This window comes from Pseudomonas sp. LS-2 (assembly GCF_003605735.1).
In the GTDB taxonomy this organism is placed as follows: Bacteria; Pseudomonadota; Gammaproteobacteria; order Pseudomonadales; family Pseudomonadaceae; genus Aquipseudomonas.
Genome location: NZ_QXTJ01000003.1, coordinates 1 through 57,285, shown reverse-complemented (window position 1 = coordinate 57,285; position 57,285 = coordinate 1). Strand labels below are relative to the sequence as shown.

50 protein-coding genes and 3 pseudogenes are annotated in these 57,285 nt (G+C 58.4%); 26 read left to right on the top strand and 27 right to left on the bottom strand.

From position 1 onward, the window contains the following. Window positions 1–329 precede the first annotated feature (329 nt). The 3 genes from rpoD to rpsU form a co-directional block, all read right to left on the bottom strand. Window positions 330–2,174, bottom strand: coding sequence for an RNA polymerase sigma factor RpoD (rpoD, locus tag D3M70_RS02195; RefSeq protein WP_120123993.1), 1,845 nt, complete (start codon window positions 2,172–2,174; stop codon window positions 330–332). Between the two features lie 67 nt (window positions 2,175–2,241). Next, window positions 2,242–4,212, bottom strand: coding sequence for a DNA primase (dnaG, locus tag D3M70_RS02190; RefSeq protein ID WP_120123991.1), 1,971 nt, complete (start codon window positions 4,210–4,212; stop codon window positions 2,242–2,244). A 244-nt stretch (window positions 4,213–4,456) separates the two neighbouring features. Continuing rightward, complete coding sequence (rpsU, locus tag D3M70_RS02185) at window positions 4,457–4,672, bottom strand: 30S ribosomal protein S21 (protein WP_002551877.1); 216 nt, start codon at window positions 4,670–4,672, stop codon at window positions 4,457–4,459. 196 nt (window positions 4,673–4,868) lie between these two features. Between rpsU and tsaD the strand changes: the two genes are divergently transcribed. Continuing rightward, window positions 4,869–5,894, top strand: a complete 1,026-nt coding sequence (gene tsaD / locus D3M70_RS02180; RefSeq protein WP_120124416.1) for a tRNA (adenosine(37)-N6)-threonylcarbamoyltransferase complex transferase subunit TsaD — start codon at window positions 4,869–4,871, stop codon at window positions 5,892–5,894. Between the two features lie 53 nt (window positions 5,895–5,947). On the opposite strand, the gene plsY is transcribed toward tsaD, so the two are convergent. Then, entirely contained in the window at window positions 5,948–6,517 is a 570-nt protein-coding gene (gene plsY, locus D3M70_RS02175; RefSeq protein ID WP_165869721.1) for a glycerol-3-phosphate 1-O-acyltransferase PlsY, read from the bottom strand. A gap of 74 nt (window positions 6,518–6,591) precedes the next feature. On the opposite strand from plsY, the gene folB reads away from it, so the two are divergent. Beyond that, on the top strand, window positions 6,592–6,945 hold the full coding sequence (folB, locus tag D3M70_RS02170; protein ID WP_120123987.1) for a dihydroneopterin aldolase: 354 nt from the start codon (window positions 6,592–6,594) through the stop codon (window positions 6,943–6,945). Beyond that, window positions 6,936–7,469 (top strand): 2-amino-4-hydroxy-6-hydroxymethyldihydropteridine diphosphokinase, encoded by a 534-nt coding sequence (gene folK / locus D3M70_RS02165; protein WP_120123985.1) that lies wholly within the window; start codon window positions 6,936–6,938, stop codon window positions 7,467–7,469. The genes folB and folK overlap by 10 nt, the downstream gene beginning before the upstream one ends. Before the next feature lie 87 nt (window positions 7,470–7,556). Here folK and D3M70_RS02160 read toward each other — a convergent pair whose 3' ends face one another. From D3M70_RS02160 to D3M70_RS32535, 13 genes and pseudogenes are all read right to left on the bottom strand, one after another. Then, the gene (locus D3M70_RS02160; protein WP_120123984.1) at window positions 7,557–8,786 is read right to left on the bottom strand and encodes a multifunctional CCA addition/repair protein; all 1,230 of its coding nucleotides are present in this window, start codon (window positions 8,784–8,786) and stop codon (window positions 7,557–7,559) included. Between the two features lie 70 nt (window positions 8,787–8,856). Beyond that, window positions 8,857–10,419, bottom strand: a complete 1,563-nt coding sequence (locus D3M70_RS02155; RefSeq protein ID WP_120123982.1) for a SpoVR family protein — start codon at window positions 10,417–10,419, stop codon at window positions 8,857–8,859. Beyond that, window positions 10,416–11,687, bottom strand: a complete 1,272-nt coding sequence (locus D3M70_RS02150) for a YeaH/YhbH family protein (protein ID WP_120123980.1) — start codon at window positions 11,685–11,687, stop codon at window positions 10,416–10,418. Before D3M70_RS02150 ends, D3M70_RS02155 begins: the two co-directional genes overlap by 4 nt. A gap of 170 nt (window positions 11,688–11,857) precedes the next feature. Then, window positions 11,858–13,780, bottom strand: coding sequence for a PrkA family serine protein kinase (locus tag D3M70_RS02145; protein WP_062385212.1), 1,923 nt, complete (start codon window positions 13,778–13,780; stop codon window positions 11,858–11,860). 288 nt (window positions 13,781–14,068) lie between these two features. Further along, entirely contained in the window at window positions 14,069–14,389 is a 321-nt protein-coding gene (glpE, locus tag D3M70_RS02140; protein WP_081564938.1) for a thiosulfate sulfurtransferase GlpE, read from the bottom strand. A gap of 53 nt (window positions 14,390–14,442) precedes the next feature. Continuing rightward, a complete protein-coding gene (locus D3M70_RS02135) occupies window positions 14,443–15,324 on the bottom strand; it encodes a symmetrical bis(5'-nucleosyl)-tetraphosphatase (RefSeq protein ID WP_120123978.1) in 882 nt (293 codons plus the stop codon). Beyond that, entirely contained in the window at window positions 15,324–15,704 is a 381-nt protein-coding gene (gene apaG, locus D3M70_RS02130; protein ID WP_120123976.1) for a Co2+/Mg2+ efflux protein ApaG, read from the bottom strand. Before apaG ends, D3M70_RS02135 begins: the two co-directional genes overlap by 1 nt. Before the next feature lie 117 nt (window positions 15,705–15,821). After that, the gene (rsmA, locus tag D3M70_RS02125; RefSeq protein WP_120123974.1) at window positions 15,822–16,628 is read right to left on the bottom strand and encodes a 16S rRNA (adenine(1518)-N(6)/adenine(1519)-N(6))-dimethyltransferase RsmA; all 807 of its coding nucleotides are present in this window, start codon (window positions 16,626–16,628) and stop codon (window positions 15,822–15,824) included. Then, window positions 16,625–17,312: pseudogene (gene pdxA, locus D3M70_RS02120) on the bottom strand (4-hydroxythreonine-4-phosphate dehydrogenase PdxA); the annotation flags it as partial. The pseudogene pdxA and the gene rsmA, both read right to left, overlap by 4 nt. A gap of 1 nt (window position 17,313) precedes the next feature. Then, window positions 17,314–17,571, bottom strand: a pseudogene (locus D3M70_RS32545) (4-hydroxythreonine-4-phosphate dehydrogenase PdxA); the annotation flags it as partial. After that, entirely contained in the window at window positions 17,568–18,890 is a 1,323-nt protein-coding gene (locus tag D3M70_RS02115) for a peptidylprolyl isomerase (RefSeq protein ID WP_165869720.1), read from the bottom strand. The pseudogene D3M70_RS32545 and the gene D3M70_RS02115, both read right to left, overlap by 4 nt. After that, window positions 18,871–20,027: pseudogene (locus tag D3M70_RS32540) on the bottom strand (LPS-assembly protein LptD); the annotation flags it as partial. The gene D3M70_RS02115 and the pseudogene D3M70_RS32540, both read right to left, overlap by 20 nt. A 1-nt stretch (window position 20,028) precedes the next feature. Continuing rightward, on the bottom strand, window positions 20,029–21,609 hold a 1,581-nt coding region (locus D3M70_RS32535), incomplete at its 3' end, for an LPS-assembly protein LptD (protein WP_256659670.1). 129 nt (window positions 21,610–21,738) lie between these two features. Between D3M70_RS32535 and D3M70_RS02105 the strand changes: the two genes are divergently transcribed. The 3 genes from D3M70_RS02105 to D3M70_RS02095 are packed head-to-tail and all read left to right on the top strand — an operon-like array spanning window position 21,739 to window position 24,243. Beyond that, the gene (locus D3M70_RS02105; protein WP_120123970.1) at window positions 21,739–22,767 is read left to right on the top strand and encodes an aminoglycoside phosphotransferase family protein; all 1,029 of its coding nucleotides are present in this window, start codon (window positions 21,739–21,741) and stop codon (window positions 22,765–22,767) included. Between the two features lie 36 nt (window positions 22,768–22,803). After that, complete coding sequence (murU, locus tag D3M70_RS02100) at window positions 22,804–23,472, top strand: N-acetylmuramate alpha-1-phosphate uridylyltransferase MurU (protein WP_120123968.1); 669 nt, start codon at window positions 22,804–22,806, stop codon at window positions 23,470–23,472. After that, window positions 23,473–24,243 (top strand): DnaJ domain-containing protein, encoded by a 771-nt coding sequence (locus D3M70_RS02095; RefSeq protein ID WP_120123966.1) that lies wholly within the window; start codon window positions 23,473–23,475, stop codon window positions 24,241–24,243. A 112-nt stretch (window positions 24,244–24,355) separates the two neighbouring features. Here D3M70_RS02095 and D3M70_RS02090 read toward each other — a convergent pair whose 3' ends face one another. Next, window positions 24,356–25,342, bottom strand: a complete 987-nt coding sequence (locus D3M70_RS02090) for an alpha/beta hydrolase family protein (RefSeq protein ID WP_120123965.1) — start codon at window positions 25,340–25,342, stop codon at window positions 24,356–24,358. Between the two features lie 189 nt (window positions 25,343–25,531). Between D3M70_RS02090 and D3M70_RS02085 the strand changes: the two genes are divergently transcribed. The 12 genes from D3M70_RS02085 to trpE all read left to right on the top strand — a co-directional run bounded on the left by D3M70_RS02085 (window position 25,532) and on the right by trpE (window position 40,568). Further along, window positions 25,532–27,547 (top strand): histidine kinase, encoded by a 2,016-nt coding sequence (locus D3M70_RS02085; RefSeq protein ID WP_120123963.1) that lies wholly within the window; start codon window positions 25,532–25,534, stop codon window positions 27,545–27,547. Further along, complete coding sequence (locus D3M70_RS02080) at window positions 27,544–28,173, top strand: response regulator transcription factor (protein WP_120123961.1); 630 nt, start codon at window positions 27,544–27,546, stop codon at window positions 28,171–28,173. The genes D3M70_RS02085 and D3M70_RS02080 overlap by 4 nt, the downstream gene beginning before the upstream one ends. A 278-nt stretch (window positions 28,174–28,451) precedes the next feature. Next, the gene (locus D3M70_RS02075) at window positions 28,452–29,576 is read left to right on the top strand and encodes an ABC transporter ATP-binding protein (RefSeq protein ID WP_120123959.1); all 1,125 of its coding nucleotides are present in this window, start codon (window positions 28,452–28,454) and stop codon (window positions 29,574–29,576) included. Window positions 29,577–29,665: 89 nt separating this feature from the next. Beyond that, window positions 29,666–30,697 (top strand): ABC transporter substrate-binding protein, encoded by a 1,032-nt coding sequence (locus D3M70_RS02070; protein ID WP_120123957.1) that lies wholly within the window; start codon window positions 29,666–29,668, stop codon window positions 30,695–30,697. A 98-nt stretch (window positions 30,698–30,795) separates the two neighbouring features. Next, window positions 30,796–32,043 carry an ABC transporter permease gene (locus D3M70_RS02065; RefSeq protein WP_120123955.1) on the top strand — a complete coding sequence of 416 codons (1,248 nt, stop codon included), beginning with the start codon at window positions 30,796–30,798 and terminating at the stop codon, window positions 32,041–32,043. 10 nt (window positions 32,044–32,053) lie between these two features. After that, window positions 32,054–32,878: an ABC transporter permease gene (locus D3M70_RS02060; RefSeq protein ID WP_120123954.1), complete on the top strand. Its 825-nt coding sequence runs from the start codon at window positions 32,054–32,056 to the stop codon at window positions 32,876–32,878. 203 nt (window positions 32,879–33,081) lie between these two features. Continuing rightward, window positions 33,082–34,455: a sigma-54-dependent Fis family transcriptional regulator gene (locus tag D3M70_RS02055; RefSeq protein ID WP_120123952.1), complete on the top strand. Its 1,374-nt coding sequence runs from the start codon at window positions 33,082–33,084 to the stop codon at window positions 34,453–34,455. A 183-nt stretch (window positions 34,456–34,638) separates the two neighbouring features. Then, window positions 34,639–35,802, top strand: coding sequence for an iron-containing alcohol dehydrogenase (locus tag D3M70_RS02050; RefSeq protein WP_120123950.1), 1,164 nt, complete (start codon window positions 34,639–34,641; stop codon window positions 35,800–35,802). Window positions 35,803–35,889: 87 nt separating this feature from the next. Beyond that, on the top strand, window positions 35,890–37,314 hold the full coding sequence (locus tag D3M70_RS02045; protein ID WP_120123948.1) for a hypothetical protein: 1,425 nt from the start codon (window positions 35,890–35,892) through the stop codon (window positions 37,312–37,314). Window positions 37,315–37,514: 200 nt separating this feature from the next. After that, window positions 37,515–38,186, top strand: coding sequence for a ribulose-phosphate 3-epimerase (gene rpe / locus D3M70_RS02040; protein WP_081564919.1), 672 nt, complete (start codon window positions 37,515–37,517; stop codon window positions 38,184–38,186). Then, window positions 38,186–39,016 (top strand): phosphoglycolate phosphatase, encoded by an 831-nt coding sequence (locus D3M70_RS02035; RefSeq protein ID WP_120123946.1) that lies wholly within the window; start codon window positions 38,186–38,188, stop codon window positions 39,014–39,016. Before rpe ends, D3M70_RS02035 begins: the two co-directional genes overlap by 1 nt. Before the next feature lie 70 nt (window positions 39,017–39,086). After that, on the top strand, window positions 39,087–40,568 hold the full coding sequence (gene trpE, locus D3M70_RS02030; protein WP_120123945.1) for an anthranilate synthase component I: 1,482 nt from the start codon (window positions 39,087–39,089) through the stop codon (window positions 40,566–40,568). 181 nt (window positions 40,569–40,749) lie between these two features. Here trpE and estP read toward each other — a convergent pair whose 3' ends face one another. Then, the gene (estP, locus tag D3M70_RS02025) at window positions 40,750–42,690 is read right to left on the bottom strand and encodes an esterase EstP (RefSeq protein ID WP_120123943.1); all 1,941 of its coding nucleotides are present in this window, start codon (window positions 42,688–42,690) and stop codon (window positions 40,750–40,752) included. A gap of 488 nt (window positions 42,691–43,178) precedes the next feature. On the opposite strand from estP, the gene D3M70_RS02020 reads away from it, so the two are divergent. From D3M70_RS02020 to D3M70_RS02005, 4 genes are read left to right on the top strand one after another with little or no spacing between them, the layout of a single operon-like run. Beyond that, window positions 43,179–43,778, top strand: coding sequence for an aminodeoxychorismate/anthranilate synthase component II (locus D3M70_RS02020; protein WP_120123941.1), 600 nt, complete (start codon window positions 43,179–43,181; stop codon window positions 43,776–43,778). An 18-nt stretch (window positions 43,779–43,796) separates the two neighbouring features. Then, entirely contained in the window at window positions 43,797–44,846 is a 1,050-nt protein-coding gene (trpD, locus tag D3M70_RS02015) for an anthranilate phosphoribosyltransferase (protein WP_120124413.1), read from the top strand. Next, the gene (trpC, locus tag D3M70_RS02010) at window positions 44,843–45,679 is read left to right on the top strand and encodes an indole-3-glycerol phosphate synthase TrpC (RefSeq protein ID WP_120123940.1); all 837 of its coding nucleotides are present in this window, start codon (window positions 44,843–44,845) and stop codon (window positions 45,677–45,679) included. The genes trpD and trpC overlap by 4 nt, the downstream gene beginning before the upstream one ends. Before the next feature lie 36 nt (window positions 45,680–45,715). Beyond that, the gene (locus tag D3M70_RS02005) at window positions 45,716–46,411 is read left to right on the top strand and encodes a lipoate--protein ligase family protein (protein ID WP_120123938.1); all 696 of its coding nucleotides are present in this window, start codon (window positions 45,716–45,718) and stop codon (window positions 46,409–46,411) included. Between the two features lie 34 nt (window positions 46,412–46,445). Here D3M70_RS02005 and crp read toward each other — a convergent pair whose 3' ends face one another. Continuing rightward, entirely contained in the window at window positions 46,446–47,090 is a 645-nt protein-coding gene (gene crp, locus D3M70_RS02000; RefSeq protein ID WP_120123936.1) for a cAMP-activated global transcriptional regulator CRP, read from the bottom strand. Window positions 47,091–47,297: 207 nt separating this feature from the next. Here crp and D3M70_RS01995 point away from each other — a divergent pair, with 207 nt between their 5' ends. Beyond that, window positions 47,298–47,720: an OsmC family protein gene (locus tag D3M70_RS01995; RefSeq protein ID WP_062385162.1), complete on the top strand. Its 423-nt coding sequence runs from the start codon at window positions 47,298–47,300 to the stop codon at window positions 47,718–47,720. 73 nt (window positions 47,721–47,793) lie between these two features. Here D3M70_RS01995 and coq7 read toward each other — a convergent pair whose 3' ends face one another. From coq7 to hemJ, 5 genes are all read right to left on the bottom strand, one after another. Further along, window positions 47,794–48,441 carry a 2-polyprenyl-3-methyl-6-methoxy-1,4-benzoquinone monooxygenase gene (gene coq7, locus D3M70_RS01990; protein ID WP_120123934.1) on the bottom strand — a complete coding sequence of 216 codons (648 nt, stop codon included), beginning with the start codon at window positions 48,439–48,441 and terminating at the stop codon, window positions 47,794–47,796. Between the two features lie 124 nt (window positions 48,442–48,565). After that, the gene (locus tag D3M70_RS01985) at window positions 48,566–48,904 is read right to left on the bottom strand and encodes a histidine triad nucleotide-binding protein (protein ID WP_120123933.1); all 339 of its coding nucleotides are present in this window, start codon (window positions 48,902–48,904) and stop codon (window positions 48,566–48,568) included. Window positions 48,905–48,992: 88 nt separating this feature from the next. Continuing rightward, the gene (locus D3M70_RS01980; RefSeq protein WP_120123931.1) at window positions 48,993–49,778 is read right to left on the bottom strand and encodes an SDR family oxidoreductase; all 786 of its coding nucleotides are present in this window, start codon (window positions 49,776–49,778) and stop codon (window positions 48,993–48,995) included. 57 nt (window positions 49,779–49,835) lie between these two features. Further along, on the bottom strand, window positions 49,836–50,759 hold the full coding sequence (locus D3M70_RS01975) for a DUF805 domain-containing protein (RefSeq protein ID WP_120123929.1): 924 nt from the start codon (window positions 50,757–50,759) through the stop codon (window positions 49,836–49,838). A gap of 45 nt (window positions 50,760–50,804) precedes the next feature. Further along, entirely contained in the window at window positions 50,805–51,230 is a 426-nt protein-coding gene (gene hemJ, locus D3M70_RS01970) for a protoporphyrinogen oxidase HemJ (RefSeq protein ID WP_120123928.1), read from the bottom strand. Between the two features lie 134 nt (window positions 51,231–51,364). Here hemJ and argC point away from each other — a divergent pair, with 134 nt between their 5' ends. After that, window positions 51,365–52,399, top strand: a complete 1,035-nt coding sequence (gene argC, locus D3M70_RS01965; protein WP_120123926.1) for an N-acetyl-gamma-glutamyl-phosphate reductase — start codon at window positions 51,365–51,367, stop codon at window positions 52,397–52,399. Window positions 52,400–52,553: 154 nt separating this feature from the next. After that, window positions 52,554–52,904: an iron-sulfur cluster insertion protein ErpA gene (erpA, locus tag D3M70_RS01960; RefSeq protein ID WP_110951636.1), complete on the top strand. Its 351-nt coding sequence runs from the start codon at window positions 52,554–52,556 to the stop codon at window positions 52,902–52,904. 60 nt (window positions 52,905–52,964) lie between these two features. Here erpA and D3M70_RS01955 read toward each other — a convergent pair whose 3' ends face one another. Both D3M70_RS01955 and D3M70_RS01950 read right to left on the bottom strand, forming a co-directional pair. Continuing rightward, window positions 52,965–54,056 carry an anhydro-N-acetylmuramic acid kinase gene (locus D3M70_RS01955; protein ID WP_120123924.1) on the bottom strand — a complete coding sequence of 364 codons (1,092 nt, stop codon included), beginning with the start codon at window positions 54,054–54,056 and terminating at the stop codon, window positions 52,965–52,967. A 3-nt stretch (window positions 54,057–54,059) separates the two neighbouring features. Then, a complete protein-coding gene (locus D3M70_RS01950; RefSeq protein WP_120123923.1) occupies window positions 54,060–55,496 on the bottom strand; it encodes a peptidoglycan DD-metalloendopeptidase family protein in 1,437 nt (478 codons plus the stop codon). Window positions 55,497–55,708: 212 nt separating this feature from the next. On the opposite strand from D3M70_RS01950, the gene tyrS reads away from it, so the two are divergent. Then, window positions 55,709–56,908: a tyrosine--tRNA ligase gene (tyrS, locus tag D3M70_RS01940; RefSeq protein ID WP_120123919.1), complete on the top strand. Its 1,200-nt coding sequence runs from the start codon at window positions 55,709–55,711 to the stop codon at window positions 56,906–56,908. Window positions 56,909–57,285: the final 377 nt, after the last annotated feature.

The window sequence follows — 57,285 nt, the reverse complement described above, 5'->3', positions numbered from 1 at the left end:
CGATGGTTGTCTTCAGGGTCTTTCAGTGAGCTGCTTTCGTTTATATGTTCAATGTCAGCTGTAGCATCCGTACTTTGCACTGATTTCTCATGCAAGCCCTGCGAGGTCATTTCCCCTTGGGGGAGAACCTGCGCGTCGACTGTTGCCGACCCCATCAAGCACAAGAAAACAATGGCCGGCATCCAAGACATGGCAGCCTCAATAGTTTCAGCGGTGAGAATGCTTGGAGTGTAGACGGGCTGGCGGCAGGTGGCACACTGCCAAAAATCTTATTCTTAGAAATGCAAAACCCCCGGCATGGCCGGGGGTTTTGTTATGAAGCGTCTTGCTTACTCGTCCAGGAACGAACGCAGATGTTCGCTTCGGGTCGGGTGACGCAGCTTGCGAAGTGCCTTCGCTTCGATCTGGCGGATACGCTCACGGGTTACATCGAACTGCTTACCGACTTCCTCAAGGGTGTGGTCGGTATTCATGTCGATGCCGAAACGCATACGCAGGACCTTGGCTTCACGGGCGGTAAGGCCCGACAGCACTTCACGGGTCGCTTCTTTCAAGCTTTCAACGGTAGCGACATCGATTGGCGACTGCATGGTCGAGTCTTCGATGAAGTCACCCAGATGCGAATCTTCGTCGTCACCGATCGGGGTCTCCATGGAGATCGGCTCTTTAGCGATCTTCAATACCTTGCGGATCTTGTCCTCAGGCATCTCCATACGTTCGCCCAGCTCTTCCGGCGTCGGTTCGCGACCCATTTCCTGCAGCATCTGGCGGGAAATACGGTTGAGCTTGTTGATCGTCTCGATCATGTGCACCGGAATACGGATGGTGCGGGCCTGGTCGGCAATCGAGCGAGTGATCGCTTGACGGATCCACCAGGTGGCATAAGTCGAGAACTTGTAGCCACGACGATATTCGAACTTGTCCACCGCTTTCATCAGGCCGATGTTGCCTTCCTGGATCAGATCGAGGAATTGCAGGCCGCGGTTGGTGTACTTCTTGGCGATCGAAATCACCAGACGCAAGTTCGCTTCAACCATTTCTTTCTTCGCTCGGCGGGCCTTGGCCTCACCGATCGACATGCGACGGTTGATGTCCTTGATTTCAAGGACGGTCAAGCCGGTTTCTTCTTCCAGCGCCGTCAGCTTTTGCTGGCAACGTTGGATATCAGCCTGCAGACGGCCAATGGCTTCGGCGTATTTTGCCTTGCCTTTGGCCAGTGCGTCGGTCCAGCTCTGGTCGACTTCATTGCCCGGGAACTGGCGCAAGAAATCGGCTCGCGGCATGCGTGCATCACGAACACACAGCTGCATGATGGCGCGCTCTTGTGCACGCAAACGCTCCAGAGCGCCACGAACACGTTCCACCAAGCCTTCGAACTGCTTGGGAACCAGCTTGATCGGCATGAACAGATCAGCCAGAGCCAGAAGCTCCTCGTTGGCCTGCTTGCTGCCACGACCGTGCTTTTTCAAAGCCTTGAGGGTAATCGCCATCTGGTCGGAGACCGCACCGAAGCGCTGAGCCGCCACGACAGGATCCGGCCCGCTTTCGGCCTCTTCCTCATCGTCACCATCCGACTCTTCCTCGTCATCGTCAGCGTTATCGGCCTTTTCGGCTTTCTGATCGATTGGCGGCGGGACTTCGGCAGGCGGTGCAATACCGTCGTCCGGGTCGATATAGCCGCTCAGGACGTCGGACAGGCGGCCATCTTCGGTGGTAACCCTAGTGTATTCGGAGAGAATGTGCTCGACCGTGCCAGGGAAGTGCGCAATAGCGCCCATCACTTCACGGATGCCTTCTTCGATACGTTTGGCGATTTCGATTTCGCCTTCACGCGTCAGAAGCTCGACCGTACCCATCTCGCGCATATACATGCGCACCGGGTCGGTAGTGCGACCGATGTCGGTTTCGACTGCCGCCAACGCTGCGGCTGCTTCTTCAGCGGCCGCTTCGTCAGTGTCAGCTTCAGCCAACAGAAGGGCGTCCGCATCCGGAGCACTCTCGAATACGTTGATCCCCATGTCATTAATCATGCGGATGATGTCTTCCACCTGTTCCGGATCTGAAATATCCTCCGGTAGGTGGTCGTTGACCTCCGCGTAAGTCAGGTAACCCTGCTCACGACCACGGCTGATCAACTCTTTGAGGCGAGACTGCTGTTGCGCTTTTCCGGACATAACACCCTATCCACTGAAGGTCTTGGCGGGCAAAAAACAAGCCGAGGATTATACCCGAGCTAGGACCTCACGCGCCAGTTGAGGTCGGGGTTTGTGCAGGAACTTTGCGATTTAACAGGTTGAGCAGCTGAACTTTTTCGTCCGCGCTCAACCCGGTCTGCCGTTCCTTCCTGATCAATTGATCCAGGCTTCGCTCGCGTTGGCGAGCGGACAAGCTAGTTATAGTGTCGAAAAACTGTTGTTCAAGGTTATCGGCCGAGATCAGCCATTCCTTTTCCGCCAGTTGTCGTAATAATCGTCCCTGATCGGTTCCGTGCCAGCGCGCGATCAACTGCAGCGAGCGCAGCTTCGGGTTTTTCTGCAACGCTTCGAGCAATGCCACCAACAGCTGCGAGTAAACGTTGTCTTCGGCCGCGAAATGGCTGGTGTCTTCCACTTTCTGCGACAGATCAGGGTGGTGCAGGAGCGTCCTGAGTGCTGTCAGTGTCGGCGGCTCCACGGTGGCCGGGGTACGCGGGGCGCGAGGTTCAAAGTCCGGCCGCTTGCCGTTCCTGTCCCATTTCTTGCCCTTTTCCCACGGCTTGTTTTCCCACTTCTTCTGCTGTCCGCCCGATGCTTTCGCGGCCCATTCCTGTTGCGGCTCGTACGCATCCTGCGGTTGGTAATCGCTGTAATCCGGGACTGAATCGTAGTCGAAGCCCGGATCGTAAGTCGGTGGTGCCTCGGTGGGGGCAGCCTGAACCAATTGATTCACGGCCGCCGTGTCCAGACCGGTAATTTCCTTGAGCCGACGACGCATCAGTTCGCGAAGATTGGCTCCTGGCACCTTTTCGATCAGTGGCGCCGCCAGCGTGACCATATGCGCTTTGCCTTCCAGCGAGCGCGGATCCGCTTCCTTGGTCAGTTGCTCAAAGAAATAATCGGCCAGCGGTTGGGCGTGCTGGTTGATCCTTGCCTTGAATGCGTCAGTGCCCTCGGCGCGAACCAGAGTGTCCGGGTCTTCACCTTCCGGCAAAAAAAGAAATCGAGCGCGGCGTCCGTCTTGAAGACTGGACAGTGTCGCTTCCAGTGCTCTCCAGGCGGCATTGCGGCCAGCCTGGTCGCCATCGAAACAGAACAGCACGTTCGGAACGACGCGAAACAGCCGCTTGAGGTGCTCTTCGCTGGTCGCGGTGCCCAGTGTTGCTACGGCATTGCGCAGGCCTTGCTGGGCAAGGGCAATGACGTCCATGTAGCCTTCGACAACGATGATCTCGTCAAGGTTGCGATTGTGTTTGCGTGCCTCGAACAGGCCATACAGTTCCTGGCCCTTGTGAAACACCGGCGTCTCGGGGGAGTTCAGGTATTTCGGCTTGTCATCACCCAGTACTCGTCCACCAAAAGCGATGACTCTCCCGCGGCTATCACGGATAGGAAACATCACCCGATCACGGAAGCGGTCGTAGCGTTTGCCGGTTTCGGCGTTTTCGATCAGCAGACCAGCATCGATCATCGCTTTCTGCTGAAGCGTGTCGCTGCTCAGGTGTTTGTAGAGGTTGTCCCAGCCGGGCGGGGCGAACCCTAATCCGAAGTCGCGCGCGATTTCCCCCGAGAGGCCTCGGCCTTTCAGGTAATCCACGGCTGACTTGCGTGTCGGATGGCTTTTCAGCGCAGCGCGGTAAAATTCAGCGGCGGCCGCCAGCAGTGGGTAAAGCGGCGAATCAGTGGGTTGTCTCGGCTTTTGGCCTTTGACGCCCTGTTCGCGGGGTACTTCCATGCCAGCGGCTTTGGCCAGTTCCTCGACGGCCTGGGGGAAATCCAGGTTGTCGTGGTCCATGATGAAGCCCAGGGCGTTGCCGCCTGCGCCGCAGCCGAAGCAGTAATAGAACTGTTTGTCCGGGCTGACGCTGAAGGACGGTGTCTTTTCCTTGTGGAAAGGACAGCAGGCGCTGAAGTTCTTGCCGGTTTTCTTTAATTGGACGCGCGAGCTGACAACATCGACGATGTCGGTGCGGTTCAGGAGGTCGTCAATAAAACCTTGGGGAATCAGTCCGGCCATGGCGTTCTCATCATCAGGCGCCCCGCCAGAAAGATCGTGGCGAATCCAAAGCGTAACGACGGTTGCTTGGTCAGTGTAGACGGGTCAACGCGGCCTGAATCAGGCTGGAAGAGTTCGACGGAGTTGTCTAGGTCGCATCTGCGGCGTCGACAGCCTCTGTCTGTGTTGCTTGAGGCTAAATCTGCAACTGCCGACAGCCCGGCTTTAGGCCGGGCAAGGCAGAAGCTTGCGACAGACGTCTGTATTAATACAGACGAACGGCGCGGCGCTGTTCGCGCTGAACTTTCTTGGCGTGACGCTTAACAGCAGCAGCTGCCTTACGCTTACGCTCGGAAGTCGGCTTCTCGTAAAATTCGCGGCTACGAACTTCAGCCAGAACACCGGCTTTTTCGCAGGAGCGCTTGAAACGACGCAGAGCTACGTCGAAGGGTTCGTTCTCTTTAACTTTGACGGCTGGCATCCAGAGCTACCTTCATTCATTACCGGGGTCAACGCCTCGTGCAACACTTGCACTAAGTACGTCGGTTTTTAAGGGTTGCGGATGTTAACCCCTTGCTGCGAGGAATGCAAAGCCTCTGATCGAAAAGCGCTGGTCGCAGGCATGAGCGGCGACTATTATGCGCGCCTTCGAATTCAGCCTCTACAAGGCGTACCCCATGTTAGTACTGGGATTGGAAACTTCCTGCGACGAGACCGGCGTGGCGCTCTACGACAGCGAACGCGGCCTGCTTGCCGATGCATTATTCAGTCAGATTGATCTGCACCGCGTGTACGGTGGCGTGGTCCCCGAGCTTGCCTCGCGAGATCACGTAAAGCGCATGCTGCCCTTGATTCGTCAGGTGTTGGCCGAGGCCGACTGTGCCGTGACCGAGATCGATGCAATCGCTTATACCGCGGGCCCCGGCCTTGTCGGAGCACTGCTGGTGGGCGCTTCCTGCGCGCAGGCCCTGGCGTTCGCATGGGACATTCCGGCGCTCGGCGTCCATCATATGGAGGGTCACCTTCTGGCCCCCATGCTGGAGGAGCAACCACCGGAGTTTCCGTTCGTCGCTTTGTTGGTTTCCGGCGGTCATACGCAGTTGGTTCGCGTCGATGGCATCGGCCTTTATGAGCTATTGGGCGAGACGCTGGATGACGCTGCAGGCGAAGCTTTCGACAAGACCGCCAAGATGATGGGCTTGAATTATCCGGGCGGTCCGGAGATTTCCCGTCTGGCGCTCAAAGGCGTGCCTGGGCGCTTCACTTTTCCACGGCCGATGACGGATCGTCCCGGCCTGGATTTCAGTTTCAGCGGCTTGAAAACCTCCGCGCTCAATACCTGGCAGCAATGTCAGAGCGCTGGGGACGACGGAGAGCAAACCCGTTGCGACATCGCGCTGGCCTTCCAGCAGGCGGTGGTGGAGACTCTGACCATTAAGTGCAAGCGTGCGCTGAAGCAGGCGGGCATGAAGCGTCTGGTAATCGCCGGTGGTGTCAGTGCGAACAAAGCGCTGCGTCAGTCGTTGGAGCAGATGTTGGGCGGCCTTGGAGGAAACGTTTATTACGCGCGTTCCGAGTTCTGTACCGACAACGGGGCCATGATTGCGTTTGCCGGCTGCCAGCGGTTGCAGGCGGGTCAGAAGGAAAGCCTTAGCATCACCGTTCAGGCGCGATGGCCGATGGAACAGTTACCGGGACTGTAGTCAGATCCGATCATTGAAAAAAGGCTCTCATGAGCCTTTTTCATCTTTGGGATTCAGAAATGCCGTTCGCGCCCGGCAAACAGGTCGCGTAGATTGCCGCGATGGCGCCAGACGATCAGCAGTGTCAGCAGGCTCATCGGCAGTAGCGCATGAGGCTCTTGCCAGGCCAGTAGCGGCAGGGTCAGCGGTGTGGCGATCAGCGAGGCCAGCGAGCTGGTGCGGGTCAGGTAGAACGTCAGCAACCAGGCAGCCATCGCCAACAGGGCGGCGGGCGGGTACAGGCCGAGCAACATGCCTGCTGCGGTCGCAACGCCCTTGCCGCCGCGGAAGCGAAAGTACAGCGGAAACAAATGGCCTATGACTGCAAAAAGGCCGACCCATGCTTGCTGGCGTGTATCGAGTCCGATCCAGCCGGCGATGAGGACGGGGATCATCCCTTTGCAGACATCGCCAATGAGCGTCAGGATAGCGAGCTTCTTGCCCGCCAGACGCAGCATGTTGGTGGCGCCGGCATTGCCTGAGCCGCTGGCGCGCGGGTCCGGACTGCCGGTGAGGCGGCTGAGCAGGATGGCAAAGGACAGCGAGCCGAGCAGGTAGGCGAAAATCGCCAGTAACCAAAACATGCTAACCATTCCGGGCGGGGATGACTTGATTCTAACGGCGCATCACGCCCTTGTCGTGCAACGGAGAGAAAGGCTTGGACAGAGTTTTCATTGAGGGTCTGGAGGTCGATACAGTGATCGGCGCGTACGACTGGGAGCGGGGAATTCGTCAATGCCTGCGTCTGGACCTGAGTTTTGCCTGGGATAACCGTCCTGCCGCAGCAGGGGATGACCTGGGCAAGGCACTTGACTACGCCAGCGTTTGTGCACGCATTCAGGCCTTCGCTGAAGTGTCGCAGTTCCAGTTGGTTGAAACCTTCGCCGAGCGTTTGGCTGAAGTGCTGATGAGCGAATTCGACATTCCCTGGCTGCACCTCAAACTGACCAAGCCCGGAGCCGTGCCAGCGGCCAAAGGTGTGGGTGTGGAGATTGAGCGCGGATGTCGCTGACACGGATTTTTCTTGGCCTGGGCAGCAACATCGACCGGGAAAAGCACCTTTGCGCCGGGCTCGATGCACTGACAGGGTTTCTCAGTGACGTAAGTTGCTCGCCTGTGTTCGAAAGCCATCCGGTGGGGATAAAGAGCGGCCCATTCTTCAACCTGGTGGTGTCGGCACGGACCGATTTGCCGTTGATGGAACTGGACCGTCGCCTGAAATTCATCGAAGCCGATAACGGTCGCTATGCACCTGATCGCAAAGGCTTGCCGCTGGATATCGACGTGCTGCTGTACGGCGAGCATGTGGGCAATTTTGATGGTCTGATTCTGCCTCGCGCTGAAATCCTCAAAAACGCCTTTGTCCTCTGGCCTCTGTCGCTGATCGCGCCTGAGCGTTTGCATCCTGGCGTCGGCGTTCCGTTCTCCCGATTGTGGGCCGAAGCGCAGATCGACCAGAAGCTTTGGCCGGTGGTTTTTGAATGGCGGGGAGAGCAGCTGACGCCCCCTGGCCTGCTGACGGCATTCAAGGGGTAACGCGACTCTTGCAGCGCTCCGGCGTGCCGGTGGCAGTGAATTCAAATGCGCCACCGCCGCCAGGTCGGACTGCTGCAGAGTGAGCTTTTAGTTCTGATAGTTCGCTTTGTAGACCTTCAGCGTATCCAGTCGCTCACGCTTGAGTGCTTCTCCCAGTTCCTGCCCCTGATATCCCTGATCCAGCAGTGGCTGAACCGCTACCTGCCGGGCCGCCTCGGCTGCGCCTCGCAGGTATTGGGCCTGTGGATAGTCGCGATCTTCAAACCCCTTGCGACCTCTGGCGTCCATTTCGCACGCAACGATGAATTCTTCAAAACGCTGCGGACGGCGATACACATCGAAACTTTGCAGTAAGTCGAACAGCGTCGATGGCGTCAATTCCAGTGCGCGATGGCCATGGGTGTGATATTGACCGACCAGCAGCGCCAGCTCTTGGCAGTCCTTTGGCACTTTGAAGCGTAGATTGACCGTCTTGATTGCCTTCAGGCCCTTGTGTTCATGGGCACTGTGTCGAGGCCAGTCTTCTTCCGCTGTGAGGCCCTTACCCAGATCATGCAGCAGGCACGCCCAGCGCACGTTCAACGGTTGCCGATGAATGGCGGACTGATGCAAAACGCTCAGCACATGCAGCCCTGTATCGATCTCGGGGTGATGAGTTTCCGGCTGGGGAATCCCGAACAGCGTGTCGATTTCAGGCATTAGCACCTTGAGCGCTCCGCATTCGCGCAATACCTGGATAAAGACCTGTGGCTCTTTCTCCATCAGAGCGCGAGAGATTTCTTTCCAGCTGCGCTCAGGCGTCAGGGCCTCCAGTTCACCTGAGGCGCTGAGTTCACGCATTAACTCCATGGTTTCGGGCGCAATGGTGAACCCGTCTGGGGCATAACGAGCCGCAAAGCGGGCAACGCGGAGAACGCGGAGGGGATCTTCTGCGAATGCCGGGGAAACGTGGCGTAAAACACGTGCTTCGAGATCGCGTTGGCCATGGAAGGGATCGGTCAGATGCCCGTCCTTATCTTCCGCAATGGCATTGATGGTCAAATCCCGACGTATCAAGTCTTCTTCGAGCGTGACGTCGGGTGCGGCATGAAACACGAAGCCGCCGTAACCGCGCCCGGTCTTTCGTTCGGTGCGCGCCAACGCGTACTCTTCGCCGGTCAGCGGGTGCAGAAACACCGGGAAGTCTGTGCCAACCGGGCGATAGCCCTTGATCAGCATTTCGTCGGTCGTCGCGCCGACGACTACCCAATCGGTGTCAGCGACCGGTTTGCCAAGCAGGCGATCACGAACGGCCCCGCCAACTTTATAGATCTGCATAAAAAACCTCCGTAAGCGCGACAGGATAAACCTTACGTCGCTCTCGCGGAGGCGGAAATTGCTTTATCGCCTATAGGTGAACGACGGCCAGATCGAGCCGGGGATATTCACTGTCAGCGTGTTCGCTTCTCGGTGGTACGTGGTGCGTTTTCATGATCTGGTCGCCTTGTAGCGTTTCCAGATGGATATCGAAGCCCCACAGGCGGTGCAGGTGCTTGAGAACCTCATCGGTGGAGTCGCCCAGTGGCTTACGGTCATGTTGTTGATGGCGCAATGTCAACGAGCGATCGCCGCGACGGTCAATGCTGTAGATCTGCACATTGGGTTCGCGGTTGCCCAGATTGTATTGAGCGGCCAGGGTTTCGCGAATGATCCTGTAGCCGGTTTCGTCATGGATCGCAGGAACGAGCAGATCGTCCTTCTGGTCGTCATCGAGAATGCTGAACAGTTTCAGGTCTCGGATAACCTTGGGTGACAGATATTGCAGGATGAAGCTCTCGTCCTTGAAACTGCTCATCGCGAATTTCACCGCCGTCAGCCAATCCGTCCCGGCGAGGTCCGGGAACCAGCGACGATCTTCCTCGGTCGGGTGTTCACACATCCGCCGAATGTCCTGATACATGGCAAAGCCAAGCGTGTAGGGGTTGATCCCGCTGTAATAGGGGCTGTCAAAGCCCGGCTGAAATACGACACTGGTGTGTGATTGCAGGAATTCAAGCATGAACCCGTCGGTCACCAGGCCCTCGTCGTACAGATCGTTCATCAACGTGTAGTGCCAGAACGTCGCCCATCCTTCATTCATGACCTGAGTCTGACGCTGAGGATAAAAATACTGGGCGATCTTGCGCACGATACGCACAACCTCACGCTGCCAAGGCTCGAGCAAAGGGGCGTGTTTCTCGATGAAATAGAGGATGTTCTCCTGCGGCTCGGCAGGGAAGCGGGCGTTATCCTCCTTGTCGTTTTTGCTGGCGTTTTTCGGAATGGTGCGCCACAGATCGTTGATCTGTTTCTGCAAATGCTCTTCGCGATCCTTCTGGCGGCGACGTTCTTCCTCGGCCGAAATAGGGTAAGGGCGCTTGTAGCGGTCGACTCCGTAGTTCATCAGTGCGTGGCATGAGTCGAGCAGGTCTTCTACAGCGTCGATCCCGTGCCGCTCCTCGCATTGCATGATGTACTGCTTGGCGAACACAAGGTAGTCGATGATCGAGCTGGCATCGGTCCATGTGCGAAACAGGTAATTGCCTTTGAAGAAGCTGTTGTGGCCGTAGCACGCGTGCGCGACAACCAGCGCCTGCATACAGATGGTGTTTTCTTCCATCAGGTAAGCAATGCACGGATCTGAGTTGATGACGATTTCGTACGCCAGACCCATCTGCCCGCGTGAGTATGATTTTTCCGTACTGAGGAAGTGTTTACCGTACGACCAGTGGTGATAACCCAGCGGCATGCCGACTGACGCATAGGCATCCATCATCTGCTCGGCGGTGATCACCTCGATCTGATTGGGATAAGTGTCCAGGGCATAACGCTCGGCGATACGGCTGATCTCCCGGTCATATGCCTGGATCAGCTCGAACGTCCACTCTGAACCCGTGGAAAGGGGTTGGCGCTTCTGTTCTCTACCGGTCATGTCACTAACCTGCGCTGGAAGAGTTCACGGAATACCGGATAGATATCACCGGCCGAGACCAGCTGTTGCTGGGCAAACGTGTCAGCGAACGCTTCACCGATGCGTTCGTATTCGAACCACAACGCCTGATGCTCGCGTGGGGTAATTTCGACGTAAGTGTAGTACTGCACGAACGGCATGATCTGCTTGATCAAGATGTCCCGGCAGATGGGAGAATCGTCATTCCAGTTGTCACCGTCCGAAGCCTGAGCGGCATAGATATTCCACTCATTGGTCGGGTAGCGCTCGGCCATGATCTCCTGCATCAGTTTCAATGCACTGGAAACAATGGTCCCGCCGGTTTCTCTTGAGTAGAAAAATTCTTCCTCGTCGACTTCGCGAGCACTGGTGTGGTGGCGGATGAATACGACTTCGATCTTGTCGTAGTTCCGCTTGAGGAACAGGTAGAGCAGGATGAAAAAGCGCTTTGCGACGTCCTTCGTGGCTTGAGTCATGGAGCCAGAGACATCCATCAGGCAAAACATCACAGCTTTTGAGCTGGGGTTTGGTTGTTTGACTAATAAGTTGTATTTAAGGTCGAAGGTGTCCAGATAAGGCACGCGCCGGATGCGCGCCTGCAAACGTTCGGCCTCAATTTCCAATTCCTGAATATCGCCGAAATTGTCGGGTTCTTCACGCTTCAACCGCTCAAGTTCGGCGAGTACCTCTTTGAGCTTGGCGCGGCTGCTGCCCGACAACGCGATGCGGCGGGCATGGGCGGAACGCAGGGTGCGGATGATGTTGATACGCGACGGGTTGCCCTCGTTACTGATGCCCGCGCGAACGGTTTTGAAGGTGTCGGTGCCCGTCAGATTGCGTTTGACCAGGTTGGGGAGTTCAAGATCTTCGAACATGACCTCCAGAAACTCCTCCTGAGTGATCTGGAACACGAACTCATCCATGCCTTCGCCGGAATTGCTCGCCTTGCCAGGCCCTTTGCCACCGCCGCCGCCTTGTGGACGGGCGATATGTTCGCCAGTGGTGAATTCTTTGTTGCCAGGGTGGACCACGGTCTGTTTGCCGCCGCGACCGTGATGAAGCACCGGCTCGTCGATGTCGCGACCGGGAATACTGATCTGTTCGCCGTGTTCCATGTCGGTGATGGAGCGGCGGCTGACTGCTTCTTCGACTGCTTTTTTGATGTGATCACGATAACGGCGCAGAAAACGCTGCCGGTTTACCGTGCTCTTGTTCTTGCCATTGAGACGTCGGTCGATCACATAGCTCATAGGGGGCCCCTTCGGGGAGCTGCAAGCTTTAAGCCGCAAGCTGCAAGTTTGATTGCAAATTACCCGCCCCAGGCGACAAACCTCGAGTGTGCCGGCGCCTCATCCAGCGCACCGGACTGCTCTTGGCTTGCAGCTTGAAGCTTGCAACTTGTCGCTGCCTGATTGCTGCTTTATTGGGACTTCCTGACACGCAGGTACCACTCGGAGAGCAGGCGTACCTGTTTATCGGTGTAACCGCGCTCGACCATTCGGGTAACGAAATCGTTGTGCTTCTGTTGGTCCTCTTTGCTCGCCTTGGCGTTGAAGCTGATAACCGGCAGCAGATCCTCGGTGTTGGAGAACATCTTCTTCTCGATCACCACACGCAGCTTCTCGTAACTGAGCCAGGTCGGGTTTTTGCCGTTGTTGTTGGCACGGGCACGCAATACGAAGTTGACGATCTCGTTACGGAAATCTTTCGGGTTGCTGATGCCGGCCGGCTTCTCGATTTTCTCCAGTTCTTCGTTCAGTGCCACTCGATTGAGGATTTCACCGGTTTCCGGATCGCGGTATTCCTGATCCTGAATCCAGAAATCTGCGTACAGCACGTAACGGTCGAAGATATTCTGACCATATTCGCTGTAGGACTCCAGGTACGCGGTCTGGATCTCCTTGCCGATGAACTCGATGTAGCGCGGTGCCAGGTATTCCTTGATGAAGCGCAGATAGCGCTCGCGGGTTTCGGCCTGGAATTGTTCCTGTTCGATCTGCTGTTCCAGCACATACAGCAGGTGGACCGGGTTTGCCGCCACTTCATGAGGGTCGAAGTTGAAGACTTTAGAAAGAATCTTGAAGGCGAAACGAGTCGAAAGGCCGTTCATGCCCTCGTCGACGCCAGCGCTGTCTCGATACTCCTGAATCGACTTGGCTTTAGGGTCGGTGTCCTTGAGGTTTTCGCCATCGTAGACCCGCATCTTCGAATAGATATTCGAATTTTCCGGTTCCTTGAGGCGTGAAAGAACGGTGAATTGCGCGAGCATCTTCAGCGTGTCCGGCGCGCAATGAGCCTTGGCCAGTGAGCTGTTGAACAGCAGCTTGTCGTAGATCTTGATCTCGTCGCTGACACGCAGGCAGTACGGCACCTTCACGATGTAAATACGGTCGATGAAGGCTTCGTTGTTCTTGTTGTTGCGGAAGCTGTGCCATTCCGACTCGTTGGAGTGGGCCAGCAGAATACCGGTGAACGGGATCGCGCCCAGCCCTTCGGTACTGTTGTAGTTACCTTCCTGAGTGGCGGTCAGCAGTGGGTGCAGCACCTTGATGGGCGCTTTGAACATCTCCACGAATTCCATCAGGCCCTGGTTGGCCCGGCACAGCGCGCCAGAGTAGCTGTATGCGTCGGCGTCGTTCTGTGGGTATTCCTCAAGTTTCCGGATGTCGACCTTACCGACCAGCGCCGAGATGTCCTGGTTGTTCTCATCGCCGGGTTCTGTCTTGGCGACGGCGATCTGGTTGAGGATCGAGGGATAGAGTTTCACCACCTTGAACTGGCTGATGTCGCCCCCGAACTCAGCCAGACGTTTGGTCGCCCAGGGCGACATGATGGTATTCAGATACCGGCGCGGGATGCCGTAGTCCTCTTCGAGGATCGTCCCGTCTTCGGTAGGTTTGAACAGGCCCAAGGGCGACTCGAACACTGGCGAGCCCTTGATGGCGTAAAAAGGTATTTTTTCAACCAGCTGTTTGAGTTTTTCAGCCAGGGACGACTTGCCGCCGCCTACAGGGCCGAGCAGGTAAAGAATCTGTTTCTTCTCTTCCAGACCTTGGGCGGCGTGACGGAAATACGAGACGATTTGCTCGATGCAGTCCTCCATGCCGTGGAAGTCCTCGAACGCTGGATAGCGCCGGATGACTTTGTTGGAGAAGATTCTGGATAGCCGTGAGTTGGTCGACGTGTCGAACAACTCAGGCTCGCCAATGGCCATCAGAAGTCGTTCTGCGGCTGAGGCGTATGCACTGCGGTCGGTTTTGCAGAGCTCCAAGTACTCCTGTAGCGAGAGCTCTTCCTGGCGTGTCGATTCAAAGCGTTGTTGGAAGTGGCTAAAAATACTCATGACGTCACCTCGCTCGATACGTGGAGCCGGCGGCGGATCGTCAGTCGATGCTGGCTGGCTTCCGATTACTCAGAAGTCATTTACCCCCCAAACACCATAAAAGTAGCTACCGATGACCCACGCGCCGGTGTACCGGCTCTCCCCTGATTCGGATGGCCTGCGCTTAAGGATAGTTCGGATTCGCACACAGAAAGAAGGAAGGCGTATGAATGAAGGGGGACCGTTCGTCAGTTCGACGCGCGAGGCCGCGTAGGACGCGGGCTCGCGCACTGAAAAAATATTTTTCGATCAGCCTTGTGCGGTTTCGCTCGGGAAAGTGTTTTTCCATAGCTCGAAACCACCGTCCATGCTGTAGACCTCGGAGAAGCCCTGACCTACAAGATAGGCTGCAGCGCTCTGGCTGGAGTTGCCGTGATAGCAGAGGACGACGAGTGGTTTGTCGAGGTCCGCGTTGCGGATGAAATCAGCGATGGAGTGGTTATCCAGATGATGCGAGTCGGGGATGTGGTTGCTGGCGAACGTCTGCGCGTCGCGAACGTCGACCAGCACTGCACCTTGTTCACGCAGGGCCTGGGCCTGCTCCGGCGGAATGCGTTTGAAGTCGGTCATGGTGGGCTCCTGGGCCGTTGGGTTCTCGAACGGTCGAGAATGGAAAAGGAATTCTAACGCGAGGCGGGGACTGAGGGCCCGGCTTCTGAGGCGCTCTGCGTCGATGCTGCGAGGTTGCCATGTTCGTCGCAGTCGCAGCTGATGCGCTGGCGGGTGTCGACGTTGAGCATGGTCATGACATTGCCCCAAACGCACCCGGTGTCGAGTGCATAGACCCCAGGCTCGTCGCAGCGACCTTCCAGCGCAGCCCAGTGCCCGAAAATAATATTGAGGCCCTTGGTTTTACGATCCTTGTGGCTGAACCATGGCGCATAGCCGTCCGGGGCACTGTCCAGACCTTCCTTGCTCTTGAGGTCCAGCTTGCCCTCGGCGGTGCAGAAACGCATGCGGGTGAAGTAGTTGGTGATCACCCGCAGTCGGGTCACGCCATGCAGCTCTTTGTCCCATTTGGCAGGTTCATTTCCATACATGCCGTCGAGGAACGGTTCGAACCGGTTGTCATCGCGCAGGGCTTCCTCGACTTCTTCTGCACAGCGCAACGCTTTTTTCAGCGTCCACTGCGGCGGGATACCTGCATGCACGAGTGCGATATCGCGTTGCGCGTCGTAATGAAGAAGCTTCTGCTGGCGCAGCCAATCGAGTAGTTCGCTGGCGTCCGGGGCTTCGAGGATCTCCCGAAGGGTGTCCCCTTTCTTGAGTCGCTCGATATTGCGCCCCGCTGCAAGCAGGTGCAGGTCGTGGTTGCCCAGTACGCAAACGAGGGAGTCGCGCATCGCGTATAGAAACCGCAGGGTTTCCAGTGATTGCGGGCCTCGGTTGACCAGATCGCCCACCAGCCAGAGCTGGTCTTTACCGGGTTCGAACGACACGCGCTTGAGCAAACATTTCAGAGGTTCGAGGCAACCCTGCAGGTCGCCGACTGCATACACCGTCATCAGTGAAGGGCCCCCGGCACCGCCAGCCGGAATGGGGCAATGACGGCATCGAAGCGTTTGCCGTCGTCGGCGAGCATCTGATAGGTGCCTTGCATATTGCCGACCTTGGTAGTCATGACAGTACCGCTGCTGTAGGTATGGCTCTGTCCTGCCTGGATCAACGGCTGTTGGCCCACGACACCCTCGCCGCGAACTTCTTCGACATGGCCGTCGCCGTCGGTGATTACCCAATGACGCGACAGCAGTTTGGCTGGTAACTCGCCGCTGTTATGAACAGTGACGGTGTAGGCGAAGGCAAAGCGGTTTTGCTCCGGCTGGGATTGTTCTGCGAGGAAGCGGGTAACGACGCTGACGTCGACCTGATAACGAGGATCGGACATGCAAGAGGCCTTAAAAGCGGAAGCGGAAAAAGCCGGAAAAGCCCGGAGAAGAATCAGTCTAGGACATGTGACGGGTAAAAAACCAATTGGTGCTTTGACCGGACATGTCCTTTTGGCTTAGCCGACGACAGGCTTCTCGGTGAGTTTATCTGCGAGTCGGACAAACGCTGCCAGATCCAGTTGCTCGGGACGCAGGCTGCCATCAACCCCGGCCTCGGTGATTTCTTCGCTGGTAAGCAGGGCCTTCAACGTATTGCGCAGGGTCTTGCGACGCTGGTTGAACGCTTCGCGCACGACACGCTCAAGCACGCGGTGATCCTTGGCCGGATGCGGGAGTGTTTCGTGAGGTACCAGGCGTACGATCGCGGAATCGACTTTAGGCGGCGGATTGAACGCGCCCGGGCCGACGTTGAACAGATGCTCTACGCGGCAGTGGTACTGAACCATGATCGACAAGCGACCCCAATCTCCGCCGCCTGGCCCGGCTGCCAGACGCTCGACCACTTCTTTCTGCAACATGAAGTGCATGTCGCGAATGAGATGCGCGTTCTGCAGCAGGTGAAAGATCAGCGGTGTGGAGATGTTGTATGGCAGGTTGCCGACCACGCGCAGGCTGCTGGGCGCTGCGTTCAGGCTGGTGAAGTCAAACTTCAGCGCATCACCTTGATGCAGGTTGAAGTTAGACATGGCGCCGAACTGCTGCATAAGGATCGGTACCAGATCCTTGTCCAGTTCCACGACATCTAGCTGTGCGCCGCTGCTCAACAAGCCTTCGGTCAGTGCACCCTGGCCTGGACCGATTTCCAGCATGCGGTCTTCGGGCTTGGCGCGAATGGAACGCAGGATCTTGTCGATCACACCTGCATCGTGCAGAAAGTTCTGGCCGAAGCGCTTGCGCGCCTTGTGTTGGTATTGCTCAGTCATTTACGGGTCTCGGCCATCTGATAGGCGGTTTCCAGAGCGACCTTGAGGCTGCCGGTGTCGATCTTGCCGCTGCCGGCCAGATCCAGCGCCGTGCCGTGATCCACGGATGTGCGAACGATCGGCAGGCCCAAGGTGATGTTCACAGCGGCGCCGAAGCCTTTGTACTTCAGTACGGGCAGGCCCTGGTCGTGGTACATCGCCAGCACTGCATCGCAGTGCTCCAGATATTTGGGGGTAAACAGAGTGTCTGCAGGCAGCGGGCCACGTAAATCCAGGCCCTCGCTGCGCAAGCGCTCCAGGGTAGGTTCGATGATGTCGATCTCTTCACGGCCGAGGTGGCCGCTTTCGCCGGCATGGGGGTTAAGCCCGCAGACAAGAATACGCGGGCGCGCGATACCGAACTTGTTGATCAGATCGTTGTTAAGAATGCGCGTAACACGCTCCAGTCGATCAGGCGTGATGGCCTCAGCGATCTCGCGCAGCGGTAGGTGAGTGGTCACCAGTGCCACGCGCAGGTCTCCCGTCGCGAGCATCATCACCACCTGTTCGGTCTGAGTCAGCTCGGCGAGAAACTCCGTGTGGCCGGAAAAGGCAATGCCGCTTTCGTTGATCACGCCCTTATGTACCGGTGCGGTGATCATGCCGGCGAAATCGCCATTGAGGCAGCCTTGCCCGGCGCGGGTCNGGCGACCACTGGCGCCTGCAGTGGCGTGTGCCATACATACAGGCTGCCCGCCGGGGCGGGCGTGTCAGGCCAGGCATCTGGCGCAACAGGAATCAGGCTGACAGCCACGCCCAGTTGCGCGGCCCGCTCGGTGAGCAGGTCGCAACTGGTGATGGCAATCAGGGGGTGCGGCTGGGACTGCGCGGCGAGCAGCAGGCAAAGGTCAGGACCGATGCCGGCAGGCTCGCCGGGTGTTAGGGCGAAACGCTGGGGTTTCACTGGGCAGCCTGTTCGGCGCCAGGGAGCTTGATTTCAACGTAGGCTTCGTCGCGGATCTGACGCAGCCAGGTCTGCAGCTCTTCGTCGTATTTGCGGTTGCGCAGTACGGTCATCGCCTGTTGCTCGCGAGCCTGGTTGGTGCTGTCGGTTGCGCGACGGCCCAGGACTTCAAGAACGTGCCAGCCGAATTGCGTCTGGAACGGCTTGGACACAACGCCCTGAGGTGTTTCATTCATGACGTCGCGGAACTCCGGCACCAGCGAACGTGGGTCTACCCAGTTCATGTCGCCGCCATTGAGCGCCGAACCCGGATCTTCGGAGAAGTTTTTCGCCAACTCGCCGAAGTCCTCGCCGTTCTGGATGCGATCATAGATGCGCTGAGCCAGCAGTTTGGTTTCGGCTTCGCTGCGGATTTCGCTCGGCTTGATCAGGATGTGACGAACGTGGACTTCGTCGCGCATCTGAGTCTGATTCTCGCCGCCGCGCTTTTCCAGCAGTTTAAGGATGATGAAGCCGCCTGGCGTACGCGCAGGGGGCGTGACCTGGCCCGGGCTCATCGAGTTGAGCATGTCGCCAAACGGAGGTGGCAGTTGAGCGGCTTTACGCCAGCCCATGTCGCCGCCATCCAGTGCGCTTTCGCTGGCCGAGGAGGAAATCGCCAATTGCTCGAAGTTCGCACCTTGCTGCAGCTTGCCGTAGATGTCCTTGGCCTTTACTGCCGCTGCCTGGATCTGGTCCGAGGTGGCGCTATCAGGGGTCGGGATCAAAATGTTGGCCAGGTGAAACTCTTCGGAGAACTGAGCCTTGCCCAGATCCGAGGCCAGGAAGTTCTTCACTTCCTGGTCCGACACCTGGATGCGCTCGGCCACTCGGCGTTGACGCACACGGCTGATGATCATTTCACGGCGGATCTGTTCGCGTGCGCTGTTGTACGACAGACCGTCGTGAGCCAGCGCCGCTTTGAACTGGTCGATGCTCATGTTGTTGCGTTGAGCGATGGTGCCGACCGCCTGGTTGAGCTCTTCATCGGTGATGCGAATGCCGGAGCGTTCGCCGATCTGCAGTTGCAGGTTTTCCAGAATCAGACGATCCAGAACCTGAGACTCCAGAGCGCTGGCGGGCGGAACGCCCTGGCCGCGCTTGGCAATGGTTTGCTGAACTTCACGGGTGCGCTGGTCGAGCTGGCTTTGCATGACCACGTCGTTGTCGACGATGGCTACAACCTTGTCGATGGGGCGCACTTCAGCGTGCGCCACGGTACCCATGAGTAAAGCGCCCAGCATCAGCGGGCGCAGACAATCAGAAAGCTTGGTCTTCACGTTCACGATAACCTTGGATGCCTTGGTCGAGGAAGCTTTCAACTTTTTGGCCAACGACGCCGCCAAGTCCCTTCAACACGATTTGTAGGAAAATGCCGCGGTCGCCTTTTTCGTTCTGAGCGACGTCCTGACTGGTCTCGTCGTAGTCGACCCAGTACCGGTTGATCAGACGCAGCTTCCAGCAGCAGTTGTCATATTCAAAACCACCAAAGGCTTCGAGAGTGCGGTCACGGTTGTAGTCGTACTGCCAGCGAGCAATGGCGCTCCACTGAGGCACGATTGGCCAGATAGCCGAGACGTCATGCTGTTTGATCTTGTAGTAGTCCGGATCGTACCCAGGTTGGCCAGGGGTTCCCAGACCACTGCCGACCACCCAGCGACCGGAGTTCTGGTCGTAACGGACCTGATCATCGCGGTAGCGGAAGCCCGCGTTGACGATCTTGCCCGGCTCGGCTTCAGGCTGGTAATGGAACATCGCACTGCCGGAACGGGTTTTCTTGCTGTCCGGATCCCAGTTGAAATCCGAGCTGTAGCGCCAGTCGCGGTTGAAGCGGTATTCGTATTCCAGCGCGTACGGCGACACGTCGGACTGAGCGTCTTTGCGCGTGCGCCAGTCGATACCTGGCTGCTGGACCTTGCGATCCTGGAAGTACACAGCCTGACCAATGCTGAAGCGCTGACGTTCGAAGCCGTTGTCTTCGATCCAGCGGTTGGTCACGCCCAGCGACAGCTTGTTCTCGTCACCGATGCGATCGGAGCCGACGAAGCGGTTGTCCCGGAAAAGCGACGCATAGTTGAATGTCGTCTCTGCGGTATCGAAGACCGGGATATCGGTCTGATCCTTGTACGGCACGTACAGATAGAACAGACGAGGTTCCAGTGTCTGGCGGTAATCCTTGCCGAACCAGTTGGTGTTCCGATCAAAGTACAGACCACTGTCGACGCTGAAGAGCGGGACCGAGCGGGAAACGGAGTTGTTGTACTTCTCGTCTTCAAGCAGTGAAGCCTTGCCTGCGCTGTCCAGATCCAGATCGTATTGGGTGTAGACGTACTTCAGCTTGGGTGTCAGGAAGCCATAGCTCGCAGTCATTGGCAGGCTGACCGACGGAGCAAGGTTCAAGCGATCGCCATTGGCGCNGCCGTCTTCATCGGTGAAGTCGCCGGTGTGCAGATCACGATCAAAGCGGACCAGCTCGGTGTTGTAATCGAACTTCAGGCCTGCCGGACGATACGGCAGCGAACCGTCCAGCGTCAGTTGTGGCAGACGGCCGTACGGAGTGATATCCGTCACGTTCGCCAGCTCGTAACGCTGAACGTTCATACGAGCAACGTAGCTGTCGCCACGATACGTGGTATCCGCCTGCTGGTTGATGAAGTCGTGAGTGCTGACGCCTTCCTGACCGGTCTTCAGGTCCTTGAAGTAGTAAGGGTCGCTGATGTCGGTGTAATCGACATGGGTCGACCAGCGCGAATCCAGACCACCGCGGTGCTGCCAGTTGATCATCCAGCGCTTGTCGGTGTAGTTCGACTGCTGCTCGCGATCATCATCCTGGTCATTGATGTAACCGCCACCAAACTGACCTTCGCTGCTCTTGGTCAGATAGCGGAATTCACCTTCGAGCAACAGGCCGCGTTTGGCCATGTAGGTCGGGTACAACGTGGCGTCATAGTTCGGCGCCAGGTTGAAGTAGTACGGGGTGAGCAACGAGAAGCCGGTGTCGCTGCTGGCACCGATGGTCGGTGGCAGGAAGCCGGACTGGCGACGGTCGTCGATCGGGAAATAGATGTACGGCGTGTAGAGGATCGGGATGTCCTTCACGCGCAGGGTTGCATTGGTCGCGGTACCGAAGCCGGTGGCCGGGTTAAGGGTGATGTTGTTGCCCTTCACGGTCCAGGCGTTGCTGTTCGGTTCGCACGTGGTGTACGTACCGTCCTTCAGGCGGATGATCGCGTTCTCTGCACGGCGGGCGTACAGCGCGTTACCACGCACGTTGGATTTGTGCAGCACGTACTCGGCGTTGTCGACTTTCGCTTCGCCGGTGTCCAGCTGAACTTCGGCATGGTCGCCGACGATCAGGGCGCCGTTGTCGCGCAGACGGACATCGCCGTTCAGCTCGCCACGGTTCTCGGCCTGATGCAGGCTGGCTTCGTCGGATTCGATCTGCATCGAGCCCTGACGCATGACAACGTCACCGGCCAGTGTCGCGATCTGTTCTTCCTGCTGATAACGCGAAGCCTTGGCGCCGATGAATGTCGGCGCGTCGCTCTTGGCGGTCTTGTCATCCATGCCTGGACGAATCGGCTCGATGTAGGCGCCGGAGCAGTAGGGGCCGGTCTCTGCCAGTTGGGCAGCGGTCAACTTCTCACGTGGCACCCAGTCCAGATGGCTGTAATCTGCGCTACGCGATTTCAGGCCACGGCCCTTGGCTTCGGTGACCAGCATGGTCCTGGGCACGACTTCACCGCTTTCGGTGGTGGTCGTGCTGTCAGTTACCGTGCTGCTGTTGGACGACACGCTGTTGGCGTCGTGCACCGGCCGCGGAGGCAACTGGGCTGCGTTGGTTTTCGGGGAGCAATCCCAGGAACCTGTTGCAGACACCGAGCAGTCATACTGTTCAGCTGCAACCACGTACTGGGTGGCCAGGGGTTGCATCGCCAGCAAACTGCCGGTTACGAGCAACGGAAATTTTTTACGAAACGCGGGGGATTTCAATGCCATCTTATTAGTCCGGGCTTCCTGCGCGCCATCTGCCCGCGGGGGGGCCGCACGCCTCTCGATGGGCTGAAAAAGATGTCGGATAATAAAGCATGACCCGCTTGACGGCTAGCGCCGTCGGAGACCCTTGCAATGCCAGATCAAGATGTACGCCTGCAACACCTGAAAGTTTGGCTCGATGAGCAGCTGCCGAAATTGTTCTCGGCTCAAGGCTGGGGAGCCATACCCCCGGCCACGTTGACTGCGGCCAGCAGCGACGCCAGTTTCCGACGTTATTTCCGCTGGGAAGGCGAGGGCCATACTTTTATCGTGATGGACGCTCCCCCTCCCCAGGAAAACTGCAAACCCTTTGTGGATATCGCTCATTTATTGAGCGAATCGGGAATTAATGTTCCGAAAATTTATGCCGAAGACCTGAATCAGGGCTTCCTTCTGCTTAACGATCTGGGTCGAAAAACTTATCTGGATGTCATCGACGAACAAAACGCAGATGATTTGTTCACCGATGCCATCGACGCGTTGCTGGCTTATCAGCAGTTGCCGATGCAAGCTCCGTTGCCCAGCTACGACGTCGCGCTGCTACGCCGTGAACTGGAGCTATTCCCTGAGTGGTACGTGAAGCGTCATCTGGGGATCGAGTTCGACTCAGCGCAGCAAGCGAGTTGGCAGCGGGTCAGTGAGTTATTGATCGACAGCGCCCTGGCGCAGCCAAAGGTGTTGGTGCACCGCGATTACATGCCACGCAACCTCATGCTCAGTGAGCCGAATCCCGGCGTTCTGGATTTTCAGGATGCGGTCTACGGCCCAGTGACTTACGACATCACCTGTCTGTTCAAGGACGCATTCCTCAGTTGGCCGCAAGCGCGTGTGGCAAGTTGGCTGAAGACTTATTGGGAAAAAGCGGCAGCGTTGGGTATTCCCGTGCAGGATGATTTTGAAACCTTTTATCGCGCCAGTGATTTGATGGGCGTACAGCGTCATTTGAAGGTGATCGGTATTTTTGCCCGCATCTGCCATCGCGATGGCAAGCCGCGTTATGTCGCCGATGTGCCGCGTTTCTTCTCTTATATAGAAGAAGTGCTGGCTCGCCGGCCTGAGCTGGCTGATCTGGGCACTTTGCTGACGAGTCTGGGCCAGCCCCGACAAGATGCCGTTGTTTGAAGGAATGGATGTGAAGACTGTCTTGAAGAGGGCCGCATGAAAGCGATGATTCTGGCAGCAGGAAAAGGCGAGCGACTTCGCCCGCTGACCCTGCATACGCCCAAGCCGCTGGTACGCGCCGCAGGCGTTCCCCTGATCGAGTACCACCTGCGCGCCCTCAAGGCGGCAGGTTTTACCGACGTCGTGATCAACCACGCCTGGCTCGGTCAGCAGATCGAGGATTATCTGGGCGATGGTCAGCGCCTGGGGTTGAGCATTCGCTATTCACCGGAAGGCGAACCTCTGGAAACCGGTGGCGGCATCTATCGCGCATTGCCGCTGCTTGGGGGCGAACCGTTTCTGGTGGTTAACGGCGACATCTGGACGGATTGTGACTTCACCGCTTTGAACAACCCGATCAAGGGGCTTGCTCACCTGGTAATGGTGGATAACCCGCTGCATCACCCAACTGGCGATTTCGCATTGGTGGGCGGCGAAGTTCGCGACAACGCCAGCCTGCCACGTCTGACCTACAGCGGCATTGCCGTCCTGCATCCGAAATTGTTCGCTGGCTGTAGCGAGGGTGCCTTCAAGCTCGCGCCGTTACTGCGCGACGCGATGGCCATGGGGCGGGTGACCGGCGAGCACTTCACCGGGCGCTGGGTGGATGTCGGAACCCACGAACGGCTGGCGGAGGTCGAACAGATCCTCTCGGTGCAATCCTAAATGCTCTGGCCATTCACGGTAATCGGCGGTGGCGCCGGGTTCGCGATTGCGAGCATCCCCGGTGCGATGCTGGGCGCACTATTGGGCCAGGCGCTGGATCGGCGCCTGCATGTGCAAAGCCTCGCGGAGCTGCGCGAACGTCTTAGCGGGCGTGGCGTTCCTCGTGATGACGAGCTGATTTTTATCCTGCTGGGACGACTGGCCAAAAGCGACGGGCGAGTGGTCGATGGTCACATTCAGCAGGCGCGGGTCGAAATGCGGCGTCTGGATTTGAGTGAGCCGGCAACCCGTCGCGCGATCAAGGCATTCAACCGGGGCAAGGACGGGCGCGACAATCTGCGTGTGCACCTGACGCGCATGAAAACCCAGCCTCATGCCGCTGAAGGTTTGTTGCGTGCTTGCTGGCGGATGGCCTGGGCGGATGGCAAGGCGTCACGGACCGAGCGCGAGTTGATCGTGCTGTGGGGCAAATGGCTCGGTTGGCCTGCGGACAAGGTGGAGGGATTGTCATCGACCGAGGACGAGCAGCGCACCCGTACGCCCGCTAGCCGTGGAGGCGAATATCAGGACGCGTTGCGGCTGCTCGGTGTCAGGTCCGACTCGGAGCCTGCGCAGATCAAACGCGCCTACCGTCGTTTGTTGAGTCGTCATCACCCGGACAAGATCGCAGGTTCTGGCGCGAGCCAGAAGCAGGTGCGTGACGCCACCGAACGCACCCGCGAGTTGCACAATGCGTATGCGGTGATCAAGGACACGCGCGGGTTTCGCTGAGTCTGGACCTTGGCATCGCCGACATCCCCTGTAGCCGTCCGGCTTGCCGGCGGTGGCGACATTGAGACCCCTACCGCCGGCAAGCTGGACGGCTACAGACGCCATGCCTTCCTCACTGCGCTTCCAGCCACCCGCGCACACGACGAAACAGCTGATCCTGCTCCATCGCCGAATTCCCCGGAATTGCATTCAGCGTCACTTGGGTAAACCGGGCGTTTTTCACGCGTTTACTGGCATCCAGGCGACCCTGCGCCTGTTGGCGAGGCACGGGGCGATCTTTGTTCACGAAATCTGCCGTGGCGACTTTCAGTGTCGGCAGGACTTCCAACAGTAAAGGCGTATCCGTACCGGTATCGACCGCCGTGACCATCACCAGTTTCTGGACAGCAGGTGAAGGGCGCTCGCTCATGTATCGCGCTGCCCAGTAAGCGCCAGTGCCATGGCCCAGCAACACGATGCTGCGAGCCTTGTTCTGTTGGGCGAAAGCAACGGCGCTGTCGATCCGGGCGAATATTTTCTCGGCGTGGGCTTCGGCCCGTTCAGCCTGCGCGGCGGCTTGTTCGGCAGCGGCGGCTGCATCGGCTTCAGCGCTGGCGGCAGGGTCGGGCGCTTTGGCTTGTGCGTCCTTGATCTTGTCCTTGTCAGAGCCCGTTTTATCGTCTGTCGAAGGGGCATCGGCTGCGCGTGCGAAAGCGCCGTCGTCGTACGCATCCGGCATGCTAAGGCTCAAGCTCGACCACCCGACATCCGGTAGCTTGCGACGCAGCGGTCCTACCGCATTTGGCCATTCGGCCGATTCGTCCGCACCCGGCACGATCACCACCGCGCCGGTCGGCTCATCGACGTTGGCCGGTTTCCACAACGCCAGGAAGCGCTCATCACCTGCCTGCAATTGTTGCTGTTCGGCCTTTGGCACCGTGCGCTCCAACGCCAAGGTGTCTTCCTGACTGCGCGACGGCAGTGCTGCACGTTCAGCGGCAGTTTCGGCAGGTGCCGCGTCTTTCGCAGGAGCGGTGTCGGCCGCCATCGCGATCTGCGAGCAAGGTAGTATCAGCGCGAGGCAAATCGCGGGAAACATTGCGCGAATGGTGTAGGACATCGAATATTCCAAAGGCCAGAAACAATTCCGGCAGCCTAATGGGTTGATCACTGTTTGTCAGGTCGGTGCTCGGCGCTCATTTCGCACGCCGGGCGCACCACATGATCGAGGATTCAGGGAAGTGGAGATGACAGGTTGAGAATCCCCGTACTGTGCCTTCGGGTTATCGGCTGTCCGAGAGCGCTCTTGATGTTTCTGGTGCTGACTGGCCTTTCTTCGGTTGCCCATTGCGGGGTGCCCGCTGCGCCGCCCGACCCGCTGAACAGCGTTCAACGTCACTGGCTTGATCAGCGAGGGCAGTTGCGCGTCGGGCTGGTCCTGCAAGCGCCTTATGCACAATTCGATCGGCGTGCGCAGGTGCTGTCCGGCGCCAACGTCGATCTGGTCAATCTGATGGCCAGAACCCTGCAGGTCGAGTTGTTATGGCGCAACTTCTCCGATCAGGCAGCGCTTGAAAAAGCACTTGCCGACGGGGAAATCGACTTCGCGCCCGGCCTGACGCAAACCCCGGCCGGGTTGCGCATGTGGCTGTTCTCCGACCCCTACATGCGCGTGCCGCAACTGGTGGTGGGGGAGAGGGACGGCTCCGGTGCCGTGGATCTGGAAAAACTCGACAGTCAGGTTCGGGTCGCGGTGCGCATGCCCAGCGCAACGGCGGACTACTTGCGTTCGACCTACACGAATCTCAATCTGCAAGGGGTGCCTCTGGAACGCCAAGCGTTACAGCTGCTGCTCAGCCAACAAGCCCGGTACGCGGTAGTCGACGAGGCGCAGCTCAGCCGCCTGTCACGCGAGAGCGAATTCGCCGGGTTGGCCGTGGTGGGCGATATCGGCTTTCCGCAGTTGCTGCGCGTGGCATCACGTCGCGATATGCCGCAGTTGGCCGAGATCATCAGTCAGGCGTTGAACGCGATTGCTCCCAAAGACCTGGATCAATTGCATGCCCAATGGCTGCAACCCAAGTATCCGCAAGTGGGCGAGTCGCCGGGGCTTTGGAAAAACATCACGTTGCTGCTGTTCGTGCTGGTGCTGGCCAGCGGCGCCATCGTCGTGTGGCAACGCAAGCAGCAACAGATACTCGAGCGCGAACTGCTGGCAGCACGTGAAACCATTGCGCGCCGGTTGGCGGGTGAAGAGTCGTTGCGTCTGGCGCAGTTTTCCATCGACCAGAGCACAGTGGGCATTCTTTGGGTCAATTGGGACAGCCATGTGCGTTATGCCAACGCAGCTGCCGAAAACATGCTCGGCTACGCACCGGGTGGCGTGGTAGACCGTCCCCTGATCGATTTCGAGCCAGGCCTGAATATGGATCGCTGGCTCAATCTGTGGAAGAACGCCCGGTCGAGCGATGAAGCGCCGCAGAATTTCGAGAGCAACTGCGTGCGGGCCGATGGCAGCGTTCTTCCGGCCGATGTGTCGCTCAGCTTTCTGCGTTTCCGCGAAGCCGAATACCTGGTGGTGTTCATCACTGATGTCACCGAACGTCGTCGTTCCATCGCCGCGTTGCAGGAAAGCGAGGCGCGGTTGCAGGTACTGGCCGAGCAGTTGCGGGAATTGTCGGCGCACCTGGAAACCGTGCGAGAAGAGGAAAAGGCCCGAATTGCCCGGGAGGTTCACGACGAGTTGGGTCAGATGCTGACCGTGCTCAAGCTGGAAACCTCCATGTGCGAACTGGCTTACGCCGATCTCGACCCGGGATTGCGTGATCGCCTGAACAGCATGAAGCGGTTGATCGCTCAGTTGTTCCAACTGGTCAGGGATGTAGCGACGGCGTTGCGTCCGCCGATTCTCGATGCGGGCATTGCCTCGGCCATTGAATGGCAGGCGCGTCGGTTCGAGGCGCGCACGCAGATCCCGTGTCTGGTGCAGGTGCCCGACAACTTGCCAGCGCTGCCGGATGCAACGGCCATCGGCCTGTTTCGTATCCTTCAGGAGTCGCTCACTAACGTCATGCGTCACGCTGAGGCGCACACGGTCGAGCTGGAGTTGAGCCTGACCGATGGGGTGTTGTGCATGAGCATCGCCGATGATGGCAGAGGCTTCGATCAAGGCGCCGAGCGTCCCGCTTCGTTCGGGCTGGTAGGCATGCGCGAGCGCGTGTTGATCATGGGCGGACGATTGCATCTGGACAGCACGCTGGGAGAAGGCACAACCTTGCGTATCTACATTCCGCTGGAACAGGTTGCGCAGGAGCAAGTGCAGTGATTCGCGTATTGGTCGCCGAAGACCACACCATCGTTCGGGAAGGCATCAAACAGTTGATCGGTCTGGCCAAGGACCTGCAAGTGGCGGGCGAGGCCAGCAACGGTGAGCAACTGCTGGGAGCCTTGCGCCATATCGAGTGCGAAGTCGTGCTGCTCGACATCTCGATGCCGGGTGTCAACGGCCTTGAGGCCATCCCGAGAATCCGTGCGTTGAACAATCCACCAGCGATTCTGATCCTGTCGATGCACGACGAAGCGCAAATGGCGGCACGCGCCTTGAAAGTCGGCGCAGCGGGGTATGCGACCAAGGACAGCGATCCGGCGTTGCTGCTGACGGCGATCCGACGGGTGGCGTCGGGCGGGCGTTACATCGACCCGGACCTCGCCGACCGCATGGTGTTCGAGGTAGGGCTAACCGACAATCGACCTTTGCACTCGTTGTTGTCAGAGCGGGAATTTTCGGTGTTCGAACGTCTGGCTCAAGGCGCGAACGTCAACGACATCGCACAGCAACTGGCGTTGAGCAGCAAGACCATCAGCACGCACAAGGCGCGCCTGATGCAGAAATTGAACATCACGTCACTGGCCGAGCTGGTGAAGTATGCGATGGAGCACAAGCTGGTCTGAAAACGACCTTCTGCTGAGCCTGATCTCAGGCCATCGCGGGCAAGCGCGCTCCTACAAAAGCACCGCAGTCCCCTGTAGGAGCGCGCTTGCCCGGGAACAGGCATCAACATGAGAAAAATGTCTCACTGATCGCATACCTATCCCCGCCATCCCTGTAGGGCAATCCCTACAAAGAACCTTCCATCGCACCTAGTCGAATCTCTCCTACGCCCCGATTTGCGTGGTCTGCAGGCTAGCCTAGGCTTATTCCCACGGTTGATTAAACAAAGGTGTGGGTAATGAGCAACGTCGATTCAAGCGCTGGGGCGAGTGAAGTTCTGGTCAGCTTTCGTGGTGTGCAAAAGAGCTACGACGGCGAAGCCCTGATCGTCAAAGACCTCAACCTGGACATTCGCAAAGGCGAGTTCCTCACCCTGCTCGGGCCCTCCGGTTCCGGCAAGACCACCAGCCTGATGATGCTTGCCGGCTTTGAAACGCCGACCGCAGGCGAGATTCTGCTGGCCGGTCGCTCGATCAACAACGTGCCGCCGCACAAGCGCGACATTGGCATGGTGTTCCAGAACTACGCGCTGTTCCCGCACATGACAGTGGCGGAGAACCTCGCGTTCCCCTTGTCGGTGCGTGGCATGAGCAAGACTGACGTCACCGAAAAGGTCAAACGCGCCCTGGACATGGTGCAGCTCGGCACCTTCGCTCATCGTTATCCGGCGCAATTGTCCGGTGGTCAGCAACAACGCGTGGCGCTGGCGCGTGCGCTCGTGTTCGAGCCACAACTGGTGCTGATGGACGAGCCCCTGGGCGCGCTCGATAAACAACTGCGCGAGCACATGCAGATGGAGATCAAGCATATCCACCAGCGTCTGGGCGTGACCGTGGTCTACGTCACCCACGACCAGGGCGAAGCGTTGACCATGTCCGACCGCGTGGCGGTTTTCCATCAAGGCGAAATCCAGCAGATCGCACCGCCTCGCACGTTGTATGAAGAGCCAAAAAACACCTTCGTTGCCAACTTCATTGGCGAGAACAATCGCATCAACGGCACGTTGCTCAGCCAGACCGGCGACCGCTGTGTCGTCACCCTGGGCCGTGGCGAGAAGGTCGAGGCGTTGGCGGTCAACGTTGGCGCGGCGGGGGATCCCGTCACCCTGTCGATCCGTCCTGAGCGCGTGAACCTCAACGGCCGCAGCGAGAGTTGCGTCAATCGCTTCTCCGGCAGGGTTGCTGAATTCATCTACCTGGGCGACCACGTGCGGGTCCGTCTTGAAGTCGCCGGTAAAACCGATTTCTTCGTCAAGCAACCGATCGCCGAGCTGGATCCGGCATTGAGCGTTGGCGACGTTGTGCCCATTGGATGGCAGGTCGAGCACGCGCGCGCGCTGGACCCTTTGCAGGAAGCGCATTGATTCAACCGCTGTAGTCGCAAACCGAAGCAATCAGAGGCGAATGATCGCCCCCATCGCTTAACCAACATTGTTCGTGGAGAGAAAAATAAATGCTCAAGACATTAAAGCTCACCGCTCTATCGGTCGGCATGATGTGCGCGGCGCAAGCCATGGCAGCCGATCTGACTGTCATTTCCTTCGGTGGCGCGAACAAGACGGCTCAGGAAAAAGCCTTCTACGCACCGTGGGAGAAAGCAGGCAATGGCAAGATCATTGCCGGCGAGTACAACGGTGAGATGGCCAAGGTCAAAGCCATGGTCGACACCAAAAGCGTGAGTTGGGATCTGGTAGAAGTCGAGTCTCCTGAACTGGCGCGCGGTTGCGACGAAGACATGTTCGAGGAGATCGATCCGGCCATTCTGGGCAAGAAAGAAGACTACGTGCCGGGCGCGATCCAGACCTGCGGCGTGGGCTTCTTCGTGTGGTCGACCGTGCTGGCCTACAACGCAGACAAACTGAAATCCGCACCGACCGGCTGGGCCGATTTCTGGAACACCGAGAAATTCCCGGGCAAGCGCGGCCTGCGTAAAGGCGCCAAGTACACCCTGGAATTTGCCCTGATGGCTGACGGTGTTGCGCCCAAAGACGTCTACAAAGTACTGGCGACCAAAGAAGGTCAGGACCGCGCCTTCAAAATGCTCGACAAGCTCAAGCCAAGCATCCAGTGGTGGGAAGCGGGCGCACAGCCGCCGCAGTTCCTGCAATCGGGTGATGTCGTGATGAGCTCGGCCTATAACGGTCGCATCGCTGCCGTGCAGAAAGAAAGCAACCTGAAAGTGGTCTGGACCGGCGGCGTGTACGACTTCGACGCATGGGCCATTCCGAAGGGCGCAAAAAACGCCGAGGAAGCGAAAAAATTCCTGGCTTACACCCTCAAGCCTGAACAGCAGAAGGCCTACTCCGAGAACATCGCTTACGGCCCGGCCAACACCCAGGCCGTTTCGATGCTGAGCCCGGAAACCCTGAAGAACATGCCGACCACTCCTGACAACATCAAGGATCAAGTGCAGATCGACGTGAAATTCTGGGCCGACTTCGGCGAGAACCTGGAGCAGCGTTTCAACTCCTGGGCTGCCAAGTAACCCTGGCAAGCTGTTTGGGTTGAGTCAGATCCGGGTGCGTTTTCTCTCCGTCAACGGTGAGGCAACGCACCCTTTGTTGAAAGATTTCGGAGTTCGCTATGGCCACCGCCGTGCCCCTGACTGAAGGCGCCAGCCCGACCTTGAAGCAACGCCTGGCCCGTGCCGAGCGTGTGAACCGCTGGAAGGCTCAGGCGTTGATCGCGCCATTGGCGATTTTTCTGCTGTTGGTATTCCTGGTGCCCATCGCGGCCCTGCTCTACAAGAGCGTGAACAACCCCGAAGTGGTCGGCGGCATGCCGCTCACTGTCGTCCAGGTTTCCAAGTGGGATGGCAAGGGTCTGCCACCGGAAGCGGTGTACAAGGCAGCAAGTCAGGATCTGGCCGACGCCCGCAAGAATCAGACACTGGGCGACCTGTCCAAGCGCCTGAACCAGGAGCTTGCCGGCTACCGCAGCCTGTTGGCGAAAACTGCCCGAGCCCTCCCATTGAAGGAAGAGCCTGCTTCCTATAAGGAAGCGCTGGAAGCCATCGACGAGCGTTGGGGTGATCCGGCGTACTGGCAGGCGATCCGTCGCAACACGTCGAGCTTGACGCCCTATTACCTGCTGGCCGCTGTCGACCATCGCATCGATGATCTTGGTGAAGTGGCGCCGGCGACGCCTGATCAGGCGATCTACATCGACATCTTTGCCCGCACCTTCTGGATGGGCCTGGTGATTACGGTGATCTGCCTGTTTCTCGCCTATCCACTGGCGTACCTGCTGGCGAACCTGCCTTCACGACAAAGCAACTTACTGATGATTCTGGTTCTGCTGCCGTTCTGGACCTCGATTCTGGTCCGCGTCGCTGCCTGGATCGTCCTGCTGCAATCGAGTGGTCTGATCAACGGTGCACTCATGGCCCTGGGAATCATCGATAAACCGCTGGAGCTGGTGTTCAACCGGGTGGGCGTCTACATCTCGATGGTTCATATCATGCTGCCGTTCATGATCCTGCCGATCTACAGCGTGATGAAAGGCATCTCCCCGACTTACATGCGCGCAGCGATCTCGCTGGGCTGCAACCCCTTCGCCAGCTTCTGGCGGGTGTACTTTCCGCAGACCTACGCCGGCGTGGGCGCGGGCTGTCTGTTGGTCTTCATCCTCGCCATTGGCTACTACATCACCCCGGCACTGCTGGGCAGCCCGAACGACCAGATGGTCAGCTATTTCGTGGCGTTCTACACCAACACCAGCATCAACTGGGGCATGGCCACGGCACTGGGCGGCCTGCTGTTGCTGGCGACCGTCGTGCTCTATTTGATTTATAGCTGGCTGGTCGGCGCCAGCCGCCTGCGTCTGAGCTGAGGAGACTGTAATGTTGAGCCCTTATTCCTCGCCCATCGAGCGGGTCTGGTACTACGCACTGCGCATTCTGTGCGGCCTGATTCTGTTATTCCTGGTGCTGCCGGTGCTGGTCATCGTGCCGCTGTCATTCAACTCCGGCAGCTTTTTGGTCTATCCGCTGCAGGGCTTCTCGCTGCACTGGTATCAGGACTTCTTCGGTTCGGCTGAGTGGATGCGAGCACTGAAGAACAGCCTGATCGTCGCCCCGGCAGCCACAGTCCTGGCGATGGGGTTCGGCACACTGGCTGCGATCGGACTGACCCGCAGCAACTTCCCCGGCAAGTCGCTGGTGATGGCGCTGGTGATTTCGCCGATGGTCGTGCCCGTGGTGATCGTCGGTGTGGCGAGCTACCTGTTCTTTGCGCCATTAGGCCTGGGTAACAGCTACACCTCGTTGATTCTGGTGCACGCAGTGTTGGGTGTGCCGTTTGTGATCATCACCGTGTCGGCGACGCTGCAAGGCTTCAATTACAACCTGGTGCGGGCGGCGGCCAGTCTCGGTGCTTCGCCGGTGACGGCGTTTCGCCGGGTGACCCTGCCGCTGATTGCGCCGGGGGTGATTTCCGGTGCTTTGTTCGCCTTTGCGACCTCGTTCGACGAAGTGGTGGTGACGTTGTTCCTCGCCGGCCCCGAACAGGCGACCCTGCCTCGCCAGATGTTCAGCGGCATCCGTGAAAACCTCAGCCCGACCATCGCCGCCGCCGCGACCTTGCTGATTGGCTTTTCGGTGGTGCTGTTGCTGGTGCTGGAGTGGTTGCGTGGGCGCAGCGAGAAGCTGCGCACGGCGGCTGAATAAACATGCTGATCGTGCCCACGTTCTGCGTGGGCATGCATGCCGTGACGCTCCGCGTCACCCAGACGCGGAGCGTTCAACGAGTCGTTACCACCCACAGCGAGGGGACGATCATCGTCAGTCATTTTCAAGACCAACGTCTGCTCTGCAACCCGCTCCACACCGTTTAAACTTCACCGCTCCCACCTCATGCATGGAGCCACTCGGTGAACGTCAACGACGCCAGTTTCGAAGAACTGCTCAACGCTCTGCATGACGGCGTCTATATCACCGATGGCGACGGCAAGACGCTCAAGGTCAACCACGCCTATGAGCGACTGACCGGCCTCAGCGGCACCGATCTTGTGGGTCGCCCGATGCAGGAACTGGTCAAGGAGGGCGTCATTTCACAATCCGCCTCATTGCGCGTCTTGCAGGAGGGCCGCCCCGTTTCGGTGATGCAGAGCCTGAGCCAAGGCAAGAAACTGCTGGTCAGCGCCACGCCGATTCTTGATGCCGATCACCGTATTTCCTACGTCGTCAGCACCGTTCGTGACATGACCGAACTGCTGCGCATGAAGCACGAGCGCGACGAGCTTCAGCAGCTCAAGCAGCTGCGCAACAGCACAGCCAAGCTGCATGCCGGTCAGCGCGATAATCTCCTGCACTCACCGTTGATGGCTGACCAGGAAGTCTCGGGACGCGTCTTCGCCCTCGCCAGACAAGTCGCGAACAGTTCGGTGAAAGTCCTGCTGCAAGGCGAAACCGGTGTCGGCAAAACCCTTGTCGCGCAGTTCATCCACAACGCTAGCCCTCGGGCCAGCGAGCCGTTTCTGGCGCTCAACTGCGGCGCGTTGCCGGAAAACCTCATCGAAGCCGAATTGTTCGGCTACGCCCCCGGCGCATTCACCGGGGCAGGCCCGAAAGGCAAGCGCGGTCTGCTGGAACTGGCTCACCACGGCACGCTGTTTCTCGATGAAATCGGCGATCTGCCGCTGCCGGTTCAGGTGAAGCTGCTCAAGGTCATCGAGGAAAATCGCTTCATTCCGGTCGGCGGGCTGGAATTGAAAGAGGTCGACGTACGGATCATCAGTGCGACTCATCACGACCTCAAACAACTGGTGGCAGAAGGGCGATTTCGCGCTGATCTGTATTACCGGCTCAACGTGGTGCCGATCAACATTCCGGCTTTGCGCGAGCGCAGCGAAGAAATCCCGCCACTGCTGCATTACTACCTCGACAGCTTCAACGTCCGCTACGAGCGGCAGCTGCAATGGAGCCTCGAAGCCCTCGATCTGATGTGCGAATACGCTTGGCCGGGCAACATTCGCGAGTTGATCAACATCGTCGAGCGGCTGGTGGTCACCAATCAGACCGGGACCATCGAGGCGCTGGATCTGCCCGAGGAAATCCTCAACCTCAATCCGCAGAACACCGACGACAGCCGCCTGCCCCTGCGCAAGGTATTGGAGAACGCCGAACGTTCGGCGATTCGCGCCGCATTGCAGGCTCACAAGACCACGCGCTTGGCGGCCAAGGCATTGGGCGTGAGCCAAGCGACGGTGGTGCAGAAGATGAAACGCTGGGAGCGTTCTGATTAGGATTTCAATCAAGGCCCCTGAATTCGAGCAAAAAGCTGATCAGAACTGCCCTGTAAAAAGCCCTTCAAACCTCAGGTGAATCGCGCAAAGCCCCAGTTCATGGGCCCTTGCGCGTACTGGCACAGCTTTCGCTATCTGTTCCGGCACGTCTTCCAATAAAACAACGCACACAGGACGAGCCCGATGAGCACCTCTGCCTCCAAAATCAGCGCCTTCAAAATCGCCAACAAACTGATCACCGGCCCTGCCGCCATTGAGCAGCTTGCCGCCGAGCTGACCCGCCTCAACGTCAACAATCCCCTGATCGTCACTGATGCCATCCTCGTCAAGTCAGGTACCGTCGATCTGGCGCTGGCGCAACTCGGTGGCCGTCGTTATGGCATTTTCGATCAGGTCAGACCCGAGCCTGAAATATCGATCGTTGAAGACTGCACCCGCGCCTATCGCGAGGGCGGTCATGACGGTCTGATTGGTCTGGGAGGCGGCAGCGCCATCGACATCGCCAAAGGCGTCGCCGCGTTCGCCGGGCATGAAGGCCCGTTGACCGAACTGTTCGGCGTCGATCTGGTGAAGCGCAAAGGTCCTGCGCTGATCGCCATCCCGACCACCGCAGGTACTGGCTCGGAGGTGACCAACGTGGCGATCTTCTCCGACAAGGAGGCCCAGCTCAAAAAGGGCATCGTCAGCGATTACCTGCTGCCGGACGTCGCGCTCGTCAGCCCGATCATGACGCTGACCTGCCCGCGCAGCGTCACCGCGGCCAGCGGCGTTGACGCATTGGTGCATGCGGTCGAGTCGTATCTGTCGGTTAACGCCTCGCCGATCACCGACGCCATCGCCCTAGGCGCTATCAAACTGATCGCCAAGGCGTTGCCCAAGGCTTACGCCAATCCTTCCAACCTGCAAGCCCGGGAAGACATGGCCACCGCCAGCCTCATGGCCGGGATGGCATTCGGCAACGCGGGCGTGGGCGCGGTGCATGCGCTGGCCTATCCGTTGGGGGGGCGTTTCAACATCGCTCACGGGGTCAGCAATGCCTTGTTGCTGCCGTACGTCATGGAGTGGAACAAGATGGCCTGCGTCGAGCGCTTCCGCGACATCGCCGAAGCCATGGGTGTGCGTGTCGCCGACCTGAGCGACAAGGACGCTGCCGATCAGGCCGTCAAAGCCATGGCCGATCTGTGCGCCGCTGTGGATATCCCGTCCGGCATGCGCAGTTTCAACGTGCCCGAAGACGCGATTCCTGCGATGGCTGAAGAGGCCAGCAAGATCGACCGCCTGATGCGCAACAACCCACGCAAATTGACCGCAGGCGATATCGAGAAGATCTACCGGGCAGCTTACTGATCCCCAAGAGCCACGGCGCTCGGCCTCCCGCACGGGCGTCTGCCGCTGCAAGACACACAAATAAGACCAATAAAACAGGTGCACTCAATGTCCAACACTCCCCAACAGCGGAGCGAAAGCCCGTACATCCCGCTCGGACCGTTCAAGGTGCGGTTGCCGTTCATTCACTACAAATTCGAGATGCCGGACTACCTTCAAGGGCTGTTGATGTGCGCAGTGGACCTGGCGGCCATTCCGCTGATGACCGAATTGCTGGGCATGCCTTTCGAAGTGGCGCTGGCGGTGGTGATGCTCAACGGCCTGCTTTACCTGACCCACCATTTGCTCGGCGACCCGACCGTGCCGGGCTGGATCACTCCCGCAGTCCCGCTCCTCATGGCCTACTGTGCACAGTTCCCGATGGGCCCGGAGCGTGTCCACGCCTTGATCGCGTTCCAGTTGATGCTGGGGGTCTTCTCGATTGCCTTGGGCGCGACCGGGATGGCGAAGAAGGTCGTCGAATATGTGCCGTCGGCAATCAAGTCGGGAATCATCGTCGGCGCCGGTCTGAGCGCGGTGATCGCCGTGTTTCAGGTGGGCGGAAAATTCAACGTGTTGCCGTGGACCATCTCCATCGCAGTCGGCATCGCGTTCTACCTGATCTTCTCCCAGCACTTCAACGACCTGAAACACCGCAACCGGTTCTGGTGGAACTTCGCAAAGCTGGGGATCCTGCCGATCATCCTGCTGGCGGTGGTGATCGCGCCGCTGTTCGGTGAAGCACCCTGGCCGACCATTCAATGGGGCATCAGCAAGCCGGACTTCGCTGGCCTGTGGAGCAACTACACCGTGTTCGGCCTGGGCATGCCGCCGTTGTCGATGTTTATTTCGGCCCTGCCGACGATGCTGGCGGTTTACATCATCGTCTTTGGTGACGTACTCAGTGCGAAATCCCTACTCGATGAAGCGGAAACCGTCCGCACCGACGAAGTCGTGGACTACAACCCGGATCGTGCTCACCTGATCTTCGGTGCACGCAACGCCTTCATGAGCATTTTCGGCCCGGACGTTGCGATGTGCGGTCCAAAATGGGCGGCGATGCTGGTGGTGGTGATCGAGCGTTTCAAAGGCGGTCCGAAGGCGATGCAGTCGATCATCGGCGGGGTTGGCTCGTTCCGCTGGGGGACGAACACCGGCTTGCTGCTGTTGCCGGTGGTGACGCTGGTTCAGCCGATTCTGGGTGTGGCGTTGTCGCTGACGCTGCTGATTCAGGGGTACGTGAGCGTGCGGCTGGGCATTCTCGAGGCGCGCAGTCAGAGAGACCTGGGAATCGCCGGTGTGATCGGCGCGGTTCTGGCGATCAAGGGCGCAAGTTGGGCGTTCGGGATTGGAGTGGTGCTGTGTCTGCTCATCTACGGCAAGAACTTCTTCAAAGGTGAAGTAGACGGGACCTTCAGCAAGGACCTGAAGGCGGTGGATGCCAAGCCAGTTGCGAAGGCCGAGCGCGTGAAGAAAGAAGCTCTGATCGATTGAATCCGGCGCACCCCGTTAATCTGTAGCAGCACGGCTTGCCGGCGGTAGCGATCTTAAAACGCCGCCTCCGGCAAGCCTCGCTGCTAGAGAGCATTGGATAGCGGACCTGCAGAGGCCGCATTCATCCGCCACCCGACCCATGTCTCAAACTCTTGGAGTACAATGCGCGCCACCGTGATTTCGCTCAAAAAAGGTGCGTCATGCAGCCCTTCGCCATTGCTCCTTCGATTCTGTCCGCCGATTTCGCCCGTCTGGGTCAGGAAGTCGACAATGTTCTGGCCGCTGGCGCCGACATCGTCCACTTCGACGTCATGGACAACCACTACGTCCCCAACCTGACCATCGGCCCGATGGTCTGCGCGGCGCTGCGCAAGTACGGCATCACAGCGCCCATCGACGTACACCTGATGGTCAGCCCTGTGGATCGCATCATCGGCGACTTCGTCGAGGCCGGCGCGACCTACATTACGTTCCACCCGGAAGCGACCCAGCACATCGACCGCTCCCTGCAGTTGATCCGCGAGGGCGGTTGCAAGTCCGGCCTGGTGTTCAATCCGGCAACCCCGCTGAACCTGCTCGAATACGTCATGGACAAGGTCGACATGATCCTGCTCATGAGCGTCAACCCGGGCTTTGGGGGCCAGAAGTTCATTCCCGGCACGCTCAACAAGCTGCGCGAAGCCCGCGCGCTGATCGACGCGTCTGGTCGTGATATCCGTCTGGAAATCGACGGCGGCGTCAACGTCAACAACATCCGCGAAATCGCGGCTGCTGGCGCTGACACCTTTGTTGCCGGTTCCGCTATCTTCAATGCGCCGGACTACCAAGAGGTCATTGAAAAAATGCGAGCAGAACTGGCGTTGGCCCGTTGATGAGCGGCTTTGAGCAGCTGTTTCCGGGTCGCCTGCCCAAACTGATCATGTTCGATCTGGATGGGACACTGGTCGACTCCGTGCCGGATCTGGCCGCAGCTGTGGACAAAACCCTGATTCAACTCGGACGTGCGCCGGCTGGCATCGAGCGGGTGCGCGACTGGATTGGCAACGGCGTGCGAGTGCTGGTGCGTCGTGCGCTGGCCAACGACATGGACCACTCTGGCGTCGATGAAGCCTCCACCGATTCGGCGCTGGCGATCTTCATGGAAGCCTATGGTGGCGATCACTCGCTGACCAAGGTCTATCCTGGCGTGCGTGAAACGCTGAAGTGGCTGCAGAAAAACGGTGTGGAAATGGCCCTCATCACCAACAAGCCCGAGCAGTTTGTCGCGCCCTTGCTAGACGACATGAAGCTTGGCCGCTTCTTTCGCTGGATCGTCGGCGGCGATACCTTGCCACAGCAGAAACCTGATCCCGCGGCACTGTTCTTCGTGATGAAAATGGCCGGCGCCTCGGGCTCGCAATCACTGTTTGTCGGCGACTCGCGCAACGACGTACTGGCGGCGAAGGCTGCGGGCGTCAGTTGCGTAGCGCTAAGTTATGGCTACAACCACGGTCGTCCGATTGCCGAGGAATCCCCGGCATTGGTGATCGACGATTTGCGCAAACTGATTACGGGTTGCTCTGCCGGTTGCCTAGAAGATGGGGCTGAGATAACGTTGCCCGACGTTAAAGCTCCCTCCTTTAGAGATTCCATCGTGGTGGTCACTCGCAAACTCTGGATGAAAGTCATCAAGGCCCTGGCCCGCTGGCGTTGGCGCGCCTGACTTGAATCTGGCCGGCTGTCCGGCGCGTTTGCACACCTGACCGTTTGACCCTCAGACCACGAGGCTGATCATGATCCGCGAAGAATTCCTACGTTTGGCCGCTGAAGGCTACAACCGCATCCCGCTTGCCCTTGAAACCCTGGCCGACTTCGACACGCCGCTGTCGATCTACCTCAAACTTGCCGACGAGCCGAACTCCTATCTGCTGGAGTCGGTACAAGGCGGCGAGAAGTGGGGCCGTTATTCGATCATCGGTCTGCCATGCCGCACCGTGATGCGCGTGCACGAGCACAACATCAGCGTAACCCTCGATGGCGTCGAAATCGAAAGCCTGGAGGCCGAAGATCCACTGGCTTTCGTCGAGTCCTTCAAGGCCCGTTACAACGTTCCGACGATCCCTGGCCTGCCGCGTTTCAATGGCGGTCTGGTGGGCTACTTCGGTTACGACTGCGTGCGGTATGTGGAGCCTCGTCTGGGCCGTTGCCCGAATCCTGACCCGCTCGGTGTGCCCGACATCCTGTTGATGGTGTCCGACGCGGTCGTGGTCTTCGACAACCTGGCCGGTAAGATGCACGCCATTGTGCTGGTCGATCCAGAGCAACCGGAAGCCTACGAAGATGGCCTGGCGCGTCTTGAACAACTGATGGAAAAACTGCGTCAGCCGATCACGCCCCGTCGTGGCCTGGACCTGACCCGTCCACAAGCGGCTGATCCGGTGTTCCGCTCGAGTTTCACCCAGGGCGACTACGAGAAGGCCGTCGACACCATCAAGGAATACATCCTGGCGGGCGACTGCATGCAGGTCGTGCCGTCGCAGCGTATGTCGATCGACTTCAAGGCTGCGCCAATCGACCTTTATCGCGCACTGCGTTGCTTCAACCCGACGCCGTACATGTACTTCTTCAACTTCGGCGACTTCCACGTTGTCGGCAGTTCGCCGGAAGTGCTGGTGCGCGTCGAAGACAACCTGATCACCGTGCGCCCGATCGCCGGCACTCGCCCTCGCGGCGCGACCGAAGAAGCGGACCACGCGCTGGAAGTTGACCTGCTGTCCGATGACAAGGAAATCGCCGAGCACTTGATGCTCATCGATCTGGGCCGTAACGACACTGGCCGCGTCTCGGAAATCGGCTCGGTGAAGCTCACTGAGAAAATGGTCATCGAGCGTTATTCCAACGTGATGCACATCGTCTCCAACGTCACAGGCCAGTTGAAAAGTGGGTTGACTGCGATGGACGCACTTCGCGCAATTCTGCCAGCGGGCACCTTGTCGGGCGCCCCGAAAATTCGTGCGATGGAGATCATCGACGAACTGGAGCCGGTCAAACGTGGTGTCTACGGCGGCGCGGTAGGTTACCTGGCGTGGAACGGCAACATGGATACCGCGATTGCCATTCGTACCGCAGTGATCAAGAACGGTGAGCTGCACGTTCAGGCCGGTGGCGGCATCGTTGCCGACTCAGTGCCTGCGCTGGAGTGGGAAGAAACCCTGAACAAGCGCCGCGCCATGTTCCGCGCGGTGGCACTGGCGGAGCAGACGCCGGAAAGTTGACCGCAGTAGGGTCGATAAAAAACGCGGGTACCAATGGCCCCGCGTTTTTTATGGCCGGCAATCGATTGATTGTCGACCAGCTTTCCCTCTGTAGCAGCACCGCTTGCCGGCGGTGACGTCATTGAAGTCACTACCGTCAGTAAGCGGACCGCCGCCCGGCCAGACTGCTAGAGGCGATCAGTCAGAAATCTAGGCTCAGCGCCAGATTCACTCCCTGCTGCGTCACGTCATCGTTCTTGCGCCAGTTGTAGCCGGCGCGCAGTGTCAGGTCCGGTGCCAGTTTCTGACTCAAACCGACACTCGCCCGATTCAGGCTGCGTTGCGGCTCATAACCTTCCAGATTGAAATCCACACCCGGCACGCTGTTGACGGCTATGGTCACATCTTGTTGATCGGTGTCGAACTCTCGTTCGTGCGCGATCTCGCCAAATACCTGGGTCTGCGGTGTGATATCGAACTTGCCTTGCAGCCCCGCGCCCAGACGTTTCGAACGACGGGTCTGATCGTCGTAGCTGAGGGCCGTCGAGCGTGGGCTCTTCTCCGAATAGCCATCGACCTCGACATGGGAATAGTCCGCGCTGATGAAGGGCGAGATATGCCAGCGGCTGGTCTGTTCGGCCAGGTCGAATCCCAAGCGACCGCTGACCGCCCACAGGTCGCCATCGGTGTCGCCTTTTTCCGATCCTTCGCTGATGCCGAGGGCGAATTTGCGCTTCAGATTGTCGTAGTCCAGCCGTCCACCCGATGCCGCCAGGTCGGCCCACCAATGATTCGCCTGAAACTGCACGAATGCGGTGGCGATGTAGCTGTTGAGTTTGTAGTCCGAATCGCGAGGCCCGGCTTCCAGCGTCTGTCGATAGGCGCCAGCGACCAAACCGGCACGCCAGTCTTCGGCAAACCGGTAGCTGCCACCGATGGTCAGGTTATAGCCATGGCCGTCGGCGCTAGCGGAATTGCTTTGCGGGTCGAAGTCCATTTTCTGACCACCGCCCGCGACGATGGCACGCCATTCACCGACGTTCTGCCAATTGCCCCAGTCGGCCAGCCACTGGCTGCGCAACTCGTCCTGTTGTGCGCGCAACGTGCCGTTGGCCATCTCAGGTAGCAAGGTAATCTCCCATGGCGCAGAGAGAATCGAATAGCCGTAGTCGGCGATCAGGCGTTGGCCGGCCACTGTCGGGTGGACGCCATCGTTGAACAGGAGTTTGGTGGGGTCAGGTGTAAGGCCGCCGATCCCGTAGACGCTGTTGGCCGTGCAACTGTTGCCGCTGAAGCAAGTACCGACGAGATTCTGGTCGGATGCCAGGCCATAGCGCGCCGGATCCTGAAGCACTTCGCCGACCAGACCCGGAACATTCAGCGGGATCACTTCGGCATTGATTTGACCCAGTCGATTGACCAGTTGCTGATTGAACACACCGCTGAGCAGCGTCGAAGGCCCTTGCAATGGCGTGCCGGAAACCGCTGGCGTCTGGCCGATATCGGGCAGAAGCCAGACCATGATGTACCGGGCACCCGCCTGCGAAAGCACCTGTGCGCTGTTGGCGAGGTTATTGGCAGCACCGACTGCCTGCCCCGGGCTCAATACGCGACCTTGCAGGAAGTCATTGCCCCCGCCCGTGAGGTAATACAGCGCGTTAGGGTCCGCACGAAACCCCGTTTGCGCTAGATACCCCGGGCGGGTACGAAACACGGCGGTGACACCCGTGGCGCTGTCGGTGTTAGCGACTTGCGACTGGGAAGTGATCGCCGCAAGGATCTGATCCGTCCGATCCCCGCCCACCGCCCAGTTGTTGCCATCGGGCAGGCCTTGGGCGGCGCGGACCGGCGAAGTGGACGCCTGAAGATCGCCCGGCGCCACGCCCAGCATGCCGCCCAATAAAGTGGACGAATTCAGGCCGAACACTTCACCGCTGCCGTTCAGGTACGTAGGGCCTGCGCGGTTTGTGAAGCGCAAGGTTGCGCCCGGCGGGCCGCCTGCATCGGGGAACTGACCGGCATCGGCGAGGCTGTCGCCAAAGACAATCATCGTCGAGTACGGGGAAGAAGCGGCCATCGTCGACGAGCAGGCGAGGCTAAGGAGGCAGGCGGCAACGGGCCGCGAAAATGTGGCTTTGAGCATTGAGAGATCCCTTCTTGTCTTTTATTGCTGTACGACAAGGTAGCAGTCACGACACAGACCGCCATGCGTTGTGTCAGGCATGACGCATTTGTGTCGCAAGAAAGGATTAAATAAGGGCCCTCAAGCGACGACTGATCCGGGTTAAGCGAGCCGTTCTGCCTACATCCAGTTGGGTTTTTCTATCGTAGAATGCTGTTGCACCACTGGGTTCGGTACGCTAATGTCCCGGAACGTATAGATGAGACACCTCCCGTGACAATTGTCAGCAAACTCTTGATGCGCGTTATCAAGGCTCACGCCCGCTGGCGTTGGCGCGCCTGACTCTTTTCCCTGCCGGTTGACCCGGCCCTGCAATACCCTGCCTTAAAACCGTGACGTCTGCCCCCCAGTCAAGCTTTTTGCAGCGACTGCAAACGAGGGCGCAACAACGGACGCGGATTTCGGAAGGCTTGAATGAAGGTCAGTGATTTCAAGAGGTTAAGCACAAAATGCTGCTGATGATCGATAACTACGACTCCTTTACCTATAACGTCGTGCAGTACCTGGGCGAACTGGGCGCCGACGTTAAAGTGATCCGCAACGACGAAATGACCGTCGCTGAAATCGAAGCCCTGAATCCCGAGCACATCGTGGTTTCCCCAGGGCCTTGCACCCCGAATGAAGCGGGCGTCTCCATCGAGGTCATCAAACACTTCGCCGGTAAGCTCCCGGTACTCGGCGTTTGCCTGGGCCATCAGTCGATCGGGCAGGCATTCGGCGGCGATGTCGTCCGTGCCCGCCAAGTGATGCATGGCAAGACCAGCGACCTGATTCACGACGACAAAGGCGTATTCGAAGGTCTGAAGCATCCCCTTACGGTTACCCGTTATCACTCGCTGATCGTCAAGCGCGAAACATTGCCCGATTGCCTGGAGGTGACCGCCTGGACTCAGTTGGAAGACGGCTCGGTCGATGAAATCATGGGGCTGCGCCACAAGACGTTGAACGTTGAGGGTGTGCAATTCCACCCTGAGTCGATTCTCTCCGAACAGGGCCACGAGCTGTTCGCCAACTTCCTCAAGCAGACCGGCGGCACTCGTCAGGGTTAAGGACAATTCGAAATGGCAATGGATATCAAGACGGCGCTGGGGCGGGTTGTCACGCAACTGGACCTGAGCACCGACGAAATGCGCGATGTGATGCGCGAAATCATGACCGGTCAGTGCACGCAGGCGCAGATCGGCGCTTTTCTGATGGGCATGCGCATGAAGAGCGAAAGCATCGACGAAATCGTCGGCGCGGTTTCTGTCATGCGCGAGCTGGCCGACAAGGTTGAACTCAAAACCCTCGATAACGTGGTCGACATCGTTGGCACCGGCGGCGACGGTGCAAACATCTTCAACGTTTCGACGGCGGCATCATTCGTGATCGCGGCGGCAGGCTGCACCGTCGCCAAACACGGCAATCGCGCTGTGTCGGGCAAGAGCGGCAGCGCCGATTTGCTGGAGGCGGCGGGCGTCTATCTGAATCTGACGCCAGTCCAGGTGGCGCGCTGCATCGACAGCGTGGGCATTGGCTTCATGTTTGCCCAGACCCATCACGGCGCTATGAAACACGCCGCTGGTCCGCGCAAGGATCTGGGGTTGCGCACGATCTTCAACATGCTGGGTCCACTGACCAACCCCGCAGGCGTCAAGCATCAGGTGGTAGGCGTGTTCAGTCAGGCCCTCTGCCGTCCTCTTGCCGAAGTGCTGTTGCGTCTGGGCAGTAAACACGTACTGGTGGTTCACTCCCAGGACGGTCTGGACGAATTCAGTCTCGCAGCGCCGACCTTCGTTGCTGAGCTGAAAAACGGTGAAGTGACGGAGTACTGGGTGCAGCCGGAGGATCTGGGCATGAAAAGCCAGAGCCTCTTTGGCTTGGTGGTCGACAGCCCGGCGCAGTCGCTGGAGCTGATTCGTGACGCTCTGGGGCGTCGCAAGACCGATAACGGTCAGAAAGCCGCCGAGATGATTGTGCTGAATGCGGGTGCGGCCCTCTATGCTGCTGACCATGCCGCTTCGTTGAAAGAGGGCGTGGAACTGGCTCACGACGCGCTGCACACAGGCCTTGCTCGCGAGAAGCTTGAGGAGCTGGGTGCGTTTACCGCGGTATTCAAACAGGAGAATGAAGGATGAGTGTGCCGACGGTTCTGGAAAAGATCCTTGCCCGCAAGGCTGAGGAAGTGGCTGCGCGCCGTGCCAGCGTCAGCCTCTCGGAGCTCGAGACGCTGGTCTCCACCGCCGATGCCTCGCGTGGTTTTGCCAAGGCGCTGATTGAACAGGCCAAGCGCAAACAGCCCGCGGTGATCGCGGAGATCAAAAAGGCTTCGCCGAGCAAAGGCGTGATTCGCGAGAATTTTCAGCCCGCTGAAATCGCAAAGAGCTACGAGGCCGGGGGCGCCACTTGCCTGTCGGTACTCACCGACATCGACTTCTTCCAGGGTGCCGACGCCTACCTGAAAGAGGCCCGTGGTGCGTGTTCGCTGCCCGTGATCCGCAAGGACTTCATGATCGATCCCTATCAGGTGGTTGAAGCTCGCGCCTTGGGCGCTGATTGCATTTTGCTGATCGTCTCGGCTCTGGATGACGTGAAGATGGCCGAGCTGGCGGCAGTCGCCAAGGCCAACCAACTGGACGTGCTGGTTGAAGTCCACGACGGTGACGAACTGGAGCGTGCGCTGAAAACCCTCGACACCCCGTTGGTCGGTATCAACAACCGCAATTTGCACACCTTCGACGTCAGCCTGGAAACCACACTGGACCTGCTGCCGCGCATTCCGCGCGATCGTCTGGTGATCACCGAGAGCGGCATCCTGAATCGTGCCGATGTCGAATTGATGGAAATCAACGACGTCTATTCCTTCCTGGTTGGCGAAGCGTTCATGCGCGCGGAGAAACCGGGCGTGGAACTGCAGCGTCTTTTCTTCCCGGAGAAGGGCACGGCGATCAAGTCCAGCGTTCTGGATTGAGGCAAACCCGTGTAACCGTCTTAACAAAGGCTCACCATGACCACTCAGGTAATTGATATCTGCGTAGAAGCCGGGCTGAAGGCTGAGCAGGATCTGCTTTCATCGGTCTGTGCCGGCGATGCCGATCATGGTCTGCTGTTCTGGCGGCCGAGTGACCACGCACTGGTGATGCCTCGACGTTTGAGTCGTCTGGGCGGATTCACCGAAGCCAGCGAAACCCTGGCTGACATCGGTTGGCCGGTTCTGCTGCGAGAAAGCGGTGGTGAGCCGGTTCCGCAGTCTCCGGCGACGGTGAACGTGGCACTGGTCTATGTTCAGCCCAAGTCTGATGCCGACCGGGATCGAATCGAAAATGCCTACATGCGCTTGTGTCAGCCGATGCTCGATGTGCTGACGGAGCTAGGAGGCGCCGCTTCTTTAGGTGAAGTTGATGGCGCTTTCTGCGACGGTCGTTTCAACGTCAACCTGAATGACCGCAAGATGGTCGGCACCGCTCAACGCTGGCGTCAGAGTCAGGGTGGGCAGCGGCCTGTTGTTCTGGCACACGGCGCGATGCTGCTGGATGACGAGCGGATCGACATGGTCGATGCCGTGAACCGCTTCAATCAGATGTGCGATCTGGAACAGCGCTGTCGCGCAGGCAGTCACGTTGCCTTGCACGAACTGTTCGCCGCCCCGGACTTTCTTGCCCGTTTAAGTGAGCGCTACGCGGGCATGCTCGCCCGGCTATAGCCGCTGTCGGTGCGTTTTCGAACCATTGCCGATTTCAGCGAGTACCGAAGACCACCATCGTCTTGCCGCGCACATGCACCAGCTTCTGTTCTTCCAGGGCCTTGAGTACACGCCCGACCATCTCCCGTGAACAGCCGACGATACGGCCGATTTCCTGACGCGTAATCTTGATCTGCATACCATCCGGGTGGGTCATGGCATCTGGCTGTTTGCACAGGTCCAGCAGGCTGCGCGCTACCCGTCCGGTGACATCGAGAAATGCCAGATCACCGACCTTGCGCGTGGTATTGCGCAGACGTTCGGCCATTTGCGCACCGATTGCGTACATCAGTTCAGGATCATGCAGGCTCAACTCGCGGAATTTGGCGTAGCTGAACTCGGCGACCTCGCACTCGGTCTTTGCGCGAACCCACGCGCTACGCTGCGGACCGATGCTCGTTTGCTGGAACAGGCCCAGTTCACCGAAGAAATCGCCGCTGTTGAGATAGGCGACGATCATCTCGCGCCCCTCGTTGTCCTCGATCAGGATCGTTACCGAACCCTTGATGATCAGGTACAGCGACTCGGAGTCCTCTCCGGCGCAAATAATATTGCTCTTGGCGGCGCAGCGCCGACGCTGAGCATGGGGAAGAAGTTTGTCGACCAGTTTCACTTTGTTCGCAGGGGCGATGGCAACCATGGCTGTATCCCGTAAAAAACTGCGCCCGGAGGCATTCTTATAGGTATCGGCAGTATTTCTGATTTGACACAGCTCCACAGCGGCAAATCGCCATTTTTTCAGATAATTCCTACATTTCTATCGTTTACCGACATTTCTGGTCCACGCAGCGACTTCTCCCCCCTGTGCTAAGCTGGCCGCCTTTTTTCAAGCAGTGGAGTCCTGGGGATGAAAGCGCGTATTCAATGGGCGGGTGAGGCCATGTTCCTCGGCGAGTCGGGCAGCGGTCACGTGGTCGTGATGGACGGCCCACCGGAGAGCGGCGGTCGTAACCTGGGTGTTCGCCCGATGGAAATGGTGCTGATCGGTCTCGGCGGCTGCAGCAACTTCGATGTCGTCAGCATTCTCAAGAAGGCCCGTCAGCCGGTCGAAAGCTGCGAGGCGTTTCTGGAGGCCGAACGCGCGACTGAAGATCCTAAGGTCTTCACCAAAATTCATCTGCACTTCGTGGTCAAGGGTCGCGGCTTGAAAGAAACCCAGGTCAAGCGCGCCATCGAGCTTTCAGCCGAGAAGTACTGCTCGGCGTCGATCATGCTGGGTAATGCCGGCGTCGAGATCACCCACGATTACGAAATCATCGAGCTGGGTTGAGCGACCGCTTGAACCTGAAAACGAAAAGGCGCCCATCGAGGCGCCTTTTTGCATTTGCGTATGCGAAGGACGGTCAGATCCGGTACGTACTTTTGGTCATGACCTTGGCCAGCATGCTCATGCCGAACTTCACGGGTGCAGGGAAGCGAAAACCGCCTGCCTGAATCGCACCTTCGGCGTGCTGCTCTTCGTCGGTGCGCATCTGCTGGAGAATCGCCCGGGACTTTTCATCCTCGACCGGCAGTTGCTCGAGGTGTTCGTTCAGATGCTTGCAGACTTGATCTTCGGTGGCGGCCACAAAGCCGAGGCTGACCTTGTCGCTGATCAAGCCTGCCACCGCTCCGATCCCGAATGACATGCTATAGAACAGTGGGTTGAGCACGCTGGTATGACTGCCCAATTGACGGATGCGCTGCTCGCACCACACCAGATGGTCGATTTCTTCTTCAGCGGCATGCTCCATGGCTTTCCGCACATGGGGTAACTTGGCGGTCAGGGCCTGACCTTGATACAGCGCCTGAGCGCAGACTTCGCCGGTATGGTTGATGCGCATGAGGCCGGCGACATGTTTGGTGTCGGTCTCGCTCAGCTTGGTGTCAGGTCGGACAATGGCGGGGGAGGGGCGGTGAGAGTGCGCGCTGGCGGGCAGCAGCGTCTTCATCGCAGCATCAGCCTGCAGAAGGAAACGGTCTATAGGGGAGTAGTGACGTTCGGTAGCCATGGGCACCTCCGGATGAATCCACGGCGGCAAGTCTACCTGAATCGAGGTGACGAGGCTTGCCCTGCGTCAGCCCGCCGAAGCGCGTGGTAGACGCTCGGCGGGAGTAAGTCGTTGAAATCCCGACTCAGCCCGGTGGCCAAGTCATCTGACGGTTGCCCAACACGTGCATGTGAATGTGATAAACGGTCTGCCCGCCTTTCTCATTGGTGTTCATGACTACGCGGAAGCCGTCTCCGCAACCAAGCTCCTTGGCCAGTCGCTGGGCAGTGAAGAGAATGTGGCCGAGCAGGCCTTTGTCTTCTTCGGTCACGTCGTTAAGGGTGCGGATCGGTTTTTTCGGGATGACCAGAAAATGCACCGGCGCCTGAGGGGCGATGTCGTGAAAGGCCAGCACCTGGTCATCTTCATAGATGATCTTCGCCGGAATCTCCCGATTGATGATCTTGGTGAACAGAGTTTCCACAGCCTTGTCTCTCCGTTTCTTGTGGGTAATTGACCGAGTGTACTGAGCGCTTCGACTCACGCCCAGTCGTTTATTACCGACCTCGGGCTCAGGCTGACGTACGTGACTTCAGCATCGACCCCCAGATTTTTCGCGTCATCCAGCGCCCGGCCAATCGCGGCAGACGACTGAGGAAGCGATTGCGTCTGCCGGGAATGATGATCGCGCGGTTTTTGTCCATGGCGCGGACGGTGTAGAGAGCGATCTCCTCAGCGGTCATGGACTTGTCGTTGGTGAACTTGTCCGCGCTCAGCTGCGCAGTGCGGAAGAACGAAGTGCGTGTAGGGCCGGGACAGAGCACCGAAATCTTCACGCCGGTTTTCTTCAGTTCTTCGCGCAACCCTTCGGAGAAGTGCAGCACGTACGCCTTGCTCGCCGCATAGGTGCTCATCCATGGCCCCGGCTGGAAGCCCATGATCGAGGCGACATTCAAAATTTGCCCGCCTCCCTGCACAGCCATCAGGTTGCCAACCGTGTGACACAAGCGAGTGAGGGCCAGGACGTTGAGGTCCAGTAGGTCCTGCTCCTGAGCCCATTCCTGCGCGAGAAAAGGCCCGCTGTTGCCAATGCCCGCGCAATTCACCAACAGGTCGATCTGCCGTACGCCTTCTTCCAGTTCCAGGAGAAAGCCCGAAAGCCGGAGCGGCTCACCCAGATCGCAGGCACGAAACAACACCTCTACGCCAAAGCGCTGGGTGAATTCGATCGCAATGCTCTCAAGCATATCCCGATGACGAGAGACCAGAATCAGATTGCGGCCACGGCGGGCCAAGGCTTCGGCCATCGCCAGGCCGATACCGCTGGATGCACCTGTGACCAGGGCGTAACGGGTCATGCAGTTCTCCAATGCGTGTGTAGCAGGTGTAGAGACAACGTCCATGCTGCCAGACAGTTATTGGTCGTCTTCGCTGTCGGAAGAGTCACCAGAATCTGCAGGATCGACGGGAACAACCGGTTGTGTGGCGTCGTCCGAGTCATCATCGTAGGGCAAGGTCTGTTCGTATTCTCCGGTCGTCGCCTCCACTTCTTCCTGAATCCTCTGCAGACCGCCCATCATCGCCCCGAGGAAAATCAGCGCCAGGACGAATATCCAGGCGATGGCCAGCAGCTTGATTGACCGGGTGTTAGGGGGCGGTGGCGGACCGTAACGATTCGGGCCGTCATTTCCGGGGATGACGATCATCAGAAGAGGGAAGAAACTGCCGACGACAGGCACGAGGTTGAGCAACAGCAACCAGGCAGACCAACCTGCGTCATGCAGGCGCTGCGCCCCCATCTGAATACTGATCACCACAAAAGCCAGCAGTAGAACGCTGCCCAGCAAACCCCCGGCAACCAGCGACAGGCTCATGATGCCAAAACACAACGACGCCAATAGTAGCCCCACCAGGGTCAGCACCATGGTCCAGGCCAGATAGCGCAGACGTCCGATACGGCCTTGCACAGTGAACACTCTGAGTTCACCAACGGCTGGCCAGTCGTTGGCGACTGATGACTTGGGTGGCGCATAGGGCGATGCGGCGGGTTCGAAGGCGGGTCGCGGCGCGACAGCCTCGTCGATCTCTTCAAGCGTCCAGGTCACGGGCTGCTCGGGCTCGATGTTTGCGTCCACTCCAGCGTCATTCAATGCCTTGAGATAGCGCTGGGCGTCCTCGCGATTCAAGCCCCGCTTGACCGTCACGGGTTTTCCCGTGAACAGCCGATCCATGTCGGACACATCGCTTTTGAACAGCTGCGCCAGATTCAGCCGAGCGGTTTCCAGATCGACGCCCGTTCGCAGCTGTCCTTCGAAAACGATCTTGAAGAGCTCGGCCATGCTGGGCTTCCTTGTCTTGGGAGAAATGAAGCTGTGGGGTTTGGATCAGAACGGTTTGACCACCACGAGAATGACGATAGCCAGCAAAATCAGTACCGGAACTTCATTGAACCAACGATAAAACACATGACTGCGGCCATTTTCGCCTCTAGCGAATTTTTTTACCTGTGCGCCACACATGTGGTGATAGCCGATCAGCACGACCACCAGGGTCAGTTTGGCGTGCATCCAGCCTTGCTGCAGAAATCCCGGGGTAAGTGTAAGCAGCCAGATGCCGAACACCAGCGTGGCAATCATCGCCGGGCCCATGATGCCTCGATACAGCTTGCGCTCCATGGTGCAGAAGCGTTCGCGGCTGACAGCGTCTTCGCTCATGGCGTGATAAACGAAAAGACGGGGGAGGTAAAACAGACCGGCGAACCAGCAGACGATCGAAACGATGTGCAGTGCTTTTATCCACAGATAGAGCATTTTGGTTATTTTCCAGGATCACGGTGGCGCAAATAGTAGTGGCTAGCGTGCCCGTACGTCACGTTCCCGGTTGTCCCAAGGGCGATGGACTCATATTATCAGCGGCTTTCCAGTGGTTTCGTTGAGGGTAGGTTATGGTCAAGGTCGGTATCGTCGGCGGCACGGGTTACACCGGCGTCGAGTTGCTACGTCTTCTGGCGCAGCATCCACAGGCTGAAGTGGTTGCGATCACCTCACGCTCCGAAGCAGGCTTGCCTGTTGCTGACATGTATCCGAACTTGCGCGGCCACTACGACGGTCTGGCCTTCAGCGTGCCGGATGTAAAAGTGTTGGGTGCGTGTGATGTGGTGTTTTTTGCCACTCCCCACGGCGTCGCGCACGCGCTGGCCGGGGAGCTGCTCGCTGCAGGCACCAAGGTTATCGACCTGTCGGCCGACTTCCGTCTGCAGGACCCGGTTGAGTGGGCCAAGTGGTACAACCAGCCCCATGGTGCTCCGGAACTGCTCAACGAAGCTGTTTATGGTTTGCCTGAGGTCAATCGCGAAAAAATCAAAGGCGCGCGTCTGATCGCTGTGCCGGGTTGCTACCCGACCGCGACCCAGTTGGGTTTCCTGCCCCTGCTCGAAGCGGGGATCGCCGACCCGACGCGTTTGATTGCAGACTGCAAATCAGGTATCAGCGGCGCTGGTCGTGGTGCAAGCGTCGGTTCGCTGTATGCCGAGACCAGTGAGAGCTTCAAGGCCTATGCCGTCAAAGGGCATCGCCATTTGCCTGAAATCAGCCAGGGGCTGCGTCGCGCAGCGGGTGGTGATATCGGTCTGACCTTCGTGCCTCACCTGACCCCGATGATCCGCGGTATTCACGCGACGCTTTATTCGACCGTTGTCGACAAGTCGGTGGATCTGCAGGCGTTGTTCGAAAAGCGTTATGCCAATGAACCGTTCGTCGATGTAATGCCTGCTGGCAGCCATCCGGAAACGCGCAGTGTCCGCGGCGCGAATGTCTGCCGCATCGCGGTACATCGTCCTCAGGATGGCGACCTGGTGGTGGTGCTGTCGGTCATCGACAACCTGGTCAAAGGCGCGTCTGGTCAGGCGGTGCAGAACATGAACATCATGTTTGAACTCGACGAGCGCATGGGCTTGTCCCATGCAGCGCTTCTGCCATAACGGTAATCTGCGGGCCGCATGAGCATGTATGCCTGCTTGCGGCCTGTCGGTTGCAGCGTGCCGCTGCGCCTCAAATAGTTGACCAATTTTCTAGGACAAGCGGATAATGCGCGCATTACGCATTATGACGGCTTAACGCCGGGAGATATTGAGCATGAGCGTCGAATCCTTCACTCCTACGGCTTTGGAATTCACGCCTGGTGCAGCGCACAAAGTGAAAACCCTGGTCGACGAAGAGGGCAATGACCGTCTGAAGTTGCGGGTATTCGTGACTGGCGGCGGCTGTTCCGGTTTCCAGTACGGTTTTACTTTCGATGAAGACGTTGCAGACGATGACACCATCGTCGAGCGCGAGGGTGTGAGCCTGGTTGTCGATCCCATGAGCTTCCAGTACCTGGCGGGTGCAGAAGTGGATTATCAGGAAGGTCTCGAAGGCTCCCGTTTCGTGATCAAGAACCCCAACGCTGCGACGACCTGTGGTTGCGGTTCTTCGTTCTCGATCTGAGTTATCCGCTGTAAACAAAAACGCCGCGCATATGCGCGGCGTTTTGCTGTGCCGTGAACGTTATGCCGGGTAGATGGCACCCAGAACGCGCAGTCCCTTGGCTCCGGTGACAGTGGGGCGGTTCGCCGGCACGCTTTCAAGTGCGCAATGAGCCAACCAGGCAAACGCCATAGCCTCGACCCAGTCTGGATCCACACCGAAGTCAGCCGTGCTCGACACCTTGGTGTTCGGCAGCAGGGCAGCCAGTCGTGCCATCAGCGCCTTGTTGTGCGCGCCACCGCCACATACCAGTAACTCCTTGGTTTGCGCTTGAGCCGACTGCAGCGACTCCGTGATGCTCAATGCGGTCAGTTCCAGCAGAGTTGCCTGCACATCTTCGGGTTTAAGTGTGGGCAACTGAAACATGTGGTGATGAACCCAGCCAAGATTGAATACCTCACGGCCGGTACTTTTTGGGCCTTTGGTCTGGAAGAACTGATCAGTGAGCATGGACTTGAGCAGGTCGGCATTGACGGTGCCACTCTCGCCCCATGCGCCGTCCTTGTCATAGCTCAGGCCACGCTGAGCTTGAATCCAGGCATCGAGCAGAACGTTACCGGGGCCGGAGTCGAAGCCGGACACGGGCTTGTCTATCTCGATCAAGCTAAGGTTGCTGAAGCCGCCAACGTTCAGGACTGCACGATAGTCCTTGTTGTCATCGAACAGCGCTTCGTGGAATGCCGGTACCAGCGGCGCACCCTGACCACCGGCAGCGATATCTCGCTTGCGGAAGTCGCTGACGACGGTAATACCCGTCAGCTCGGCCAGCAGCGCAGGATTACCGATCTGGATCGTGAAGCCGCGCGCAGGCTCGTGACGAATAGTCTGACCGTGGCTCCCGATAGCGCGAACTTCGCCTGCGGACACATTCTGCTGATCCAGCAGTGCGAGGACGCCCTGCGCTGCCAGATGCACCCACTTCTGCTCGGCAATGCCGGCGCGAGCCAATTCATCCGGCCCGCTTGAGCATAACCCCAGAAGCTCGGCGCGCAAGTCGTCAGGCATGGGAATGTAATAGGTGCCGAGCAGACGTGGTCGGTCATCCTGTTCTACGAGCGCGAAGTCGAGTCCATCTAGACTGCTTCCGGACATTACACCTACATATAAAGTCATGGGTCAGCGCTTACTCGAGGCCAGCATGGTGGCCTTTTCCTGGTCCATACGAGCCATCAAAGGTTGGCTTTCCTGCATGAACCGCTGTTTTTCGGACTTGGCGATAGGATCTGCCATTGGCAGTTTCTGACCCAGTGGGTCTACGTGAACGCCATTTACCTGGAACTCATAATGTACATGCGGACCGGTCGACAGGCCCGTCGTTCCAATATAGCCGATGACTTGGCCTTGTTTGACGCTGCTGCCGTTCTGAATACCCTTGGCGAAACCTTGCATGTGGCCATACAGCGTGCGGTATGTCTCGCCGTGCTGGATGATTACGGTATTCCCATAACCACCGCGGCGACCAGCGAGGATTACCTTGCCATCGCCCGTGGCCTTGATCGGCGTGCCGCGAGGCGCTGCATAGTCGATGCCTTTGTGAGCGCGGATCTTGTTCAGAATGGGGTGTTTGCGGCCCATGGAGAACATGGAACTGATGCGGGCGTATTCCACAGGGGTGCGGATAAACGCCTTGCGCATGCTATTGCCGTCAGCCGTGTAGTAGTTGGTATTGCCTTGTTTGTTGGTGTAACGCACCGCGGTGTAAGTCTTGCCACGGTTGGTGAAGCGGGCGGACAGTATGTTGCCGGTACCGACAGTCTTACCGTTGACGACCTTCTGCTCGTAGATCACGTCAAACTCGTCGCCCTTGCGGATGTCCTGAGCAAAGTCGACGTCATAGCCGAATATGTTGGCCATATCCATCGTCATGCTGTGGTTCAGGCCCGCGCGTTGCGCTGACTGCGACAGGGAGTTGTTGATCACTCCGTGCACATAGGCAGTGCGCACGTTGGGCTTGCTGACGTCGCGGGTAAATGTATAGCCCTTATCGGTTCTGGAAAGGCTGATGCTCTCCAGATCGTTGATTTTGCTGTGCAGCTGCTTGAGGTTGCCGTCCGGTGTGAGTTCGAACTGAAGCACCTGGCCGTTTTTCAGCTGGCTGAATTGCTTGGCTTGCTTGTCGCTAGCGATAACTTCATGAACCGCGGCGGGTGGAAGACCTACTTTCTCGAACAGCGTGGAAAGAGTATCGCCCTTGGACACCACGATTTCCTTGTGTCCTGGATTCTTGGCCGCGACTACAGCCTCAGCGGCGGCCGGCAGGGCTTGCGGCTCAGTTTTCGCAGTGTCTTCAGGCTCGTCTGCGCCGTTGTCGATTTGCGCAAATGGGGAAACCGTCGTCTCGTCTGTGGCTTTGTTCTGATTCTGAGCGTCTTGTTCTTGCTTGAGTTGGTCGGCCGGGGTGTCCAGCTCGAGAGCGAGATTGGTTTTTTTGGCTTCGACATCGCTGGATGGAAAAACCAGAAGGGCCAGGCTCAGCAAGGCTGCGATACCGCTGGCAGCTAGCAGATGGCTCTTCGGATAAAGCGGAGGCGCTTTAGGCGGAGTGTCGTTCATAGGTAATTTTGACTTTGAAAAAAGATGAAATGGAAAAGATGAATGACATGATGAAGATGAAATAACTGTATAAAATATAACCAAATCCTCCCTGAGGCAAGCTCGTGTACGGATCGTTCCGTGATTCGTCGGCCTTCTGTGGTCAGAACTTGTATTTGGGCGGTGATCTTGTATGGTTGTTTCCCTTTGAAATAAGGCATTACGGGGCTGTTATGAAGTCGGTTGAAGAGCAGCTAGCGCTGATCAAGCGTGGCGCGGATGAACTCCTGGTCGAGTCCGAACTGGTCGCGAAGCTTAAGCGTGGTCAGCCACTGCGCATCAAGGCCGGTTTCGACCCGACGGCGCCCGATCTGCACATTGGTCACACGGTGCTTATTAATAAGCTCCGTCAGTTCCAGGAGTTGGGCCATCACGTCATCTTCCTGATCGGCGACTTCACCGGCATGATCGGTGACCCGAGTGGGAAAAGTGCGACCCGCCCGCCGCTGACTCGTGAGCAAGTGCTTGACTATGCCGAAACCTATAAGGCGCAGGTGTTCAAGATTCTCGACCCTACCAAAACGGAGGTCGCGTTCAACTCCACGTGGATGGATCAGCTGAGTCCTGCCGACTTCATTCGCCTGTCGTCCCAGTACACGGTAGCGCGCATGCTTGAGCGTGATGACTTCGACAAGCGCTACAAGTCGAATCAATCTATCGCTATTCACGAATTCCTTTACCCGTTGGTGCAAGGTTATGACTCGGTGGCCCTGCGCGCTGACGTCGAGCTGGGTGGTACGGATCAGAAGTTCAACCTGCTGATGGGGCGTGAGCTCCAGCGCGCTTATGGTCAGGAAGCACAATGCGTTCTGACCATGCCGTTGCTCGAAGGCCTGGACGGCGTGAAGAAAATGTCCAAGTCGCTGGGTAACTATGTTGGTATCCAGGAGGCGCCGGGCATCATGTACAGCAAGCTGGTGTCCATCCCGGATGCGCTGATGTGGCGTTACTTCGAGCTGTTGAGCTTCCGCTCCATGGAAGAGATTGCTAGCTTCAAGGCTGAATGCGAAGCCGGTGCCAATCCGCGAGACATAAAGATCAAGCTCGCCGAAGAAATTGTTGCCCGGTTTCATGGTGAAGAGGCGGCTGCTTCGGCTCACCGTTCAGCAGGTAACCGCATGAAGGATGGCGAGCTGCCGGACGATCTGCCGGAGATCAGCGTGTCGGGCGCTGAAGACATGCCGATCGCCGCTGTCCTTAATAAGGCAGGCCTGGTGAAGAACTCCGCCGTTGCTCGTGACCTGCTGGCGTCGGGCGGTGTGCGTATAGATGGAGAGGTTGTTGATCGAAGCTTTATCTTTAAGCTCGGCGCTACCCATGTTTGTCAGGCCGGTAAGAAGGCTTTTGGCCGTGTAACGTTGGATTTGGAATAAAGTTTAAATAAGTGCTTGACGCTCCTCTGAATCTCTCTATAATTCGCCCCACTTCCGGCGCAGACGAAACGGAAAACTCCTTGAGAATCAAAGAGTTGGACAAAGTAAATAGCGAGGAAGTGCTTCGATTCAGATGCTTGAATCGACAGCGGTGAAAAAGGTGGTTGACAGCAGATTGTAACGCTGTAGAATTCGCCTCCCGCTGACGTGAGACGCCAAGTCGAACGAAGCGCAAGTGGTTGAAGTTGAAAAGGAAACTTTGAAAACTTCTTGAAATAACCGCTTGACAGATACAGAGGGCGCTGTAGAATGCGCGCCTCGGTTGAGACGAAAGGCTCTTAACCAACCGCTCTTTAACAATTGAATCAAGCAATTCG

Excerpts from the sequence above, each read along its gene's own strand:
- D3M70_RS01950 (WP_120123923.1), bottom strand. The coding sequence starts at position 55,496 with ATGAACGACACTCCGCCTAAAGCGCCTCCGCTTTATCCGAAGAGCCAT.
- apaG (WP_120123976.1), bottom strand. The coding sequence starts at position 15,704 with ATGTCCGATCCTCGTTATCAGGTCGACGTCAGCGTCGTTACCCGCTTC.
- D3M70_RS02150 (WP_120123980.1), bottom strand. The coding sequence starts at position 11,687 with ATGAGCTATGTGATCGACCGACGTCTCAATGGCAAGAACAAGAGCACG.
- tsaD (WP_120124416.1), top strand. The coding sequence starts at position 4,869 with ATGTTAGTACTGGGATTGGAAACTTCCTGCGACGAGACCGGCGTGGCG.
- D3M70_RS02045 (WP_120123948.1), top strand. The coding sequence starts at position 35,890 with ATGTCCAACACTCCCCAACAGCGGAGCGAAAGCCCGTACATCCCGCTC.
- D3M70_RS02135 (WP_120123978.1), bottom strand. The coding sequence starts at position 15,324 with ATGACGGTGTATGCAGTCGGCGACCTGCAGGGTTGCCTCGAACCTCTG.
- trpD (WP_120124413.1), top strand. The coding sequence starts at position 43,797 with ATGGATATCAAGACGGCGCTGGGGCGGGTTGTCACGCAACTGGACCTG.
- D3M70_RS02065 (WP_120123955.1), top strand. The coding sequence starts at position 30,796 with ATGGCCACCGCCGTGCCCCTGACTGAAGGCGCCAGCCCGACCTTGAAG.
- folK (WP_120123985.1), top strand. The coding sequence starts at position 6,936 with ATGTCGCTGACACGGATTTTTCTTGGCCTGGGCAGCAACATCGACCGG.
- hemJ (WP_120123928.1), bottom strand. The coding sequence starts at position 51,230 with ATGCTCTATCTGTGGATAAAAGCACTGCACATCGTTTCGATCGTCTGC.
- rpsU (WP_002551877.1), bottom strand. The coding sequence starts at position 4,672 with ATGCCAGCCGTCAAAGTTAAAGAGAACGAACCCTTCGACGTAGCTCTG.
- D3M70_RS02035 (WP_120123946.1), top strand. The coding sequence starts at position 38,186 with ATGAGCGGCTTTGAGCAGCTGTTTCCGGGTCGCCTGCCCAAACTGATC.
- D3M70_RS02105 (WP_120123970.1), top strand. The coding sequence starts at position 21,739 with ATGCCAGATCAAGATGTACGCCTGCAACACCTGAAAGTTTGGCTCGAT.
- D3M70_RS02050 (WP_120123950.1), top strand. The coding sequence starts at position 34,639 with ATGAGCACCTCTGCCTCCAAAATCAGCGCCTTCAAAATCGCCAACAAA.
- murU (WP_120123968.1), top strand. The coding sequence starts at position 22,804 with ATGAAAGCGATGATTCTGGCAGCAGGAAAAGGCGAGCGACTTCGCCCG.
- D3M70_RS02160 (WP_120123984.1), bottom strand. The coding sequence starts at position 8,786 with ATGCAGATCTATAAAGTTGGCGGGGCCGTTCGTGATCGCCTGCTTGGC.
- D3M70_RS02085 (WP_120123963.1), top strand. The coding sequence starts at position 25,532 with ATGTTTCTGGTGCTGACTGGCCTTTCTTCGGTTGCCCATTGCGGGGTG.
- D3M70_RS01975 (WP_120123929.1), bottom strand. The coding sequence starts at position 50,759 with ATGGCCGAGCTCTTCAAGATCGTTTTCGAAGGACAGCTGCGAACGGGC.
- trpE (WP_120123945.1), top strand. The coding sequence starts at position 39,087 with ATGATCCGCGAAGAATTCCTACGTTTGGCCGCTGAAGGCTACAACCGC.
- dnaG (WP_120123991.1), bottom strand. The coding sequence starts at position 4,212 with ATGGCCGGACTGATTCCCCAAGGTTTTATTGACGACCTCCTGAACCGC.
- plsY (WP_165869721.1), bottom strand. The coding sequence starts at position 6,517 with ATGTTTTGGTTACTGGCGATTTTCGCCTACCTGCTCGGCTCGCTGTCC.
- trpC (WP_120123940.1), top strand. The coding sequence starts at position 44,843 with ATGAGTGTGCCGACGGTTCTGGAAAAGATCCTTGCCCGCAAGGCTGAG.
- tyrS (WP_120123919.1), top strand. The coding sequence starts at position 55,709 with ATGAAGTCGGTTGAAGAGCAGCTAGCGCTGATCAAGCGTGGCGCGGAT.
- D3M70_RS02060 (WP_120123954.1), top strand. The coding sequence starts at position 32,054 with ATGTTGAGCCCTTATTCCTCGCCCATCGAGCGGGTCTGGTACTACGCA.
- estP (WP_120123943.1), bottom strand. The coding sequence starts at position 42,690 with ATGCTCAAAGCCACATTTTCGCGGCCCGTTGCCGCCTGCCTCCTTAGC.
- D3M70_RS02145 (WP_062385212.1), bottom strand. The coding sequence starts at position 13,780 with ATGAGTATTTTTAGCCACTTCCAACAACGCTTTGAATCGACACGCCAG.
- D3M70_RS02020 (WP_120123941.1), top strand. The coding sequence starts at position 43,179 with ATGCTGCTGATGATCGATAACTACGACTCCTTTACCTATAACGTCGTG.
- coq7 (WP_120123934.1), bottom strand. The coding sequence starts at position 48,441 with ATGGCTACCGAACGTCACTACTCCCCTATAGACCGTTTCCTTCTGCAG.
- D3M70_RS02090 (WP_120123965.1), bottom strand. The coding sequence starts at position 25,342 with ATGTCCTACACCATTCGCGCAATGTTTCCCGCGATTTGCCTCGCGCTG.
- glpE (WP_081564938.1), bottom strand. The coding sequence starts at position 14,389 with ATGACCGACTTCAAACGCATTCCGCCGGAGCAGGCCCAGGCCCTGCGT.
- D3M70_RS01955 (WP_120123924.1), bottom strand. The coding sequence starts at position 54,056 with ATGACTTTATATGTAGGTGTAATGTCCGGAAGCAGTCTAGATGGACTC.
- D3M70_RS02070 (WP_120123957.1), top strand. The coding sequence starts at position 29,666 with ATGCTCAAGACATTAAAGCTCACCGCTCTATCGGTCGGCATGATGTGC.
- argC (WP_120123926.1), top strand. The coding sequence starts at position 51,365 with ATGGTCAAGGTCGGTATCGTCGGCGGCACGGGTTACACCGGCGTCGAG.
- D3M70_RS02005 (WP_120123938.1), top strand. The coding sequence starts at position 45,716 with ATGACCACTCAGGTAATTGATATCTGCGTAGAAGCCGGGCTGAAGGCT.
- D3M70_RS02155 (WP_120123982.1), bottom strand. The coding sequence starts at position 10,419 with ATGACCGGTAGAGAACAGAAGCGCCAACCCCTTTCCACGGGTTCAGAG.
- rsmA (WP_120123974.1), bottom strand. The coding sequence starts at position 16,628 with ATGACTGAGCAATACCAACACAAGGCGCGCAAGCGCTTCGGCCAGAAC.
- rpoD (WP_120123993.1), bottom strand. The coding sequence starts at position 2,174 with ATGTCCGGAAAAGCGCAACAGCAGTCTCGCCTCAAAGAGTTGATCAGC.
- D3M70_RS01980 (WP_120123931.1), bottom strand. The coding sequence starts at position 49,778 with ATGACCCGTTACGCCCTGGTCACAGGTGCATCCAGCGGTATCGGCCTG.
- D3M70_RS02095 (WP_120123966.1), top strand. The coding sequence starts at position 23,473 with ATGCTCTGGCCATTCACGGTAATCGGCGGTGGCGCCGGGTTCGCGATT.
- rpe (WP_081564919.1), top strand. The coding sequence starts at position 37,515 with ATGCAGCCCTTCGCCATTGCTCCTTCGATTCTGTCCGCCGATTTCGCC.
- D3M70_RS01995 (WP_062385162.1), top strand. The coding sequence starts at position 47,298 with ATGAAAGCGCGTATTCAATGGGCGGGTGAGGCCATGTTCCTCGGCGAG.
- erpA (WP_110951636.1), top strand. The coding sequence starts at position 52,554 with ATGAGCGTCGAATCCTTCACTCCTACGGCTTTGGAATTCACGCCTGGT.
- D3M70_RS02075 (WP_120123959.1), top strand. The coding sequence starts at position 28,452 with ATGAGCAACGTCGATTCAAGCGCTGGGGCGAGTGAAGTTCTGGTCAGC.
- crp (WP_120123936.1), bottom strand. The coding sequence starts at position 47,090 with ATGGTTGCCATCGCCCCTGCGAACAAAGTGAAACTGGTCGACAAACTT.